60 protein-coding genes (1 of these 60 running past the window's edge) are annotated in these 55202 nt (G+C 73.6%); 30 read left to right on the plus strand and 30 right to left on the minus strand.

All coding sequences use genetic code 11. The annotated features are described in order from the left end of the window. The coding region (locus tag VGL20_02645; protein ID HEY2702566.1) for a hypothetical protein at nt 1-230 on the plus strand (230 nt) is incomplete at its 5' end. A gap of 54 nt (nt 231-284) precedes the next feature. Here VGL20_02645 and VGL20_02650 read toward each other — a convergent pair. The 3 genes from VGL20_02650 to VGL20_02660 form a co-directional block, all read right to left on the minus strand. After that, nucleotides 285-959 carry a peptidoglycan recognition family protein gene (locus VGL20_02650; GenBank protein HEY2702567.1) on the minus strand — a complete coding sequence of 225 codons (675 nt, stop codon included), beginning with the start codon at nt 957-959 and terminating at the stop codon, nt 285-287. Next, the gene (locus tag VGL20_02655; GenBank protein HEY2702568.1) at nt 866-1219 is read right to left on the minus strand and encodes a peptidase inhibitor family I36 protein; all 354 of its coding nucleotides are present in this window, start codon (nt 1217-1219) and stop codon (nt 866-868) included. Before VGL20_02655 ends, VGL20_02650 begins: the two co-directional genes overlap by 94 nt. A gap of 96 nt (nt 1220-1315) precedes the next feature. Further along, nucleotides 1316-1672, minus strand: a complete 357-nt coding sequence (locus VGL20_02660) for a hypothetical protein (GenBank protein ID HEY2702569.1) — start codon at nt 1670-1672, stop codon at nt 1316-1318. Between the two features lie 290 nt (nt 1673-1962). Between VGL20_02660 and VGL20_02665 the strand changes: the two genes are divergently transcribed. Continuing rightward, nucleotides 1963-2553 (plus strand): hypothetical protein, encoded by a 591-nt coding sequence (locus tag VGL20_02665; GenBank protein HEY2702570.1) that lies wholly within the window; start codon nt 1963-1965, stop codon nt 2551-2553. Nucleotides 2554-2582: 29 nt separating this feature from the next. On the opposite strand, the gene VGL20_02670 is transcribed toward VGL20_02665, so the two are convergent. The 4 genes from VGL20_02670 to acs form a co-directional block, all read right to left on the minus strand. After that, nucleotides 2583-2918, minus strand: coding sequence for a hypothetical protein (locus tag VGL20_02670; GenBank protein ID HEY2702571.1), 336 nt, complete (start codon nt 2916-2918; stop codon nt 2583-2585). A 91-nt stretch (nt 2919-3009) separates the two neighbouring features. Further along, complete coding sequence (locus VGL20_02675; GenBank protein ID HEY2702572.1) at nt 3010-4227, minus strand: CaiB/BaiF CoA-transferase family protein; 1218 nt, start codon at nt 4225-4227, stop codon at nt 3010-3012. Between the two features lie 78 nt (nt 4228-4305). Then, nucleotides 4306-4983, minus strand: coding sequence for an acetate uptake transporter (locus VGL20_02680; GenBank protein HEY2702573.1), 678 nt, complete (start codon nt 4981-4983; stop codon nt 4306-4308). Nucleotides 4984-5048: 65 nt separating this feature from the next. Then, complete coding sequence (acs, locus tag VGL20_02685; protein HEY2702574.1) at nt 5049-7013, minus strand: acetate--CoA ligase; 1965 nt, start codon at nt 7011-7013, stop codon at nt 5049-5051. 198 nt (nt 7014-7211) lie between these two features. Between acs and VGL20_02690 the strand changes: the two genes are divergently transcribed. The 5 genes from VGL20_02690 to VGL20_02710 are packed head-to-tail and all read left to right on the plus strand — an operon-like array spanning nt 7212 to nt 12610. After that, nucleotides 7212-8399, plus strand: coding sequence for a histidine kinase (locus VGL20_02690; GenBank protein ID HEY2702575.1), 1188 nt, complete (start codon nt 7212-7214; stop codon nt 8397-8399). After that, nucleotides 8396-9166, plus strand: coding sequence for a LytTR family DNA-binding domain-containing protein (locus VGL20_02695; GenBank protein ID HEY2702576.1), 771 nt, complete (start codon nt 8396-8398; stop codon nt 9164-9166). Before VGL20_02690 ends, VGL20_02695 begins: the two co-directional genes overlap by 4 nt. 5 nt (nt 9167-9171) lie before the next feature. Beyond that, entirely contained in the window at nt 9172-9504 is a 333-nt protein-coding gene (locus VGL20_02700; protein ID HEY2702577.1) for a hypothetical protein, read from the plus strand. Further along, nucleotides 9501-11393, plus strand: a complete 1893-nt coding sequence (locus VGL20_02705; GenBank protein HEY2702578.1) for a cation acetate symporter — start codon at nt 9501-9503, stop codon at nt 11391-11393. Before VGL20_02700 ends, VGL20_02705 begins: the two co-directional genes overlap by 4 nt. A 5-nt stretch (nt 11394-11398) precedes the next feature. After that, complete coding sequence (locus tag VGL20_02710; GenBank protein ID HEY2702579.1) at nt 11399-12610, plus strand: sodium:proton antiporter; 1212 nt, start codon at nt 11399-11401, stop codon at nt 12608-12610. 42 nt (nt 12611-12652) lie between these two features. Here the strand turns inward: VGL20_02710 and VGL20_02715 are convergent, their stop codons facing one another. Further along, nucleotides 12653-12850 carry a hypothetical protein gene (locus tag VGL20_02715; GenBank protein HEY2702580.1) on the minus strand — a complete coding sequence of 66 codons (198 nt, stop codon included), beginning with the start codon at nt 12848-12850 and terminating at the stop codon, nt 12653-12655. Between the two features lie 764 nt (nt 12851-13614). Here VGL20_02715 and VGL20_02720 point away from each other — a divergent pair. Continuing rightward, nucleotides 13615-14202, plus strand: a complete 588-nt coding sequence (locus VGL20_02720; GenBank protein HEY2702581.1) for a hypothetical protein — start codon at nt 13615-13617, stop codon at nt 14200-14202. A gap of 55 nt (nt 14203-14257) precedes the next feature. Here VGL20_02720 and aceE read toward each other — a convergent pair whose 3' ends face one another. From aceE to VGL20_02735, 3 genes are all read right to left on the minus strand, one after another. Then, entirely contained in the window at nt 14258-16939 is a 2682-nt protein-coding gene (gene aceE, locus VGL20_02725) for a pyruvate dehydrogenase (acetyl-transferring), homodimeric type (GenBank protein HEY2702582.1), read from the minus strand. A 109-nt stretch (nt 16940-17048) separates the two neighbouring features. After that, entirely contained in the window at nt 17049-17210 is a 162-nt protein-coding gene (locus VGL20_02730) for a hypothetical protein (protein HEY2702583.1), read from the minus strand. Nucleotides 17211-17363: 153 nt separating this feature from the next. Beyond that, on the minus strand, nt 17364-18479 hold the full coding sequence (locus tag VGL20_02735) for an NAD-dependent epimerase/dehydratase family protein (protein HEY2702584.1): 1116 nt from the start codon (nt 18477-18479) through the stop codon (nt 17364-17366). A 134-nt stretch (nt 18480-18613) separates the two neighbouring features. Here VGL20_02735 and VGL20_02740 point away from each other — a divergent pair, with 134 nt between their 5' ends. Together VGL20_02740 and VGL20_02745 are read left to right on the plus strand one after the other, a co-directional pair. After that, nucleotides 18614-19732: a pyridoxal phosphate-dependent aminotransferase gene (locus VGL20_02740; protein ID HEY2702585.1), complete on the plus strand. Its 1119-nt coding sequence runs from the start codon at nt 18614-18616 to the stop codon at nt 19730-19732. Between the two features lie 18 nt (nt 19733-19750). Beyond that, a complete protein-coding gene (locus VGL20_02745) occupies nt 19751-20632 on the plus strand; it encodes an arylamine N-acetyltransferase (protein ID HEY2702586.1) in 882 nt (293 codons plus the stop codon). Here VGL20_02745 and VGL20_02750 read toward each other — a convergent pair. The 3 genes from VGL20_02750 to VGL20_02760 form a co-directional block, all read right to left on the minus strand. Continuing rightward, nucleotides 20578-20973 (minus strand): rhodanese-like domain-containing protein, encoded by a 396-nt coding sequence (locus VGL20_02750; GenBank protein ID HEY2702587.1) that lies wholly within the window; start codon nt 20971-20973, stop codon nt 20578-20580. The genes VGL20_02745 and VGL20_02750 overlap by 55 nt on opposite strands. 73 nt (nt 20974-21046) lie before the next feature. After that, a complete protein-coding gene (locus VGL20_02755; protein HEY2702588.1) occupies nt 21047-22123 on the minus strand; it encodes an ATP-binding protein in 1077 nt (358 codons plus the stop codon). Next, nucleotides 22120-22830, minus strand: a complete 711-nt coding sequence (locus VGL20_02760; protein HEY2702589.1) for a response regulator transcription factor — start codon at nt 22828-22830, stop codon at nt 22120-22122. Before VGL20_02760 ends, VGL20_02755 begins: the two co-directional genes overlap by 4 nt. Before the next feature lie 151 nt (nt 22831-22981). Here VGL20_02760 and VGL20_02765 point away from each other — a divergent pair, with 151 nt between their 5' ends. The 4 genes from VGL20_02765 (at nt 22982) to VGL20_02780 (ending at nt 26112) form a co-directional block, all read left to right on the plus strand. Further along, the gene (locus tag VGL20_02765; GenBank protein ID HEY2702590.1) at nt 22982-23251 is read left to right on the plus strand and encodes a hypothetical protein; all 270 of its coding nucleotides are present in this window, start codon (nt 22982-22984) and stop codon (nt 23249-23251) included. 86 nt (nt 23252-23337) lie between these two features. Next, nucleotides 23338-24045: a glycosyltransferase family 2 protein gene (locus VGL20_02770; GenBank protein ID HEY2702591.1), complete on the plus strand. Its 708-nt coding sequence runs from the start codon at nt 23338-23340 to the stop codon at nt 24043-24045. After that, complete coding sequence (locus VGL20_02775) at nt 24042-24707, plus strand: DUF2064 domain-containing protein (GenBank protein ID HEY2702592.1); 666 nt, start codon at nt 24042-24044, stop codon at nt 24705-24707. The genes VGL20_02770 and VGL20_02775 overlap by 4 nt, the downstream gene beginning before the upstream one ends. 10 nt (nt 24708-24717) lie before the next feature. Continuing rightward, complete coding sequence (locus VGL20_02780) at nt 24718-26112, plus strand: DUF2079 domain-containing protein (GenBank protein ID HEY2702593.1); 1395 nt, start codon at nt 24718-24720, stop codon at nt 26110-26112. A gap of 73 nt (nt 26113-26185) precedes the next feature. On the opposite strand, the gene VGL20_02785 is transcribed toward VGL20_02780, so the two are convergent. After that, a complete protein-coding gene (locus VGL20_02785) occupies nt 26186-26818 on the minus strand; it encodes a hypothetical protein (protein HEY2702594.1) in 633 nt (210 codons plus the stop codon). A gap of 535 nt (nt 26819-27353) precedes the next feature. On the opposite strand from VGL20_02785, the gene VGL20_02790 reads away from it, so the two are divergent. Beyond that, nucleotides 27354-28691, plus strand: coding sequence for an aminotransferase class V-fold PLP-dependent enzyme (locus VGL20_02790; GenBank protein ID HEY2702595.1), 1338 nt, complete (start codon nt 27354-27356; stop codon nt 28689-28691). Here VGL20_02790 and VGL20_02795 read toward each other — a convergent pair. From VGL20_02795 to greA, 5 genes are all read right to left on the minus strand, one after another. Continuing rightward, nucleotides 28666-29433, minus strand: coding sequence for a class I SAM-dependent methyltransferase (locus VGL20_02795; protein ID HEY2702596.1), 768 nt, complete (start codon nt 29431-29433; stop codon nt 28666-28668). The two genes, VGL20_02790 and VGL20_02795, sit on opposite strands and share 26 nt — an antisense overlap. Before the next feature lie 12 nt (nt 29434-29445). After that, a complete protein-coding gene (locus tag VGL20_02800; GenBank protein HEY2702597.1) occupies nt 29446-29820 on the minus strand; it encodes a PaaI family thioesterase in 375 nt (124 codons plus the stop codon). 170 nt (nt 29821-29990) lie between these two features. Further along, entirely contained in the window at nt 29991-31244 is a 1254-nt protein-coding gene (serS, locus tag VGL20_02805) for a serine--tRNA ligase (protein HEY2702598.1), read from the minus strand. Continuing rightward, complete coding sequence (gene lysS, locus VGL20_02810; protein ID HEY2702599.1) at nt 31241-32806, minus strand: lysine--tRNA ligase; 1566 nt, start codon at nt 32804-32806, stop codon at nt 31241-31243. The genes serS and lysS overlap by 4 nt, the downstream gene beginning before the upstream one ends. A gap of 48 nt (nt 32807-32854) precedes the next feature. Next, nucleotides 32855-33316 (minus strand): transcription elongation factor GreA, encoded by a 462-nt coding sequence (greA, locus tag VGL20_02815; GenBank protein HEY2702600.1) that lies wholly within the window; start codon nt 33314-33316, stop codon nt 32855-32857. A gap of 289 nt (nt 33317-33605) precedes the next feature. On the opposite strand from greA, the gene dusB reads away from it, so the two are divergent. Together dusB and VGL20_02825 are read left to right on the plus strand one after the other, a co-directional pair. After that, nucleotides 33606-34652 carry a tRNA dihydrouridine synthase DusB gene (dusB, locus tag VGL20_02820; protein ID HEY2702601.1) on the plus strand — a complete coding sequence of 349 codons (1047 nt, stop codon included), beginning with the start codon at nt 33606-33608 and terminating at the stop codon, nt 34650-34652. Further along, nucleotides 34649-34927: a hypothetical protein gene (locus VGL20_02825; GenBank protein HEY2702602.1), complete on the plus strand. Its 279-nt coding sequence runs from the start codon at nt 34649-34651 to the stop codon at nt 34925-34927. Before dusB ends, VGL20_02825 begins: the two co-directional genes overlap by 4 nt. Before the next feature lie 33 nt (nt 34928-34960). Here VGL20_02825 and VGL20_02830 read toward each other — a convergent pair whose 3' ends face one another. Continuing rightward, entirely contained in the window at nt 34961-35725 is a 765-nt protein-coding gene (locus VGL20_02830; protein ID HEY2702603.1) for a type III pantothenate kinase, read from the minus strand. A gap of 165 nt (nt 35726-35890) precedes the next feature. On the opposite strand from VGL20_02830, the gene VGL20_02835 reads away from it, so the two are divergent. Beyond that, entirely contained in the window at nt 35891-36982 is a 1092-nt protein-coding gene (locus VGL20_02835) for a MarR family transcriptional regulator (GenBank protein ID HEY2702604.1), read from the plus strand. Between the two features lie 22 nt (nt 36983-37004). On the opposite strand, the gene VGL20_02840 is transcribed toward VGL20_02835, so the two are convergent. Further along, entirely contained in the window at nt 37005-37964 is a 960-nt protein-coding gene (locus VGL20_02840) for a threonine/serine dehydratase (protein HEY2702605.1), read from the minus strand. Nucleotides 37965-38015: 51 nt separating this feature from the next. Between VGL20_02840 and VGL20_02845 the strand changes: the two genes are divergently transcribed. Both VGL20_02845 and VGL20_02850 read left to right on the plus strand, forming a co-directional pair. Next, entirely contained in the window at nt 38016-38858 is an 843-nt protein-coding gene (locus VGL20_02845; GenBank protein ID HEY2702606.1) for an ROK family protein, read from the plus strand. 152 nt (nt 38859-39010) lie between these two features. Then, a complete protein-coding gene (locus tag VGL20_02850; protein HEY2702607.1) occupies nt 39011-39313 on the plus strand; it encodes a hypothetical protein in 303 nt (100 codons plus the stop codon). Nucleotides 39314-39349: 36 nt separating this feature from the next. On the opposite strand, the gene VGL20_02855 is transcribed toward VGL20_02850, so the two are convergent. Next, entirely contained in the window at nt 39350-40405 is a 1056-nt protein-coding gene (locus VGL20_02855; protein HEY2702608.1) for an alpha/beta hydrolase-fold protein, read from the minus strand. Nucleotides 40406-40459: 54 nt separating this feature from the next. On the opposite strand from VGL20_02855, the gene VGL20_02860 reads away from it, so the two are divergent. The 9 genes from VGL20_02860 to VGL20_02900 all read left to right on the plus strand — a co-directional run bounded on the left by VGL20_02860 (nt 40460) and on the right by VGL20_02900 (nt 47217). Next, nucleotides 40460-41302 (plus strand): DegV family protein, encoded by an 843-nt coding sequence (locus VGL20_02860; protein HEY2702609.1) that lies wholly within the window; start codon nt 40460-40462, stop codon nt 41300-41302. 97 nt (nt 41303-41399) lie between these two features. Continuing rightward, nucleotides 41400-42617: an acyl-CoA dehydrogenase family protein gene (locus VGL20_02865; GenBank protein HEY2702610.1), complete on the plus strand. Its 1218-nt coding sequence runs from the start codon at nt 41400-41402 to the stop codon at nt 42615-42617. Continuing rightward, complete coding sequence (locus VGL20_02870) at nt 42614-43621, plus strand: acyl-CoA dehydrogenase family protein (GenBank protein ID HEY2702611.1); 1008 nt, start codon at nt 42614-42616, stop codon at nt 43619-43621. The genes VGL20_02865 and VGL20_02870 overlap by 4 nt, the downstream gene beginning before the upstream one ends. Before the next feature lie 28 nt (nt 43622-43649). Beyond that, nucleotides 43650-44024 carry a hypothetical protein gene (locus VGL20_02875; GenBank protein ID HEY2702612.1) on the plus strand — a complete coding sequence of 125 codons (375 nt, stop codon included), beginning with the start codon at nt 43650-43652 and terminating at the stop codon, nt 44022-44024. A gap of 2 nt (nt 44025-44026) precedes the next feature. After that, nucleotides 44027-44848 (plus strand): metallophosphoesterase, encoded by an 822-nt coding sequence (locus VGL20_02880; protein ID HEY2702613.1) that lies wholly within the window; start codon nt 44027-44029, stop codon nt 44846-44848. Then, nucleotides 44845-45384, plus strand: a complete 540-nt coding sequence (locus VGL20_02885; protein HEY2702614.1) for a VOC family protein — start codon at nt 44845-44847, stop codon at nt 45382-45384. The genes VGL20_02880 and VGL20_02885 overlap by 4 nt, the downstream gene beginning before the upstream one ends. Before the next feature lie 17 nt (nt 45385-45401). After that, complete coding sequence (locus VGL20_02890) at nt 45402-45893, plus strand: PaaI family thioesterase (protein ID HEY2702615.1); 492 nt, start codon at nt 45402-45404, stop codon at nt 45891-45893. A gap of 201 nt (nt 45894-46094) precedes the next feature. Then, nucleotides 46095-46418, plus strand: a complete 324-nt coding sequence (locus tag VGL20_02895; protein ID HEY2702616.1) for a hypothetical protein — start codon at nt 46095-46097, stop codon at nt 46416-46418. A gap of 151 nt (nt 46419-46569) precedes the next feature. Continuing rightward, entirely contained in the window at nt 46570-47217 is a 648-nt protein-coding gene (locus VGL20_02900; protein ID HEY2702617.1) for a hypothetical protein, read from the plus strand. Between the two features lie 3 nt (nt 47218-47220). On the opposite strand, the gene argH is transcribed toward VGL20_02900, so the two are convergent. The 7 genes from argH to argC are packed head-to-tail and all read right to left on the minus strand — an operon-like array spanning nt 47221 to nt 55055. Continuing rightward, nucleotides 47221-48849, minus strand: a complete 1629-nt coding sequence (gene argH, locus VGL20_02905) for an argininosuccinate lyase (protein HEY2702618.1) — start codon at nt 48847-48849, stop codon at nt 47221-47223. Then, nucleotides 48846-50135, minus strand: a complete 1290-nt coding sequence (locus VGL20_02910) for an argininosuccinate synthase (GenBank protein HEY2702619.1) — start codon at nt 50133-50135, stop codon at nt 48846-48848. Before VGL20_02910 ends, argH begins: the two co-directional genes overlap by 4 nt. Further along, nucleotides 50135-50698, minus strand: coding sequence for an arginine repressor (locus VGL20_02915; GenBank protein HEY2702620.1), 564 nt, complete (start codon nt 50696-50698; stop codon nt 50135-50137). The genes VGL20_02910 and VGL20_02915 overlap by 1 nt, the downstream gene beginning before the upstream one ends. Continuing rightward, nucleotides 50695-51870 (minus strand): acetylornithine transaminase, encoded by a 1176-nt coding sequence (locus tag VGL20_02920; GenBank protein ID HEY2702621.1) that lies wholly within the window; start codon nt 51868-51870, stop codon nt 50695-50697. Before VGL20_02920 ends, VGL20_02915 begins: the two co-directional genes overlap by 4 nt. Beyond that, on the minus strand, nt 51867-52742 hold the full coding sequence (gene argB / locus VGL20_02925; GenBank protein HEY2702622.1) for an acetylglutamate kinase: 876 nt from the start codon (nt 52740-52742) through the stop codon (nt 51867-51869). The genes VGL20_02920 and argB overlap by 4 nt, the downstream gene beginning before the upstream one ends. Before the next feature lie 34 nt (nt 52743-52776). Then, the gene (gene argJ, locus VGL20_02930) at nt 52777-54006 is read right to left on the minus strand and encodes a bifunctional glutamate N-acetyltransferase/amino-acid acetyltransferase ArgJ (protein HEY2702623.1); all 1230 of its coding nucleotides are present in this window, start codon (nt 54004-54006) and stop codon (nt 52777-52779) included. Further along, complete coding sequence (gene argC / locus VGL20_02935) at nt 54003-55055, minus strand: N-acetyl-gamma-glutamyl-phosphate reductase (GenBank protein HEY2702624.1); 1053 nt, start codon at nt 55053-55055, stop codon at nt 54003-54005. The genes argJ and argC overlap by 4 nt, the downstream gene beginning before the upstream one ends. Before the next feature lie 74 nt (nt 55056-55129). Here argC and VGL20_02940 point away from each other — a divergent pair, with 74 nt between their 5' ends. Further along, nucleotides 55130-55202: the 5' end (the start) of a GNAT family protein gene (locus VGL20_02940; protein ID HEY2702625.1), read on the plus strand. The gene runs 476 nt beyond the window's last position; the window shows 73 of its 549 coding nt (coding positions 1-73); it begins with the start codon at nt 55130-55132; its stop codon lies off the right edge, out of view.

Below are 55202 nucleotides of genomic sequence, written 5' to 3' on the forward strand. Positions count from 1 at the left end.
ACGTCGAGCAGCTGCTCGGCCTGCTCGACCGGCTCGTCGACTCCGGCAAGTCGGTCATCGTCATCGAGCACCACCAGGCGGTCATGGCGCACGCCGACTGGATCATCGACCTCGGCCCCGGCGCCGGCCACGACGGCGGCCGGATCGTCTTCGAGGGCACACCCGCCGACCTCGTCGCCGCCCGCTCCACCCTCACCGGCGAGCACCTCGCGGCCCACGTCGGCCCCTGACCGAGCCGCCGTGCTTTCTGGGCCGGTAGGGCCTGATGGCCACCGCACCGTCGTTCATCGCTGGCCCGGAGCGTAGCCGAGCCGCCGTCGGTACCCGTCCCAGTCCCAGGTTCCTGGACAGTGGGCGCGGTTCACCGAGTCGATCTGGAAGTGGCCGATGACGACCTCCGACAGCTCGCCGGCGTCGCGGCGCGCGACCAGGTGGTCGCCGGCGAGGCCCCGCCGGGGCAGCTCGGTGAGCAGCCAGCGCACCAGGGCGAGGCTGGCCCGCAGCTGCGGCGAGGTGAGCGGGTCGGAGTTGTCGGCGGAGTGCTTGGCGTGCTCGATGCTGACCGTGTAGTGGTTGGGGTTGACCGCCGCCCGCTCGGCGATCAGCGGCCAGCTGGGGTGGTCGGGGACGCCATTGCCCCACGCCGAGTCGGCCAGGCGCACCAGCTGGAAGACGGTGCCGTCCTGGCCGATCACGAAGTGGGTGCTCGCCTCCCTCGCCGGGTCGCTGAGCAGGGCCGCCACCCCCGGCCCGTCACCACCCGCGGTGCCGTGGAGGACGATGCCGTCGACGCCGCAACCGGCGCGTCCCGGCCAGAAGTTCGGGCTGGGATGCCAGATCGAACCGGGCCGCTCGGCGCCCCCGCCTACGCTCCGGGGGCGTGCCAGTTCACATAGCTCTGACCGGACACGCTGGGCGCCTGGGTCCCCGGCTTCACCACCGTGGGAGATCCCGCGCAGCCGGCCTGGGGGTAGACGCGCAGCTCCTGCATCGGGTCGGAGTCGCCGTCGAGCGCCGAGCCCACGGTGCCCTCGTGACAGAGCTCGTCGAGAAGCACGGTCACCGTCCCGGTGTAATTGGCCGACGGCCAGACGCACACCTCGCCGGCGGTGCAGTCGGCCGCCGCCGCGTGGGCCGTGATCACCGGGAGGGTCAGCGGTCCGGCGGCGAGAGCCAGGGTCGCCGCGGGAGCGATCAGACAGCGACGCCGTCGCCGCATCGAGGCACCTCCGAATATCCCAAAGGGAGCGATACAACCGTTCCGGTCACCGGAGTCTAGCAGCGGGCATCGGAGGCCCCGGGATCCGAACGGGGCTCAGCAGCCGGGGATGCTGCCCACCGCGCGCGGGATGACGCAGGTGACCTCGCCGTGCCGGTCGGTCGGCACCAGCGCGTTGCCCAGCTCCCAGAAGCCGTACACGGTGCCCACCACGGCCCAGAGCACGACGCAGGCGATGAACCGGATCAGCAGCACCTGGCCAACCGCGGCACCCGCCCCGGGGGTGATCACCGCGGTCATCGGCTTCGCGGAGGACACCCGCGGCGGTGCTGCGGGCAGAGGCGGCACCAGCGGCGCGACGACCGCCACCCGGGGCCGGAAGTTCGCCCGGTGGTGATCGAGAACCAGGTCGGCGACCGGGCTGCGGCCGGCGAGCGCGATCGTGGTTGACACCCCGCCCTTGTGTGGGTCACCGATGTGGACGACGTCGAGGCTGGTGCGGTGATCCCCGGTCATTGTAGCGGCGCGGACGGTGGTGCGAACATCGGTACGGGCATCGCCTCGAGCCGCTTCCGCGTCCGCGAACTCGCCACAGCCGTGTGGTGACTTCAACCATCTACGATGACGTGAAGCGACGCAGCGACGGTGAAGAGTGAGAAGCGGGCTGTGAGGGCCCCACCGGGCGGGTCGACCGGCGTCGCGCGAGGAAGATGGATCAGAGCCGATCCCCGAGGAAGCACAACATGGACCTGCGTCGCCTCATCCCCGTCGCCCTGGTGACCGCGGCACTGGGCGTCTCCTTCTCGCCGATCGTGTCGGCACAGCGCGCCGACCGGCTCATGCTGCCCGCGCTCACGCCCGCCGACTACGGCTCCGGCGCCACCCCCGCCACCGCCGCCTCGCAGTACATCGCGGTGCGCACCATGGGCACGGCGAAGAACGAGTCGACCGACCCGATGCGGCAGAAGTTCACCTTCCCGCTGTACTCGCTGGTCGACGGCTCGCTGGTCGGCAACGCCACCGACGACGTCTCCTGCTCGCAGTCGACCCCGCCGCCGTGTGCGGTGATCGACGCCATCACCACCTTCCGCTTCACCCAGGGCGCGTTCCCACTGGGAACCATCGTCAACCACGCCCAGGTGAGCATCGCCCCCGACGTGCAGAGGCCGGGGTTCATCATCAACGGCGCCCGGGCGACCGGGAATACCATCCAGAGCGCCACCGGCGCCTACGCCGGGCGCCAGGGCACGATCATCATCAGCGGCGCCAACGACGTGAAGAACTTCCCCAACGAGCTCGCCCAGGACGATCTCTGGCTGATCGCCCTGCAGTAGGCGCCGCCGGGGCCGAGGGGCCTGACCGCTCAGCGCCCGGGGTCAGCCCCCGGCGTCCGCACCCAGCGGCAGAGGCGGTCGAGCTCGGTCGCCGCCTCGACCGCCCAGATGCGGCAGGCGGTGTTCATCGCCACCGGGTCGGCGAGGATCTCGTCCCCGGGGACCATGTGCGGCAGCCGCAGCCACCAGGCACCGTCGAAGACGAAGATGCCGTACTCGGCGAGGTGCTCGTCGTACTCGGAGACGGCGTCGCCCAGGCTCTCCCGCCAGAGCCCTGTCCAGCTGCACGCGCAGCGCACCCTCCAGCCGCGCACCGGCTGGTCCTCGCGGGTCACGTCCACCTCGGCGTAGTGCTGGGGGTCCACGGCACCCACCATGGGATGACCGGGGGGTCACCGCACGCCCGGCGACCGGCCTGTGACCGCCTCTTCACGCCGCCTCGACGGCGGCGACGGATCAGCCCACCCGCGGCGGCCGCCGGCTCAGCACCCCGGCGGCCTCCAGCGCCTCCACCTCGGCGGCGCCGAGCCCGAGGAGCTCCTCGAGCACCTCGCGGTTGTGCTCGCCGCGGAACGCGGGCACCCCGCGCACCCCGGTGGAGGCGTCGGAGAAGCGCCAGGGCGAGTTGGGCAGCCGCAGCAGCCCGCCGCCGCGGTCATCGACCTCGACCACCGCGCCGCGCTCGCGCGCCCACTCGCCGGCGCCCGCCTCCTCGACGCTGCGCACCACCCCGGTCGCCAGGCGGTGCGGGGCCAGCGCCGCCTCCAGCGCCTCGGCGCTCTCCAGCCGGCCGGCCCAGTCCAGCAGCAGCGCGAGCAGCTGATCGCGGTTCTCGAGGCGGGCGGCGTCGGTCGCGAAGCGGGGGTCGTCGCGCAGCTCGGGGCGGCCGATCACGGTGCACCACGATTCGAACACGCCCCGGGTGACGGGGTTGCCGGTGACCACCACCCGCCGCCCGTCGCCGGTGGTCAGCATCGGCGTGGCCGCCCCGCCAGCGGGCGAGTACGGGTCCTCGGGGGCGCCGGAGAGCTCGCGCGCGGCCCACTCGTTGACCGCGAGCAGGGTCTCCGCCATCGCCACGTCGACGTGCTGGCCGCGGCCGGTGCGCCCCCGCTGCACCAGGGCGGCGAGGATGCCGGCGAGGCACTCGAGCCCGGTGTAGGTGTCGGCGTGGCTGAACGGGGTGCCGGGATCGCGGTGGTGGCGGCCGAGCATCTCCGTCATCCCCATCTCCGCATGGATGATGTCGGCGTAGGCGCGGCGGTGCGCGCTCGCGCCCCGCTGGCCGAAGCCGGAGATGGAGGCGTACACGACGCGCGGGTTGCAGGCGCTCACCGCCGCGTGGCCGAGGCCGAGCCGGTCCATCACCCCGGGCCGGAAGTTCTCGACGACCACGTCGACACGCTCGGCGAGGCGGAGCATCAGGTCGACCGCCTCGGGGCGGCGGAGGTCGGCGGAGAGGTTGCGCTTGCCGCAGTTCTGCTGCGCGTGGTAGAGCGCGATCGACCCCGCGCGTGGCCGGAAGAAGCGGGTGAGGTCGCCGTGGGGCGGCTCGACCTTGATGACGTCGGCGCCGAGGTCGACCAGCATCCGGGTGCAGTGCGGACCGGACATCACCAGTGAGAAGTCGAGCACCCGCACCCCGTCGAGCGGTCCCGGGCCGGTCTCGGTCACGCCGGCGATGCTACCCCAGACAGGAGAGAGAGCCGGTCCCCGCGGGGACCGGCTCTCGAGAGCTCGCGACCGTGATGGTCAGCCGGGCGCACCCACCGGAAGAACGGTGCGCTTGAAGGTGGCGTTGGTCACCTCGGCGAAGGAGGTGTAGAACGCGGCGCACGCGGTGAGGATGCCGAGGAAGCCGCCGAGATGGGTCCAGGTGTCGCTGGCGTTCCACTTGCCGAGGGCGAGTGCGAAGAACGTCAGTGTGAGCAGGAAGAACACCAGCTGGACCGCCCTGGCCGCGGCCAGCGAGGCGATCAGCATGTAGGCGGTGAAGACGCCCCACATGAAGAGGTACAGGCCGAGGATGGTGTTGAGGTGAGCGGTCGCCTCCGCGGCGATCTGGGCCGTGGTGGCTCCCGGTCCCAGCGCCTTGGCGGTGCCCGCCACGACCATCGGGGCGTAGAACTGGACGATGAGCCAGAAGCTCAGCCAGAAGGCGCCGTAGCTGGTGAAGGCGGTGGCCGCGAAGGTGTTGCCCTTGCGGAACGCCCACATCCCGGCGAGCAGCTGGGCGGTGCCGCCGTAGGCGACGGCGAGGCCGAGCACGATCGGCTCGTTGACGGCGCCGATCCAGCCCGCGTTGATGGCCGAGAGCATCATCGTGGTGAGGGCGAAGGCGGCGAGTCCGAGTGGTCCCGGATCGGCGATCTCCACCGCCGGCGCCGAGGCGCCCGCCGCCGCCCCGCTGAAGGGGCGGCTGGTCTCCATGGTTGCCATGTATCCGTGTCCTCTCTGACCGGTGGATGCGTGGTGTCGAAACTGCAGTGGATGCCTCAGTCTTCCTTCGATGCATCCTCCTGTGCTCGGGACTGGAGGTCCGACACGACGGTCGGGTCGGCGAGGGTGGTGGTGTCGCCGAGCTGCCGCTTCTCCGCGACGTCGCGAAGCAGGCGGCGCATGATCTTTCCGCTGCGCGTCTTGGGCAGGTCGGGGGTGAAGGCGACGTACTTGGGCTTGGCGATGGCCCCGATCAGCTTGGCCACGTGGTTGCGGAGCTCGGCGATCAGCTCCGTCGACTCCTCGTTGCCGCTGCGCAGGGTGACGAAGGCGGCGATCGCCTGGCCGGTGTCGGCGTCGCTGCGGCCCACCACGGCGGCCTCGGCGACGGCGGGATGGTCGACCAGCGCCGACTCCACCTCGGTGGTGGAGATGCAGTGGCCACTGATGTTCATGACGTCGTCGACGCGGCCCATGAACCAGAAGTAGCCGTCCTCGTCGATGCGGGCGCCGTCGCCGGCGAAGTACTTGTCGCCGTACTTCTGCCAGTAGGTCGCCTTGTAGCGCTCGTCGTCACCGTAGATGCCGCGGAGCATCCCCGGCCAGGGCGACTTCACCACGACGTATCCGCCACCGCCGAGAGGGACGTCGTTGCCCTCCTCGTCGACGACGCTGGCCTCGATCCCCGGGAAGGGCCGCGTCGCCGAGCCGGGCTTGGTGGTGATCACCCCGGGAAGCGGCGTGATCATGATCCCGCCGGTCTCGGTCTGCCACCAGGTGTCGACCACCGGGCACCTGCCGCCGCCGATCGCCTCGCGGTACCAGATCCAGGCCTCGGGGTTGATCGGCTCGCCCACGGTGCCGAGCACGCGCAGCGAGCTGAGATCGTGCCGGTCCGGGTACTCCGCGCCCCACTTCATGAAGGTGCGGATCGCGGTCGGCGCGCAGTAGAGGACGGTGACCCCGTACTTCTCGATGATCGACCACCAGCGGTCCTTGTCGGGGAAGTCGGGGACACCCTCGTACATCACGCTGGTGCAGCCGTTGGTCAGCGGCCCGTACACGATGTAGCTGTGACCGGTGACCCAGCCGATGTCGGCGGCGCACCAGTACACGGTGTCGGGCTGGATGTCGAAGATCATCTTGTGGGTCGCGGCCACGTGGGTCAGGTAGCCGCCGGTGGTGTGCTTGATGCCCTTCGGCTTGGCCGTGGTGCCCGAGGTGTAGAGGAGGAACAGCAGGTCCTCCGACTCCATGTGCTCGGGCTCGCACTCCTCCGACTCGCCGTCGACGAGCTCGTGCCACCAGTGGTCGCGGCCCTCGACCCAGCTGACCTCGCCGCCGGTGCGCCGCACCACCACGCAGTTCTTGACCGACGGCGCCCCCGAGAGGGCCTCGTCGGTGTTGACCTTGAGCGGGACCGTCTTGCCCCGCCGCCAGCCCTCGTCGGCGGTGATCACCAGGTTGGCCTGGGCGTCGTTGCAGCGGTCCCGGAGCGCGTCGGCGCTGAAGCCGCCGAAGACCACCGAGTGGGCGGCGCCGATGCGCGCGCAGGCGAGCATCGCCACCGGCAGCTCGGGGATCATCGGGAGATAGATGCCCACCCGGTCACCCCGCTTGACGCCCAGGTTCTTCAGCGCGTTGGCGAAGCGGCAGACGTCCTTCAGCAGCTGCGCGTAGGTGATCGTCAGGGTGTCGCCCGGCTCGCCCTCCCAGTGATAGGCGATCTGGTCTCCCCGGCCCGCCTCCACGTGGCGGTCGAGGCAGTTGTAGCTGACGTTGAGCTCGCCGCCGACGAACCACCTGGCGAAGGGGAGGTCCCATTCCAGGGTGGTGTCGAAGTCCTTGAACCAGGAGAGGTTCTCCCTGGCCATGCGCGCCCAGAATGCCTCTCGATCGGCCTCCGCCTCGGCGTAGATGCCGTCGTCCTTGACATTGGCCGTGGCGGCGAAGCCGTCGGGAGGCGGATAGGTCCGGCGCTCCTGCAGAAGTGCCTCGATCGTCCGCGCGTCGACGCTCACTACGTCATTCCTCCACACTCGTCCAGCTCGAATCTCCGGGGGCCCCCCATTCGGCCAGGGTGGGACCGTACGCACACGGGCACGAGTTCGGAAAGCCGCAGCCGGTGAGCGGTCGGAAGTCGCGGCTGAACGGTCGCCGCCGGCCACCGAGCGGCGCCGCGGCTTGCGCCTCGCCGGTCCGGTCACGATGATCGGCGCATGGGGGTCCTCGCAGGTCTGCTGGTCCAGGTCCTGCTCACCGCGATGGCGGCGGTCGCCGTCTACCTGCTGGTGAGCCGGCAGCGACGCAGCTTCGGCACCGCCGAGGACCGGGCCACCCTGCGCACCCTGGCCCTGGCCACCTCCACGATGGGGGCGCTGCGCCGCGGCCTCACCGCCAGGAGCGCGGCCGAGGTGCTGCCCGAGGTCGCCGAGCAGGCGGGGGCGGCGGTGGCGATCTACGACACCGGGGGCCTGCTCGCCTACGAGCCCGGCCCCACGGGGGCGGCGGGCGGGCACCGCCTCCACCTCGAGGACGACGCCGCCGGGGTGCTGGAGGCGCTGGGCACCGGCCGGCTGCGCCTCCTCCCCCTCCACGACGAGCCCGCCGGCGGCGGCTGCGGGCTGCGCGCCGCCGCGGTGGCGCCGCTGCTGGTCAACGACCGCGCCGTCGCCGCCCTGGTCTCGTACCACCCCCAGACCCCGGGACCGACGGCGCTGCAGATCACCTCCGACCTCGCCGAGCTGCTCGCCACCCAGCTGCGCCTCCAGCAGGCCGACCAGCAGCGGGTCGCCCTGGTGCGCTCGGAGCTGCGCGCCCTGCGCGCCCAGATCTCCCCGCATTTCATCTACAACACGCTGACCACGATCGCCTCGTTCATCCGCACCGACCCCGACCGCGCCCGCGAGCTGCTCACCCTCTTCGCGGACTTCACCCGCCAGGCCTTCCGCGGCCCCCAGGACGAGTTCGCGTCGCTCGCCGACGAGCTCGTCTACGTCCACCAGTACCTGCTCTTCGAGCAGGCGCGCTTCGGCGAGCGGCTGACGGTGCGGTACAAGGTCGAGCCCGAGGTGCTCAACGCCATCGTCCCCACCCTGGTGGTCCAGCCGCTGGTGGAGAACGCCGTGAAGCACGGCATGGAGTCGAGCACCGGTCGCGGCACCGTGAGCATCATCGCCGAGGACCGCGACGACGAGTGCTGGATCGTGGTCCGCGACAACGGCCGCGGCTTCGACGCCGCCGGCGTGGTCGGGGGCGGGGGGGGCGGCGCGCTCGCCAACATCGACCGGAGGCTGCGCGAGACCTTCGGGCCGACCCACGGGCTGAACATCGACTCGACGCCGGGCACCGGGACCTCGGTGCGGATGCGCATCCCCAAGTACCGCCCCGGGGTGCGGGTCTCGTGACCGCCGGCACCGAGGCCGGGCTGCGGGTGCTGGTCGTCGACGACGAGCGGCCGGCCCGCGACGAGCTCGCCTTCCAGCTGGGCAACCTCGACGACGTCGCCGAGGTGCTCCAGGCGGCCGAGGGCACCGAGTGCCTGCGCCTGCTGGAGAGCGCGGAGGTCGACGCCGTCTTCCTCGACGTCCGCATGCCCGGCCTCGACGGCCTGGAGCTGGGGCGGATCGTGCGCCTGCTGGCCAGGCCGCCGATGCTGGTCTTCGTCACCGCCTTCGACAGCTACGCGGTCGAGGCCTTCGGCCTGGCCGCGGTCGACTACCTGCTCAAGCCGGTGCGGCGGGAGCGGCTGCGGGCGACGGTGAAGCGCCTCGTCGAGACCCGACGCGGCCTCGAGGGCGCCACCGGCGCGGCCGGGCACCCCGAGGACGAGGACACCATGGGCGATCGCCTGCCGGTGCTCGCCCGCGGCCGCATCGTGCTCGTGAACGTCGCCGACATCCGGGTCGCCCTGGTCGCCGGCGAGCGGGTCATCGTGCACACCCACGAGGGGCGCTTCCAGGCGCGACACACCCTGGCGGAGCTGGAGCACCGCCTCCACGGCCGTGGCTTCCTGCGGGTCCACCGCGCCTACCTCGTCAACCTGCGGCACGTGCTCACCATCGAGACCTTCTTCAACGGCACCTACCTCCTGAAGCTGCGCAACGTGCCCGGCCTCACCGTGCCCGTCTCACGCCGCCACGCCAGCGACCTGCGCGCGGCGGTGCACCTCTAGCCCGCGTGGCCCAGCAGGGCCGCGATTCGGACCGGGCCGGCAGGCGGCTGCGCGACCTGCTCGAGCAGACCCAGGTCGGCGCCGTCTTCCTCACCGCGCTGATGCGCCGCCAGCTCCGGCTCAGTCTCGCCGTCACCGTCGCCTTCCTCGTCGGCCTCGGCATCCAGCCGGTGCTGCCGGTGATCTGGCCCCAGTACGGCGACGCCACCGTGCTCGGCCTGCCCCTGCCCTGGCTGGTGCTCGGGGTGCTGACGTACCCGGTGCTGGTGGTGCTCGGGCTGCTCTACGTGCGCCGCGCCGAGGGCATCGACGACGACTTCACGGACCTGCTGCAGTGATCGTCTCCGCCGGCGCCGTCGTCGGTCTGCTGCTGATGGCCACGCTCACGGTGGCGGTCGGCGCCTACGCGCGCCGCTACGCGCGCACCACCTCCGACTTCCTGGTGGCGGCGCGCGCGGTGCCGCCCCGGCTCAACGCGGCGGCGATCAGCGGCGAGTACCTGAGCGCCGCCTCCTTCCTCGGCGTCGCCGGGCTGGTGATGCAGTTCGGCTACGACGTGCTCTGGTACCCGGTGGGATACGCCGCCGGCTACCTGGTGCTGCTGGTGTTCATCGCCGGTCCGCTGCGGCGGTTCGGCGCGTACACGATCCCCGACTTCGCCGAGGGGCGGTTCGGCAGCCCCCGCTTCCGCCGCCTCGCGGTGGGGCTGGTCATCCTCATCGGCCTCTTCTACACCCTCCCCCAGATGAAGGCGGCGGGGATCACCGTGTCGACCGCCGCGGGGGTGCCCTACCCGGCCGGGGTGGCGATCGTCGCGGCGGTGGTGGTGAGCATCGTGGTCGCCGGGGGGATGCGGGGGATCACCCTGGTGCAGGCGATGCAGTTCGCGGTGAAGCTCTTCGCCATCAGCGTCCCGGTGTTCGTGCTGCTGATCCACTACGGCAGCCCCGCGCGGCTGGTGGGGGCGGCGGGCGCCGAGCCGGTGCCCCGGCTCACCACGTCCACCTCGTTCCGGGTGGGCGCCGGCGACCTCTGGTCGCTGAGCCGGCCGCTGACTCTCACCGTCGAGGGCCACGCCACCGCCACCCTGCTCCCCCCCGGCGAGCGCGGCGGCACCGCGCGCACCACCTACGTCGGGGTGCCCCTGTCCACCACATCCCAGCCCGCCGAGCCCCCGCGGCCGGTGGTCCTGGCGGGACGGAGCACCGTGCCCGCCGGGCGGGTGCGCTGGGAGCAGGACGCCCATGTGACCCTCGCCGCCGGCTCCCCGGCGCCGTTCGGCAGCGACACCCCGCCGAGCAGCGGCCGCGCCTGGCTGCACCCCTTCGGACCGCTCGCCGGGGGCAGCGGGCACCCGCTGCTGTTCACCTACTCGCTGATCATCGGCATCGTGTTCGGCACCATGGGTCTGCCCCACATCCTGGTGCGCTTCTACACCAACCCCGACGCCCGGGCGGCGCGGCGCACCGCGTGGTACGTGCTCGTGCTGGTCAGCCTCTTCTACATCTGGCCGCCGCTCTACGGGGTGGTCGGCCGGCTCCACGCCGCCCAGCTGTACACCACCAACCTGACCGACGCGGTGGTGCTCATCCTGCCGCGCCAGCTCGGCCCCCGATGGCTGGGCGAGGCGCTCGCCGCGGTGGTGGCCGCGGGCGCCTTCGCCGCCTTCGCCTCGACGCTGAGCGGCCTGCTGGTCTCACTCGCCGGCGCCCTCGGCCACGACGTCTACGGACGCTGGCTCCGCCCCGAGGCGAGCGCCCGGGCGCGCAGCCGCGCCTTCCAGCTCGGCGCCCTCGCGGCGGGAACGGTGGCCGCGGTGCTCGGGCTCTCGGTCGAGCACTTCGACATCAGCATCCTCGTCGGCTGGGCGTTCGCGATCGCCGCCAGCTCCTTCTTCCCCCTGCTGGTGCTGGGGATCTGGTGGCGCCGCCTGACCCTGCTCGGCGCGGCGACGGGGGCCACGGTGGGCGGGCTGGCCGCCACCGCCGGGATCGTGATCACCATGATCGCGTTCGTGAGCGCGCCGCTGGCGCGGCTGCTCGATGCCCACTCGGCACTCGCGGTGGTGCTCGCCCAGCCCGCGATCCTCACCATCCCGCTCGCGTTCTCGGTGATGGTCGGGCTCTCGCTGCTCGACGGCCGGGTGCCCCCCGAGGTGGGCGCGACGATGCTCCAGCTCCACGCCCCCGACCGCCTCGGCCTGCGCCGCGACTACGTGCCCGACTAGCCCGGGTGAGCCAGGCCCAGCGCTTCCTCCTCCTCCTCGTCGGGCTCAGCGCCGCGGCGGTGCTGCTGCGCGCGGTCTCCCGCCGGGCCCGGGTGCCCTACGCGGTGGTGCTCGCCGCCGGGGGGATCGCCGTCGGGCTGATCCCGGGGGTGCCCCGGCAGGTGATCAGCCCCGACCTCATCCTGCTCGCCTTCGTGCCCGGCCTGGTGTTCCAGGCCAGCCTGACCCTGGACCTGGGGTCGCTGCGCCAGGTGCTGGTGCCGGTGGGGCTGCTCGCCAGCGCCGGGGTCGCCATCAACGTCGCGGTGATCGGCGGCCTCGCCCACCTGCTGCTGGGGCTGCGCCTCACCGACGCCATGCTCCTCGGCGCCGTGCTCGCCCCCACCGACCCGATCGCGGTGGTGTCGATCCTCCGCCGCGGGAACGCCCCGGGGCGGCTCGCCGCCCTGCTCGAGGGCGAGAGCCTGCTCAACGACGGCACCGGCGTCGCCGTCTTCAGCGCGCTGCTGGTCTCGATCGGCTCCGGCGCCCCCACGGCGGGCGACGTGCTCGGCCGCTTCGCCCTCGAGACCGCGGGAGGCGCCGCCGTGGGCCTGGTGGTGGGCGCCCTCGGGGTGGCGCTGCTCCGCGCCTTCACCGAGCCTCAGGTCGAGATCCTGATCACCCTGGTGCTCGCGTACGGCGGCTACCTCGCCGCCGACCTCCTCGGGCTCTCCGGGATCATCGCCGTCGTCGCGGTGGGCATCGTCGTCGCCGGCACCGGCCGGCGGCTGCGCCTCCACGGCGAGGAGCTCACCGACTTCTGGGGGGTGCTCGCCTTCGTGCTCAACGCCATCCTCTTCCTGCTGGTGGGCACCGCCCTGCCCGCACACCGCCTCCTCGAGGCCGCCGGCATGGTGGTGGCGGCCTTCGGGCTGATGGTGGTGACCCGGGCGCTGCCGGTGTACGGCCTGCTGCTGCTCGCCGATCCCCGGGCACGGCGCGTCCCCTGGCGGTGGCGGCACCTGGCCTTCTGGGCGGGGCTGCGCGGTGCCCTCTCGGTGGCCCTGGCGCTCTCGCTCACCGGCAACCCCCGGGTCTCACCCCTGGTGCCCACCGTCGCCTACGGGGTGGTGGTGCTCTCCCTGCTGGTGCAGGGCGGGCTCGCCGGCGCCGTCGCCCGGCGGCTCGGCATCGGCGGGATCGACCGCGCCGACGCCGGCGGGGCGTCCCGCTGAGTCGCGGGACACCCCGGCCGGCGGGTGGGATGGTGGATCGGGTCAGGGAACCGTCTCGGTCTCGGTGACGGGCTCCTCGGCGCAGCGGTCGAGAAGCATCAGCCAGGCGGGAACGGTGAGGCTGGACGCCGCCGCCCTCACCGCCCGGCGGCACGCCAGGATGCGGCGCTGGTGCGCGGCACGCGCCAGCCGCTCCTGGTGGACCGCGTGCGCCAGCTCATGGTGCAGCAGCGGATGCATGGTGGAATCTCCCGTGGTTGGACACACAGTGCCGGCATCGCATCGGCGACGACGGCGACGACCTGGTCAGGACGCGAACACGCTCATCGGCATCTCGGCTTCACCTCCGTTGAATCCGCTGACAACGAAAAAGGACCGGGCGGTGACCGCTCCGATCCTCGGTGAGCCGGACGAGAACGTATCGGCTACCGGGTCGGTGCGCAGCCTCCGCGCATGCGGAACCAGTCTCGAATGACGAGGACCGGCGTCCGATGGGACTGCACCACGGGGGACCTCCTCTTCTGATCGTTCTGATCGCGGGCCACTCGCAGGGCGGCGGACGGGAGTGTATGGGCCTGCGCCGAAGCTGTCAACCGCAGCTGCAGGAATGTCACGAATCCGGGCGCACCCGCACCAGCCCTCGTCGTCGCCACTCCTTAAGCACCAGTCCTCGTCATCGCCACTCCTTAAGCACCCGAACCGGCGCACAGAGGGCCGCACGTTTGCACAAGGAATGCGTACACCGCATGGCAACGTTGCAGATCGCGCCGCGCCGCTGCATCAACCGGGGCAGCGCGATGTTGTGCACAGACCATGACGCGGCCATAACCGGTGCCCGTGGTAGCCTGCTGATGCTCTGCAGACGGCGCAGAACGCCGCGCCGGTAACGGGGACGAACGACGAATGACGCACACCTGGCGTGAGACGGCCGAATGCCTGCTCACCCACGCTCACGCGGCGCGCCTGCACCGGCGGCCCGCCGCGCCGAGATGAGGGGGACTTCGATGATCGAGGACGAGCCCTGGTGGGAGGACGTGGTCGGCGACCTGGTCGAGATCCTGCTCGAGCTCGACGAGGTGGGATGCGCGCGCCGCACCCTCGACGTCTACTGCAGCACCCAGCGGGCGCAGCGCTGGCGGGTCGGTGCGACCGTCGAGCTGCGCTGCCGCGCCCTCCTCAGCGCCGCCGGCGGTGATCTGCCCGGCGCCCTGGGCCAGCTCGACGCCGCCGTCGCCGGCCTCGACGACGCCTGGACGATCGACCTCGGCCGCGCGCTCCTCGCCCGCGGCAGCCTGCTGCGCCTGCTCGGGCGCACCTGGGAGGCCCGCTTCGACCTCAAGCGCGCCCTGGCGATCTTCACCCGCCACGGCCTCACCAGCTGGCGCTCCGCGGTGCTGCGTGCGCTGATCGGCACCGTCGACGCCGAGCCCGCCCCCGGCGTGTCCCCCGATCCCGCGCGCATCGTCGCCGAGCTCACCGGCGGCCACTGGTCCGACCACGAGATCGCCGCCCGCCTGCAGCTGTCCCTGCTCGCCGTTGAGCGCGAGCTCGGAGTGCCCTCGCTCGGGCTCCCCGTCGCCGAGTCGCTCTGAGGGGGCTGCGGGCGACACCTCGGGAATCACCGCTCGGCTGGGCTCGCGCCGCCGCTCAGGTGAGGACGGGGGTCGGGGTGTCGGGGTCGATTCGGTAGCGGTCCATGGCCTCGCTGACGACTGCCGGATCGATGCGCTCCTCGCGGCCGAGGGCGGCGAGGACGGCGACGACGATGTGGGCGGCGTCGGTCTCGAAGTGGCGGCGGAGCGCCTCGCGGGTGTCGCTGCGACCGTAGCCGTCGGTGCCGAGCACCGTGAAGGTGCCGGGGACGAAGCGGGAGATCTGGTCGGGGACGGCCCGGACGTAGTCGCTCACCGCCACCACCGGCGCCGGCGCGGCCGACAGCTGGGCGGTGACGTGGGGGACCCGCGGCCGCTTCTGCGGGTGCAGCCGGTTCCAGCGCTCGACGTCGAGGGCGTCGTTGCGGAGCTGCTGGTAGCTGGTCGCGCTCCAGACATCGGCGGCGACGTCGTGGTGCTCGGCGAGCAGGCGCTGGGCCTCGAGGGCGGCGAGCATGGCGGTGCCGCTGGCGAGCACGTGGGCGCGATGGCGGCGCGGCTCGGGCGCGGGCTGGTAGCAGTACAGCCCGCGGAGCACGCCCTCCTCGACACCCTCCGGCATCGCCGGCATCGGGAAGTTCTCGTTGTACAGGGTGATGTAGTAGAAGACGTCCTCGCCGTCCTGGTACATCCGGCGCATGCCGTCGCGGATCACCACCGCCAGCTCGTAGGCGAAGGCGGGGTCGTAGATGAGGACGTTCGGCACCACCGAGAACAGCAGCGGGCTGTGGCCGTCCTCGTGCTGCAGGCCCTCGCCGTTCAGGGTGGTGCGTCCGGCGGTGGCGCCGAGCAGGAAGCCGCGGCCGCGCGAATCGCCGAAGGCCCACACCAGGTCGCCGATGCGCTGGAAGCCGAACATCGAGTAGAAGATGTAGAAGGGGATCATCGCCTCGCCGTGGGTCGCGTACGCGGTGCCCGCTGCGGTGAAGCTGGCCATCGAGCCGGCCTCGGTGATGCCCTCCTCGAGGATCTGCCCGTCCGACGCCTCGCGGTAGGAGAGGACCATGTTGGCGTCGACCGGCTCATACTGCTGGCCGAACGGCGTGTAGATCTTCACCTCGCGGAAGAGCCCGTCCATCCCGAAGGTACGCGCCTCGTCGGGGATGATCGGCACCACCCGCTTGCCGATCTGCTTGTCGCGGAGCAGGTTGCGGATGATGCCGGCGAACGCCATGGTGGTGGACGCCGAGCGGCCGCCCGAGCCCGCCAGGGGCTCGTTCCACACGCCGGCGTCGACCACCGGCAGCGGCTTGGAGCGCACCACCCTGCGCGGCACCGAGCCGTGCAGCATCCGGCGGCGCACCCGCAGGTACTCGACCTCCTCGGAGTCGTCGCCGGGGTGGAAGTAGGGCGGCGTGCCCTGCTCCAGCTGGCGGTCGCCGATGGGGAGCTCGAGGGTGTCGCGGAACGCCTTGAGCTCCTGGTCGCTCATCTTCTTGATCTGGTGGGTCGAGTTGCGCGCGGTGAACCCCGGACCCAGCGCCCATCCCTTGATGGTGTGGGCGAGGATGACCGTGGGCGCGCCCTCGTACTCGGTGGCCAGCTTGTAGGCCGCGTAGAGCTTGCGGTAGTCGTGGCCGCCGCGCCGCAGGTGGGTCAGCTCCTCGTCGGAGAGATGCGCGACCATCCGCTGCAGCCGCGGGTCGGGGCCGAAGAAGTGCTCGCGGATATACGCACCGGTTTCGGTCGCGTACTTCTGAAACTGGCCGTCATTGGTGGTGTTCATCTTGTTGACGAGCACGCCATCGACGTCGCGGGCGAGCAGGTCGTCCCACTCCCGGCCCCAGATCGCCTTGATGACGTTCCAGCCGGCCCCGCGGAACACCGCCTCCAGCTCCTGGATGATCTTCCCGTTGCCGCGCACCGGGCCGTCGAGCCGCTGCAGGTTGCAGGAGACCACGAAGATCAGGTTGTCGAGCTGCTCGCGGGCGGCGACGCCGAGGGCGCCCAGCGACTCGGGCTCGTCGCACTCGCCGTCACCGAGGAAGCACCACACCCGCGACTCCGAGGTGTCGGCGATGCGGCGGTTGAGCAGGTAGCGGTTGAAGCGCGCCTGGTAGATGGCGTTGAGCGGGCCCAGTCCCATCGAGACGGTGGGGAACTCCCAGAAGTCGGGCATCAGCCGCGGATGCGGGTACGAGCTGAGGCCCTGGCCGCCCACCTCCTGGCGGAAGTTGTCGAGCCGGGCCTCGCTGAGCCGGCCCTCGAGGAAGGCGCGGGCGTAGACCCCCGGGGCGGCGTGGCCCTGGTAGAAGACCTGGTCGCCGGCCCGGCCGTCGTCCTTGCCGTGGAAGAAGTGGTTGAAGCCCACCTCGTAGAGCGACGCCGACGAGGCGTAGGTGGAGATGTGGCCGCCGATCCCCTCGGAGCGCTTGTTGGCGCGGGTGACCATGACCGCGGCGTTCCAGCGGACGATGCGCCGGATCCGCCGCTCCATCTCCTCGTCGCCCGGGAACCACGGCTCGCGGTCCGGGGGGACGGTGTTGATGTAGTCGGTCGAGACCAGCGAGGGCAGGCCGACCTGCTGCGCGCGGGCCCGCTCCAGCAGCTTGGTGACCAGGAAGCGGGCACGCGTGCGTCCACCCATGGCAACCACGGACTCGAAGGAATCGAGCCATTCACGGGTCTCGTCGGGGTCGACGTCAGGAAGCTGTGTATGGAGCCCGTCGAAGGTCATGAGGTGTCGCTCCGGCGAGTGCTGACGACTCGGGATTGAGCACCCTGTATACCACCCCGCCCCCTCCGGTTGACTTCCCGCGGAGGGGTCTGCTCCGTTGACGCCGGTGTCAGCCAGCGCCGAGCACGTCGTCGCCGGTGGCGGCGACGACGTGCGTCGAGTAGCGGATGTCCCCGATCTGCAGGCGGCCGAGGGCGGCGACCGCGGAGGCGAGGGTGCGGTAGCCGACGCAGAGGGCGGGCCCGTCCGGGCACTCCAGGATGGCATACATCACAAACTTCCCCGTTGCGGTGCGGCGCTGGTGGCGGATTTCCGTTCGTCGTCGATGGTAACGACGCGACCTGCCCCAGACATTGTGCGGGTAGCAACAATTGACGAGGGCTTGGTTATGACCGATCACGTTTCGGTGACAGCCCTGGTCAGGTCAGCGGATCAACCCGCGCTCGCGCAGCGCGGCCACCGCGGTGACGGTGCGGTCGACCGGCGACTCATGGGCGACCCACTGCGCCAGCTCGCGCAGCGCCGTGGCGCGTTCGGTCCGGGCCTCGAAGCCGAGCAGGTCGCGAGCCCTCCGCACGTCGGCGATGCAGTGACGGATGTCGCCGGCGCGGACGTCGCCGGTGATCTCGGGCTCGAGGTCGACCCCGAGCTCGGCGGCGAGCGCGCCGGCAAGCTCGGCCACGGTCAGCGACACCCCGGTGCCGACGTTGATCGCGTGCCCGGGCGCGCCGGGTGCGTCGATGGCGAGCAGGTTGGCGCGGACCACGTCGGAGACGTGCACCAGGTCGCGCCGCTGCGCGCCGTCCTCGAAGATCAGCGGGCGGCGTCCACCCAGCAGCCGGGTGCAGAAGATCGCCGCCACCCCGGTGTAGGGGTTGGACAGCGCCTGCCTCGGACCGAAGACGTTCAGGTAGCGGAGCGCCACCGTCTCCAGCCCGTGGGCGTGCCCGGTGGTCAGGGTCAGCTCCTCGCAGTCGCGCTTGGAGACGGCGTACGGCGAGGCGGGCTGGAGCGGGTGGGTCTCGGCGGTGGGCACCGGCGTGACCGCGCCGCCGCACCCCGGGCAGCGGTTCTCCCAGCGGCCGGCGTCGAGGTCGGCGCGGCGGCGCAGCCCGGGAGCGACCACGCCGTGTTCCGGGCACCGGTACGCGCCCTCGCCATAGACCACCATCGACGAGGCGGCCACCACCCGGCGCAGGGTGTCGCGGCGGCGCAGCGCCTGCTCGAGAAGCACCGCGGTGCCGCCGGCGTTGACGTCGACGTAGCGGTGGATCTCGTACATCGACTGGCCGTTGCCGACCATCCCACCCTGGTGGAGCACCACCTCGACGCCCTCGAGGGAGCGACCCACCGCGACCGGGTCGCGGAGGTCGCCGGTGATCAGCTCCGCCCCCGGGTTCAGGAAGCGCGGCCGGCCGCCCTCGTGCGCCTGGGGATCCAGGTTGTCGAGGATGCGCACCGCGTGGCCGGCGGCCAGCAGCGCGTCGACGAGATGGCTGCCGACGAAGCCGGCGCCGCCGGTGACGAGGACCCTGCTCATGGGACCGCGCAGCCTCGGGCACGCGGGTTGCGGCGCGATGACGGGCCCCGACTTCGGCACGCAACACGCCGCCTCCAGACTGCCCGCATGGCCGCCCCCCAGGTCCTCCGCCCTGGCTCCGCGTGGTCGCGCCGGTGAGGCTGGGAGGCGCCGGCCCGGTGCGGCTGGAGCGGTGGTTCGCCGGCCACGGCGCGCCGCCGCCGCTCGACCTCGCCCGCAGCGGGGCCGCGGGGCTCAGCGTCCGCGACCTGCTCGGGCTGGCCGGCCCGGAGGCGGTCGACGAGTACCTCGGCCTCTCCCTCGACTACGGCGACGGCGGCGGCGGCGAGCGGTTGCGCGCCGCGGTGGCCGGCGCCGGCGGGGCGCGCCGGACGGAGGAGGTGGTGATCACCCACGGCGCCGTCGAGGCCATGCTCCTCGCCTGCGCCGCCGCCGCCGGCCCCGGCGACCGGGTGGTGGTGGGCACGCCCGCGTACGAGGGGCTGCTCCGCGCCCCCGAGGCGGCCGGCGCCGAGGTGGTGCGGGTGCCGGTCTGGCGCCCCGGACGCAGCCGCCTCGACCTCGGGCCGCTGCTCGACGGGCTGCCCCCCGCCACCCGCGCGGTGCTCCTCAACTCGCCGCAGAACCCCACCGGCGCCGTGGTCGACGCCGCCGAGCTCGAGGCCCTCGCCGCCCGCTGCGCCGCCGCCGGCGCGGTGGTGGTGGTCGACGAGGTGGCGCGGGGAACCCTCGACCCGGCGGCGCCCAGCCTCACCGGGAGCGCCGCGTTCGCCACCGGGGCGGTGGTGGTGCTCGGCGACGTCAGCAAGGCGCTGGGCCTCGGCGGCCTGCGGGTGGGCTGGGTGAGCTGCGCCCGTCCCTCCCTCCTCGCCCGGGTGGCGGCGCTCAAGGACATCACCAGCCTCGGCACGGCGGCGCCGAGCGAGCTGCTGGCGGCGCTCGCCCTCGAGCACCGGCGGACCCTCGCCGCCCGGGTCGCCCGCACCGCCACCGCCAACCTCGCCGCCCTCGGCGGCTGGGTCGGGACGATCGGGGGCGCGGTGCTGACCGCCCCCGCCGACGGGCTGGTCGCCTTCCCCCGCCTGCCCGCGGCGATCGCCTCCCCGCTCCGGCTGGAGCGGCTGCGCCGCGAGGCCGGGGTGGCCGCCGTCCCCGGCGGCCTCTTCGGCGTCCCCGGCCGGGTGCGGCTCGGCCTCGGCGCCCCACCCGGCCGGTTCACCCGGGCGCTCGAGGCGATGGCCGGGCGGGCCTGAGCGGGCACAATCCTCCGGGTGTCCACCCCAGCGCCGCCCGACGAGTGGGAGATCGACCGCCTCGACCTCGACGCCTACCTGGCGCGGGTCGGGCTGGAGGGGGCGCCGCCCCGGACACCGCGGGGACTGAAGCGGCTGCACCGCGCCCACGCCGCCGCCATCCCCTTCGAGAACCTCGACATCCCCCTGGGCCGGCCGATCCGGCTCGATCTCGACGCCATCCAGACCAAGCTGGTCACCGGAGGACGGGGTGGCTACTGCTACGAGCACAACCTCCTCTTCGCGGCGGTGCTCGAGCGCCTCGGCCTGGGGGTGCGGCGGCTCTCCGCCCGGGTTCGCATGGGCTCCACCTCGATCCGCCCCCAGTCGCACATGCTGCTGTGGGTCGAGGCCGAGGGCATCGACTGGCTCGCGGACGTCGGCTTCGGCGGCGAGGGCCTGCGCGAGCCACTGCCCCTCGCCGACGGCGCGGTCACCGCGGCGGCGGGCTGGAACCACCAGCTCTCACGCGAGGACGAGCGCACCTGGGTGCTGCGCTCGCTCCACCCCGACGGCTGGTTCGACCTCTACGCGTTCACCCTCGACCCCCAGCACCGGATCGACTACGAGGTCGTCAACCACTACCTCTCGACCCACCCGCGGTCGGCCTTCGCCGCCCGGGTCCTGGCGCAGCGCTCGACGCCGGAGTGGCGGCTGACCCTCACCGGGCTGCGGCTGGTCGAGACCCACCCGGACTTCACCGAGACCGTCGAGGAGCTCGACGGCGCCGCCCTGGCGAGCACGCTGCGGGATCGCTTCGGCATCGCCCTCGACGACGGTGAGGTGGCGCAGCTCCTCGCCGTGGCTCAGGCGGAGCGGGCCAGCCCCAGCAGCGGAGCCTCCTCACCCACCAGCGCGTAGCCGAGCGCCTTCCAGCCGCCGACGCCGTCGACCATGGACTCGACGTTCGCGTAGCCGAGGCGCATCACCGACTCGGCGGCGAGCAGCGACCGCGTCCCGCCGGCGCAGTAGAGGGTGATCGGGGTCTCGCGATCGGGCACCCGGTCCTCGAGCAGGACCTCGATGTAGCTCTTGCTGATGTGGATGGCGCCGGGGAGGTGACCGGCCTCGTACTCGCCGCGCTCGCGCACGTCGATGATGAGGTGGGGGTCGGGCTTCGGCCGCGCGTGGACCGCCTCGGGGGTCACCTCGGGGACGACCTGACGAACCGCCGCCAGCAGGTCCCGCGCGCTCATCGCCATGACGGCGACTCTACGAAGGCGCCCGGCGGTTGTCAAACTATCTGGATCGGGTTAGTCAACAATCGGGGTCGGGTCAGCCGGTGGGGAGGCTGAACCAGAAGTGGGCCGAGCCGGGTCGCGCCTCGGCGCCCACCCGTCCTCCCGCCCCCTCGACCAGCTGCTTGACGATGGCGAGGCCGATCCCGGCGCCGCCGCGGGCCCGGTCGCGCGATTTCTCGACCCGGTAGAAGCGCTCGAAGAGGTGGGGCAGGTCGGCGGCGGGGATGCCCTCGCCGGAGGCGGTGGTGTTGGCCACCCGCACCACCGCGTGGCCCTCCTCGAGCCCGGCGCCGACGGTGGCCCGCCCCCCCTCGGGGGTGTAGCGGAGCGCGTTCTGGAGCAGGTTGGCGAGCACCTGGGCGAGCTGGTCGGGGTGGGCTCGGACCACCAGCCGGGCGGGGAGGTCGACCTCGAGGTCGATCCCGGCGCGCTGGAAGCCGGGCTGGTAGAGCTCGACCGCGGCGCGCACCGCCTGGGCGAGGTCGGCGTCGACCGGCCGCAGCGAGCGACCGGCGTCGCCCTCGGCGAGGACGTCGAGCGAGCGCGAGAGCCGCACCAGCCGGTCGGCCTCCTCGTGGAGCGAGGTGAAGGTCTCGGCGCTGGGCGGGATCACCTCGTCGCGCAGCGCCTCGAGGTAGCCCTTGAGGTTGGTGAGCGGGGTGCGGAGCTCGTGGGCGGTGTTGGCGATGAGCTCGCGGCGCATCCGCTCCTGCTCCTCGAGGCTCTCGGCCATGCGGTTGAAGGCCTCGGCGATGGCCCGCGCCTCCTCGATCCCCACGTCGGGCACCCGGGCCGCATAGTCGCCGCCGGCGATGCGCCGGGCCGCCTCGACGATGCGCCCGAAGGAGCGCGCCACGCCGTGGGCGAGGACGCCGGCGACGACCACGCAGACCACCGCGGCGGCGAGCAGCGCCCAGACGAAGGTGTGCCCGATCGAGGAGTTGAACATCGCCCGCGAGTCGGCGGCGGAGGCGCCGTGGCGCAGCATCAGGTCGTCGAAGGTGGAGCGGCCGACGTCGAACACCCCGGTGGCGATGATCGTGACCGCCACCGCGGTCACCAGCAGCGAGGCCAGCGCCAGCCGGACGGCGATCCGCCGCGGCCGGATCACCCGACGGGCTCGGGCGCCGCCCGGTAGCCGGCGCCGCGCACCGTGGCGATGTACCGGGGCACCTCGGCGTCGTCGCCGAGCTTCTCGCGCAGCCGGCGGATGTGCACGTCGATGGTGCGGTCGAGCACCTCCACGTAGGTGTTCCCGTAGAGCGCGTCGAGAAGCATCTCGCGGGTCAGCACCCGGCCGTCGGCCTCGACCAGGGCGGCGAGGAGGCGGAACTCCGCGGTGGTGAGCTGGAGCAGCCGGCCCTGGCGGGTCACCTGGTGGCGGTCGAGGTCGATGACCAGGTCGGCGTGGCGGAGCACCCCGCGGTCGCCGTCACGGCCGGCGGCGCGGGCGCTGCGGCGCAGGATGGCCTGGACCCGCACCACCAGCTCCGCGGGCGAGAAGGGCTTGGGGAGGTAGTCGTCGGCGCCCTGGTGAATGCCGGCGACGCGGTCGTCGGTGGAGCCGAGCGCGGAGAGCATCAGCACCGGGATGTCGGAGCGCTCGCGCAGCCGGCGGAGCACGCCGAGGCCGTCGAGCTCGGGGAGCATCACGTCGAGGACCACCAGCTGCGGGGCGTGGGCCTCGATCGCCGCCAGCGCGGCCCGGCCGTCGCGCGCCTCGACCACGGAGAAGCCCTCGCGCTCGAGGTAGGTGCGGACCAGCGAGACGATCTTGGCGTCGTCGTCGACGACCAGCACGGGGGCGGTGGAGCTCATCGCTGAGCGCAGTGTACGGAGGGCCCGTGTCGGCGGCGTGACTCCGCGCGATGTGAGTGCGCAGCCGTAGGTTTTCGTGCAACCGCCGCGTCATAGACGTGAGGACCGCGTCGACCAGCGGTCCGCTCAGCATCAGGAAGGGAGAAGGACCATGAACCTCCGACGCGTCGCCGCCACCGTGCTGGCCGCCGGGTCGCTGGCCGCCGCCGTGGGCACCACCGCGATGGCCGCCAGTGCCTCGACCACCCCGCCCACGACCACCGTCCACCACCGGCACACCTGCGTGACCCCTCAGCCGGGAACGGCTCCCGGGAAGAAGTGCGTCCAGAAGCCGAAGCCCACGCACACTCCGAAGCCGACGCACACCCCGAAGCCCACGCACACGCACAAGCCCCATCCCACGCATCCGGCGCACCCCTAGCGCCCTCTGACCGCCGGCGCCCCTCCGAACGAGGGGCGCCGGTGCCGTCATCCGACCGAGATCCGCGACCGTCATGATCGCGCCCCGTGAGCACCGGAACCGACGCGCCCCCCCGCTGCACCGTGGTCATCCCCGCCCTCGACGAGGCGGGCGCCATCGCCGAGGTCGTCCGCCGCGTGCCCGCGGGGCTGGGCGCCGACGTCCTGGTCGTCGACAACGGCAGCCGCGACGGCACCGCCGCGGTCGCCGCCGCCGCCGGGGCCCGGGTGGTCCGCGAGCCCCGCCGCGGCTACGGACGCGCCTGCCACACCGGCGTCGCCGCCAGCCCCGACGCCACCGTGGTGGTCTTCATCGACGGCGACGGCAGCATGCCCCCGGAGGCGATCGACGCCCTGGTCGCGCCCATCCTCGAGGGCCGCGCCGACCTGGTGTGCGGGTCGCGCACGGCGCGCCGCGAGCCCGGCAGCATGCCCGCCCACCAGGCCCTCGGCAACCGCCTCGCGCTGCTGCTGCTGCACCGCCTCTATGGGGTGCGGCTCACCGACCTCGGGCCCTACCGGGCGGTGCGCGGCGAGCTGCTCCGGGACCTGGGCATGCGTCCCTCGCGCTTCGCCTGGCCGGCGGAGATGCTCGCCCGGGCGGCGCGGCGCCGGGCCCGCATCGTCGAGATCGACGTCGGCTACCGGCGGCGGACGGCGGGGACGTCGAAGGTGGGCGGCAGCCTGCGGGGCAGCCTCGGCGCCGGGCTGGGGATCATCGGCGCGCTGCTCTGGCACCGGGTGGCGCCGCGGTGAGGCCCGGGGACCTGATGGTGGTGCTGATGCGCTGGCCGGTGCCGGGCGCGGGGAAGAGCCGGCTCGCCGCCGCGCTCGGCGCGGAGACCGCCCACCGGCTCCACCGCGGCTTCGTCGCCGACACCCTGGCCTGGTCGGCGGGCTGGCCCCGGCTGATCGCCTTCAACCCGCCCGAGGCGCGGCCGGAGGTGGCCCGGGCGGCGCCGGGCGCGGCCCTCGCCGCCCAGCCCGCCGGCGACCTCGGCGCCCGGCTCGCCCACGCCTTCGGGTGCGGCTTCGCCGCCGGGGCGCGCCGGGTGCTGCTGGTGGGCAGCGACAGCCCCACCCTCCCCGAGACCCTGCTCGAGGCCTGCGTCGAGGCGGCCGGCCCGGACGCGGTGGCGCTGGTGGGGGCGCTCGACGGCGGCTTCGTGGCCATGGCCGCGGCCCGGGCAGAGGCGGCGCGGCTGCCGGCGGTGTTCGACGGCGTGGAGTGGAGCACCTCGCGCACCGCCGCCCAGGTGACCGCACGCGCGAGCGCCGCCGGCCTCGAGGTGCGCGACGCGGGCGGCTGGTACGACGTCGACGAGCTCGCCGACCTCGACCGTCTCGCCGGCGACCTCGACCGCGACCCGGGGCGCGCGCCGCACACCGCGGCGGCGCTCGCCGGCTCCGGCCGGTGACGGCGGCGCCGTGCCCGCGGGCCCGCTGAGGACCCGCGAGCTCACCCCCTGGCTGATCGGCGGGGTGGCCGCGGCGGTGCTCCTCGCGGTCGCCGCGCTGCGCTGGGCCACCTTCCACAGCACCGCCTACGACCTCGCGTTCTTCGACCAGGTGGTGTGGAACGCCTCGGTGGGGAACGGGCTGCGCTCCAGCTTCCTCGACTACGGCTTCTTCGGCCAGCACCTCGAGCCCGCCCTCCTGCTCCTGGTGCCGCTCTACCGGCTCCACCCCGGCCCGCTCTGGCTGCTCGGCGCCCAGTCGCTCGCCCTCGGCCTCGCGGTGGTGCCGCTGTGGGCGCTCGCCCGCGAGTGGCTCGGGACCCGGCGCGCGGCGCTCGCCGCCGTGGTCGCGTACCTCCTCCAGGTGGGCCTCGCCCGGGCCGCTGGCTTCGACTTCCACACCGAGGCGCTGGCGGTGCCCTTCGTGTTCCTCGCCCTGCTCGGCGCGGCCCGGGGCAGCACCCCGATCCTCCTGCTCGCCGGCGCCGTCCCGCTGCTCTGCAAGGAGGACGGCGCCCTGGTGACCATCGGCGTCGGCCTGCTCGCGATGGCGGTGCACCGCCGCCGCGCCGGGCTGGTGCTCGCCGGCGGCGGGCTGGCGGCGGGGACGCTGGCCACGCTGGTGCTGATGCCCCGGCTTCGGGGCGGCGCCGCCGGCGACCTCATCGATCGCTACCGGTACATCGGCGCCACCCCGGCCGCGGTGGTGGCCCACCTGGTGACCTCCCCCCAGACCTGGCTCGGCCACCTGGTCTCCGCGCCCGCCGGGCCCGCGCTGCTGCTCGCCCTCGCCGGCGCCGGGCTGCTGCCGCTGCTGCGTCCCGCCGCCCTCGCCGCCTGCCTGCTGCCGCTGCTGCTCGCCCTGCTCGCCGCCGACCCGTTCCAGGGCGGGCTGCGCCTCCACTACGGGCTGCCCGCGGTGCCGCTGCTGGTCGCCGCCGCCCTGCTGGGGTGGCGCAGCCCGCGGGGCCGGAGGCTCGGCGCCGCCGCGCCCGCGCTGCTGGTCGGGGGCGCCGCCGCCACCTGGCTGCTGGCGGCGCCGCTGCCCTGGGGGCCCGGCCCCGACCGCATCGAGCTCGGCGGGCTCGATCGCGCCGCCGCCGCCGCCGCCGCGCTGGGGCGGATCCCGGCGGGGGCGCCGGTGGCCGCCACCGGGTCGCTGCTCACCCATCTCGCCGACCGGCCCGTGGTCCTCGAGCTGCCCGCCGGGGTCGGGGTCGCCTGGGTGGCGGTGGACGGGTCCGGGGTGCTGGGCTCGCAGAGCCGCGCCGCTGGCTACGACGCCGCCGTGGCGGCGCTCCCCGGGCGGGGCTACCGCCGCGTGGCCACCGGCGGCGGGGTGACGGTCTGGCATCTCGGGGACTGACGGCCGGCGTGGTCGCCCACGCCGGCCGTCTCCCCCCTCACGCGGAGCCCGTGCCCCCGAGGGGGCCGCGAGCTCAGTCGCCGCTGTTGTTGCCGCTGCCGACCAGCGTGCCGTTGATGTCGATGTTGTCGATGACCGCCAGGCCGGGCATGCCGCCGGCGGTGTCGGTGCCCTCGTCGAAGGTGATGTCCATCACCGACACGTGCTGCCCGGCGGGGATCGGCGGGAAGGTGTTGGCGCCGTTGGCCGGGTCGAAGCGCACCCGCGACCAGCCGGCCACCGGGGTGTTGGGGGTCACGGTGCCGTTGGTGCAGGCGCCCACGAAGTGCACGACGGTGGGATCCTCGACGGTGATCACGTCGAAGCGCGGAGCACCGCCGGAGCAGTGGCTGCCGTCGCGCACGTCGTAGCCGAGCTCGGTGAGCACGATGCCCTTGACGCCGCGGATGGTCGCGCCGGCCGCGGAGTTGGTGGCGGTGGGCGCGTTCTTCGACAGCAGGAGGCCCTTGCGGTTCTTCTTGCCGTTGTTGTCGTCCAGACCCAGGTTCTTGGTCCACTGCGAGGTGACGGTGTGGGTCTTGCCCGGGTCGTAGTTCGCGGCCTTGACCTCGAACTTCTTGCTGTCGGCGTTGGCGGCCTGCATGGCCCCGGTGGCGCCGACCGTTGCGGCGACGCCCGCAACGAAGAACAGCTTGCTCAGTCTCATGAATCTCTCCCTTCCCCTGGCGCCCGGCTGGTGTCGCCGCCGCCGTTGACGGTGCTGAATGGAACGCGTCACACGCGCCCCACAACTACCTCCAACGGCGTGGGGAAAGAGTTCTTGCGGCACCTCCATCGGGTGTGGGGAACGACGGCCGGCGCGGGCTTGCCGCGCCGGCCGTCTCCCTCCCTGACAACCGTGACCGACCGATCCCACGGGATCGTCCGTCAGCGGGGAGCTTCCTCAGACATGTTGAGGACGAGGCTGTCATGAACGCGGGCAGCGTGACGGCGCACCGTCCCACCCGCCCGGGCGGTGGCAGGCACCCGAGGTGCCGCCCGCATCGTGTCCAGTCCCTTCCTGCCGCGGCTCTCGCCCCGGCATCTGTCTGCCTGGGATCATATCCCAGCTTTCGCGGAATGGTACGGATCCGTGCATTCGCGTGCATTCGTGCGTTTTGTAGTCTTCACCCGTGAGCCCCTCCCCGCGCCCCCCCGGTGGTGACGAGCTGGCGGGCTGGTGCGCCCGGGTGATCGCGGCGATGACCGCGTGGGAGGAGGGCTTCGGGCCGGCGCCCGGCCACCCCGCCCTCGAGCTCGGGTCCGCCCGGGTCGAGGCCCTGCTCGACGAGCTCACCACCCGGCTGCGCGACAACTACCCGTTCTTCCACCCTCGCTACGCCGGCCAGATGCTGAAGCCGCCCCACCCCGCCGCGATCGCCGCCCACCTCGCCACCATGCTCGTCAACCCCAACAACCACGCCCTCGACGGCGGCCCGGCGACGGCGAGGATGGAGCGCGAGGCGGTGGCGATGCTCGCCGGCATGCTGCACCTTCCCGAGGACGGCCTCGGCCATCTCACCAGCAGTGGCACGGTGGCCAACCTCGAGGCCCTCTTCGTCGCCCGCGAGCTCCACCCCGGACGGGGGGTCGCCTGCAGCGAGGAGGCGCACTACACCCACCGTCGGATGTGCCACCTGCTCGGCATGGGCTGCGAGCCGGTCGCCGCCGACCCCGCCGGGCGCATCGACCTCGACGCCCTGGAGACGGTGCTGTGCACCGGCCGGGTCGGCACCGTGGTGCTGACCGCCGGCACCACCGGGCTCGGCGCGGTCGACCCCGTCGACGAGGCGCTCGTCCTCGCCCGCCGCCACGGGGTGCGGGTGCACGTCGACGCCGCCTACGGCGGTTTCTTCGCCATCCTCGCCTGGGCGGGCGACGCCGCGGTGCCGGTGGCGGCGCTGCGGGCGATCGGCGGCTGCGACTCCGTGGTGGTCGACCCCCACAAGCACGGGCTGCAGCCCTACGGGTGCGGGGCGGTGCTCTTCCGCGACGCCTCGGTGGCCCGGCTCTATGCGCACGACTCGCCCTACACCTACTTCACCGCCGCGGAGGGGCACCTCGGCGAGATCAGCCTGGAGTGCTCCCGGGCCGGCGCCGCGGCGGCGGCGCTCTGGCTCACCCTGCAGGCCTTCCCGCTCACCGCCGGCGGCCTCGGCGCGGTGCTCGCCGCCGGGCTGCGGGCGGCACGCCACTGGTGGGAGCTGCTCGGGGACTCGGAGACGCTGACCCCGGTGCTGCGTCCCGAGCTCGACATCGTCACCCTGGTGCCCCGCGCGCCACGCTCACTCTCCGCCCTCGACGCCGCCTGCCGGGCGATGCTCGAGGAGGGCATGGCCGGCCCCGACCCGGTCTTCCTCAGCCTGCTGCGCGTCGACGCGGGCCGTCTGCTCGCCGCGCTGCCGGGCCTGGCCCGCGACGCCGCCGCGGCCCGGGTGCTGCGCAGCGTGCTGATGAAGCCGGCGCACGAGCTCTGGGTGGAGCGGCTGCACGCGAGGGTGGAGGGGCTCGCCCTCAGCGCAGGCGGCGCCAGCAGGTGAGCACCGTCCGGTAGTTGAGACGGATGCTCCCGCCGAGCCGGTCGACGACGTCGCCGACCGCCTCGAGCAGGCGGGCCCGGTCGGCGTCGGGCAGCACCCGGTGATCGCTGTGGGTGCCGAGCAGCTCGAGCCAGCGCTCCCGCGAGTAGTCGCGCGCCCACTCGTAGGCGAAGGTCTCCGCGGGGCCGAAGGAGCCGGCCGTGGTGAGCGCCTCGTCGTGGCTGACGGCGCGCTGCGAGCCCATCGTGCCGAGCGGTGCGGAGCCCCCGCGCATCGCCGGGACCAGCCGCGAGTACACCTCGTCGAGGGCTGCCTGGGTCTCGGGATCGTGGGTGCCCCGGTTCCAGAAGAGGGCGAGCCGTGCCTCCGGACGCAGCGCCTGCGCCGCCGCCCGGGCGCCGCCGTGGGGGTCGACCCAGTGCCACGCCTGGCCGCACACGGCGAGGTCGAACCGGCGCCCGGCGGCATCCCAGTCCTCGAACCTGGACACCTCGACCTCGAGCCCGTGGGCGCGGGCGAGGGCCGCCATCCGCGGGTCGGGCTCGACCCCGAGCACCTCGCAGCCGCGCTCGACCAGCAGCCGGCCCGCCTTGCCGGTGCCGCAGCCGACGTCGAGGACCTGGCGCGGGCCGGTGGAGACGAGCTCGTCGATCAGCGCCGTCGGGTACGAGGGCCGCTCGCGGTCGTAGGCGTCGGGGTCGTCACCGAAGGAGACGGCGCGGCGGCGGTCGTCGTGGAGCACCCCGCCATGGTGTCAGACGGCCGCGTCTCCGAGGTAGGCGGCGAACCCGGGCCAGCGCTCCACCATCTGGCGCTCCAGCTCCGGGGTGAGCGGCAGGTAGGTGCCGGACGCCTCGGCGACGACCCCGCCGCCGGAGAGCAGCAGCCGCCCCCTGGTGGTGATCACGCGGCGGCGCAGCCCGGTCATCCATCCCTCCACGCGCAGCGGCGTCCCCGCCGGCGCGGGTCCGCGGTAGCGCACCTCGAGGCGTGCGGTGACCGTCCACCGGCGCAGCAGCACGGTGCTGCGGCCCATGACGTCGTCGAGCACCGCCGAGACCAGGCCGCCGTGGGCGACGCCGGGGAAGCCGACGTGGAGCAGCGCGTCAGGGGTCCACTCGCCGGCCACGCGGTGGGGCGGCAGGCCGGAGCCGGGGTCGGCCTCGCCCTCGAGGCTCTCGAGCCGGTACTGGATCTGGAGGCCGTGAGGGTTGCGCAGACCGTGGACGAAGTTCAGCTGGAACTCGGTGCGATCGTTGAGCCAGGCGTCGTCGAGCAGGACCGGCGGCCGCGCCTCGCTCAGGACAGCCGCTCCTGGCCGCCCATGTAGCCGCGGAGCACCTCGGGGACGAGGATCGACCCGTCCTCCTGCTGGTAGGTCTCGAGCACCGCGTCGAAGGTGCGCGGCACCGCCAGGGCGCTGCCGTTGATGGTGTGGAGGAAGCGGGGCTTGGCCTGCGCCGCCGGCCGGTAGCGGATGTCGGCGCGACGCGCCTGGAAGTCCGCGAAGACGCTGCAGGAGGAGACCTCGAGCCAGCGCTCCATCCCCGGGCACCAGGCCTCGAGGTCGTACTTCTTCCACTGCGCGAAGCCCATGTCGCCGGTGCACATCAGCAGCACCCGGTAGTGGATCCCGAGGCCCTGCAGCACCGACTCGGCGTCGGCGACCAGGCCCTCGAGCTCGTCGAGCGAGCCGTCCGGCTCGACGAACTTCACCAGCTCCACCTTGTCGAACTGGTGGAGGCGGATGTAGCCGCGGGTGTCCTTCCCCGCGGCGCCGGCCTCGCGGCGCCAGCACGGGGTGTAGGCGACGTGGCGGATCGGCAGCTGCTCGCCGTCGAGGATCTCCTCGCGGTAGAGGTTGGTGACCGGGACCTCGGCGGTGGGGATGAGGAACATGTCCCCGTCGGTGTGGAAGGCGTCGTCCTCGAACTTGGGTAGGTTGCCGGTGCCGACCATCGCCTCGCGGCGCACCAGATAGGGGGGCGCGATCTCGGTGTAGCCGTTGCGGGTTGTGGCCATGTCCAGCATGTACGTGACGAGCGCGCGCTGGAGGCGGGCGCCGTCGCCGCGCAGCACCGCGAAGCGCGCCCCGCTGATCTTGGCGGCGCGCTCGAAGTCGAAGATCCCCAGCCGGTCGCCGAGATCGTGGTGCGGCCTCGGGGTGAAGCTGAACTCGGCGGGCTCGCCCCAGGTGCGCACGGTGAGGTTGTCGGCGTCGCTGGTGCCCACCGGCACGCTGGGATGCGGCGGGTTCGGCACCACCAGCAGGAGGTCCTGGATCCGCGCCTCGAGGGTGCCCAGGGTCTCCTCGGCCTCCTGGATGCGGCGCTTGAACCCGGCCAGCCGCTCGCGCTGCTCGTCGGTCGGCCTCCCCCGGATCGCCTTGCTCTCACGGTTCTGCTCGGCGCGCAGCGCCTCCATCTCGGCGCGCAGGGCGCGGGCCTGCTCGTCGAGCTCGAGGATCTCGTCGACGGGGGCTGGCTCGCCCTTGAGGCGGGCCCCCTCGCGGATCAGCTCGGGCTCCTCGCGGATGCGCTGGAGGGCGATCACCTGGTCTCTCCGGTGGCCGGCGGCTGGGGGCGCATCGTGGGAAAGAGCAGCACGTCGCGGATGGTGGGGCTGTCGGTGAGCAGCATGACGAGCCGGTCGATGCCGATGCCCAGGCCGCCGGCCGGTGGCATGCCGGTCTCGATCGCCTCCAGGAAGTCCTCGTCGAGGGGCTGCGCCTCGGCGTCGCCGGCGGCGCGCTTGCGGGCCTGGTCCTCGAAGCGCGCTCGCTGGTCGATGGGGTCGTTGAGCTCGCTGAAGGCGTTGGCGAGCTCGCGGCCGGCGACGATCAGCTCGAAGCGCTCGGTGAAGCGGGGGTCGTCGGAGCGGCGCCGCGCCAGCGGAGAGACCTCGGCCGGGTAGTCGAGCACGAAGGTGGGGTCCCAGAGCGTCCCCTCGACCTGCTGCTCGTAGATCTCGAGGAGGATGCCGCCGGGGCCCGCGCCGGGCGGGGGCTCGACCTCGAGGCGGCGGGCCTCGTCGAGCAGCGTCCCGGCGTCCCAGGCGGCGAGCGGGTCGAAGCCGCAGCGCTCGGCGACCAGGTCGACCATCCGCGCGGTGCGGAAGGGCGGGGTGAGGTCGAGCTCGCGGCCACCGAGCCGGCGCGCCAGCGGGTTCAGGCAGGGCGAGGAGCCGCCCTCCTCGGCGGGCTCCGGCTGCGCCCCGGCAGCGTGGGCGGCGTCGACCACGATCGCCTCGGCCAGCTCCCGCATCGTGGTGTAGTCACCGTACGCCTCGTAGGCCTCGAGCATCGTGAACTCGGGGTTGTGGCGCGGCGAGAGCCCCTCGTTGCGGAAGACCCGGCCCATCTCGTAGACACGCCGGTAGCCGCCGACCAGCAGCCGCTTGAGGTGGAGCTCGATGGCGATGCGCAGGTACACGTCGGTGTGGAGCGCGTTCCAGTGGGTCGAGAACGGCTTCGCGCTGGCGCCGCCGGCGATCGGCTGGAGGATGGGCGTCTCGACCTCGAGGAAGCCGCGCCCGTCGAGGGTGGCGCGCACCGAGCGCACGATCGCGGAGCGGGTCGCGAAGTGGCGGCGCTGGCCGGCGTTGCTGAGCAGGTCGAGGTAGCGCCGCCGGTAGCGGGTCTCCTGGTCCTGGAGCCCGTGGAACTTCTCGGGCGGCGGCCGCAGCGCCTTGACCAGGAGCACGACCTCGTCGGCGAGCACGCTCGGCTCCCCCCGGCGGGTGCGGGTGAGCCGGCCGCGGACTCCGACGATGTCGCCGAGGTCGAGGCGGCGCACCACCTCCCACGCCCCCAGTCCGACCCGGTCGCGCGGGATCCAGAGCTGGAGGCGGCGGTCCTCGTCCTCGATGTGGGCGAAGGCGACCCCGCCGGAGGGACGCAGCTGCATCACCCTGCCGGCGACGGTGACCGCCGGGCCCTCGCGGGGCGCACCGCCCTCCGGGGCGGGTCCCGCGTCCGCCTCGAAGGCGGTGAGCTGCGCCAGGGCCCCGTCGAGGGTGGTGTCGGGACGGAAGTCGACGCCGTACGCGGGCACCCCCAGCGCCGCCAGCTCCTCGACCTTGCGCCGCCGCTCGGCGATCAGGTCCTGCTCAGCCATCTTTCCTCTGGGCGCTGGTCGACGACAGCCCTCTCGCTGGGGTGCGGATCAGGAGACGCGGACGATGGTGACGGGGCGGACCCCACCAGGGGTCGCGACCCGCACCTCCTCGCCGATGCGATGGCCGAGGAGCGCCTTGCCCACCGGCGACTCCATCGAGATGCGGCCCTTGGCGACGTCGACCTCGGCGGGGCCGACGACGTGGTACTCCTCCTCGCCGAACTCGTCGCGCACCGTCACCCGCGAGCCCACCTGGACGCGGCCGTCGTGCTGCTCCTCGATGATCACCGCGTTGCGGATCATCTTCTCGAGGGTGAGGATGCGGCCCTCGAGCATGCCCTGCTCGTTCTTGGCGTCGTCGTACTCGGCGTTCTCGCTGATGTCGCCGAACTCCATTGCGTACTTGATGCGCTCGGCGATCTCGCTGCGCCGGTTGGTGCGCAGCTCCTCCAGCTCCTTCTGGAGCTTGTGCAGGCCCTCCTTGGTCAGGAGGACGGGCTTGTCGAGCATTGGGCGGCTGACCTCGGGCGTCGGCGGTCCGCCGTTGGGCACGGGCGGGATGGCCGGCGAGTATAGGCGAGCACCAGCGGTTCATGTCCCCAATCCCGCCGGCCGGTGGGGCTCGGAGCGCCCGCGGCACTTGCCCTATGGTGATAGGGAGAGTATCATCAAGGATCTCCGTCCCGAGGACGGTACCACTGCCCCCCCTCTCGGGGCGTCTCCTCGCTATCGGAGGCGCCCCTTTCTCGTGGAGTGGGGCATCGCGCCCCGGGGAACCGCCCCGGATACCATCGCGGGGATGACCGCCACCGCCGCGACCCGGCTCGCCCGGCTGCGCCTCGGCACCCTGGAGCTTCGCTCCCCGGTGCTGGTCGCCCCGATGGCGGGCATCACCGACGCCCCCTTCCGCGCGATCGCGGCGGAGATGGGGGCGGGGCTGGTGTGCACCGAGATGGTCGCCGCCGAGGCGGTGGCGCGCAGCATCGAGGCGAGCCTGCGGCTGCTCGACTTCCCCACCGGCGTCGGCAGCCCGGTGGGCGCCCAGTTCGTGGGCAGCGACCCGGAGATCATGGCCGAGGCGGCACGGGTGGCCGTCGATCGCGGCGCCCAGACCGTGGACGTGAACCTCGGCTGCCCGGTGCGCAAGGTGGTGGGCCTGGGCAACGGCGCCGCGCTCGCCCGCGACATCGCCGCCACGGCGAGGGTGCTGGGGGCGATGACCGCGGCGGTCGACGTCCCGGTGACCGCGAAGATGCGGCTGGGCTGGGACCACTCCACCATCAACGCGCCCGAGCTCGCCCGCGCCCTCCAGGACGTGGGCGTCGCCATGGTCACGGTCCACGGCCGCACCCGCTGCCAGGGCTACGCGGGCAGCGCCGACTGGGACGAGATCGCCCGGGTGAAGGAGGCCGTCGACATCCCCGTGATCGGCAGCGGCGACGCCATGGACGTGCGGCGGATGGCCGCCGAGGTGGAGAGCGGCCGGGTCGACGGCGTCGTCGTCGCCCGGGGCATGCTCGGCAACTTCTGGCTGGTGCGCCAGGCCGCCCACCGCCTCGCCACCGGCGAGCTGCTCGAGGAGCAGCCCTTCGCCGAGCGGGTGGCGCTCGCCCGCCGCCATCTCCACGAGCTCATCGCCTACTACGGCGAGCGCCGCGCGCTGAAGATCGGCCGCAAGTACGTCGCCTGGACCATCCGCGGCTGCGCCGGCGCCTCCAGGCTGCGCGCCGCGGTGCAGGACCTCGACACCCCGGAGCGCGTCGACGAGCTCTTCGACGCCGCCCTCGCCACCGGCGAGTCGTCGGGGGGCTGGTTCCGCCCGGTCTTCACCAGCGGCGAGGGGTGAGCGAGCCCCACCGGCTCGGAGAGCCCGTCGAGCTGCCCTGGTGGGTGATCCCCCTGGGACTGCCCCCCGCCCTCACCCTGCTCCTCGGCGTGGTGCTGCACGCGCCGCTGAGCGGCCGGCTGCTGGATCTGGTCGCCTCGGCCGGGATGCTCTGGCTGATCGTGGCGGTCGCCCGCCGGGTGGAGAGCCGCAACATGCAGAGCGTCTGGATCAGCGCCGCGTACGCGTTCTGGCTGTTCATGGTCCTGATCTGGGCGGTCGAGGTCGGCGCCTGACCGGCCGCTTCCAGCACCCGCCGGTGGCGGCCGCTACGAGTTCAACTCGTGGATCAGTCTCAACCCATCCAGCGTCAACCGCTGGTCCACGACCTCGATGCAGTCGGTCTCCGAGGCGATCAGCTCGGCGATCCCCCCGGTCCCGATCACCCGGGTCCCGGGCCCGAGCTCCGCCCGCATCCGGGACACCAGGCCCTCGATCAGCCCCACGTACCCGTACACCATCCCCGCCTGCATGCTCGCGGTGGTGGTCCGGCCGATCACCGAGCCGGGGGCGACCAGGTCGACGCGGCTCAGCTTGGCGGCGCGGGCCACCAGCGCCTCGAGGCTGATCAGCATCCCCGGCGCGATCGCCCCGCCGAGGTACTCGCCGTGGGCGGAGATGGCGTCGAAGGTGGTGGCGGTGCCGAAGTCGACGAGCACCGCCGGGCCGCCGTCGCGGCGGTAGGCGGCGATGGCGTTGACGATGCGGTCGGCGCCCACCTGCCGGGGATCGTCGTAGAGGATGCGCATCCCGGTGCGCACCCCGGGGCCGACCACCATCGGGCTGAGGCCGAAGAAGACCTGGGCGAGACCCTCGATGCTCCGCGACAGGGTGGGGACGACGCTGCTCACCACCACGCCGGTGATCGTCGAGACCTCGACGCCCCGGCTGCGCAGCAGGCCGGTGACGGTCAGACCGAGCTCGTCGCCGGTGGCGTGCGCGTCGGTGCGCAGCCGGAAGTCGGCGACCAGCCGCTCGCCCTCGAAGACCCCGACGACGATGTTCGAGTTGCCCACGTCGATGGCGAGCAGCATGGGGGCCGAGTATGCGCCGGTCGCCCGGGTGTCCGGCTGTCCCGCCCCGGGTGCGGAGGCGCGCACACCGTCACACAGCCGTCACCGCGAACGTCACCGCCGGCGGACGTCTTGACGTACAGTATGACTTAGCTTACTAAGATACATTCTGAGGAAAGCAACACCGTGCCGCTGAGGAAATCACGTGCCGAGCTCGACGCCGAGCTCACCCGGGAGTGGCGCCAGCTCGCCGGCGAGCTCGCCCTGCTCAACCAGGGCATCTCCGACCGCCTGGGGATCAACGGCACCGATCTTCAGTGCCTGAGCGTCCTGGGCACCGCCGGCCCGATCGCCGCCGGCCAGCTCGCCGAGCGGACCGGGTTGACCACCGGGGCGGTCACCGGCGTCATCGACCGCCTCGAGAAGGCGGGCCTGGTCCGCAGGGAGAGGGACTCGGTGGACCGCCGCAAGGTCATCGTCCAGCCCCTCTCCGACGAGGAGCTCCGGACCCGCGCGCCCGAGCTCGACGCCGTCTTCCGCTCGATCCTCGCCGGAGCGGAGAGCGAGGCCACCTACACCGACGAGCAGCTCGACCTCATCGTCCGGTTCATCAGAAGGAGCCATCCCGTGATCCAGAACCAGATCGCCGCGCTGCGGCGGGGCACCGACCCGGCCACCGACCCCTCGGCGCCGCGTGCCGGCACCACCACCGGCCGTCTCATCTTCTCCGCCGGGGTCGCGCACGTGACCATCGACGGGGAGGCGCCGTCCGACGACCTCTACCGCGCCCACTTCGACGGGCCGGTGCCGGAGATCCGTGTCCAGGACGGCACCGTGGCGGTCCGCTACCGCCGCTTCTCGCTGTTCGAGGGTCGCCCGCGCGGCTCCCGGTTCAGCCTGAGCTCGGTGATCCCCTGGGACCTCGAGGTCCAGGGCGGGGTCGCGAGGTTCACCGCCGACCTGCATCGCCTGGTGGTCCGCTCCCTCACCGTGAAGGGCGGCGGGAGCGAGGTGGAGATCGACCTGCCCGCCCCCGTCGGAGTGGTGCCGCTGCGCATCTCCGGAGGGGTGAGCAGGCTCACGGTGCGGCGGCCGGCGGGCACCGCGCTCAGCCTCCAGGTCAACGGCGGGGCCAGCAGGCTCGTCCTCGACGCCCAGGAGTTCGGTGGCATCGGCGGCCCCATCCGCCTGCAGTCGCGGGAGTACGCGGACAACGCCGACCACTACGCCGTCGAGATCTCCGGGGGTGCCAGCCGGCTCACGATCGGGACACGCTGACCAGGCGTCGAGGCGGCCCGGGTCACCGCGGCCGCCTCGACAGCACCTCCTCGAGCTGGTCGAGGCTCACGTTGCCACCGCTGGCGACGAGCGCCACCCGCCGGCCGGCGAGCCGGTCGCGAAGGCGCAGCGCCGCGGCCAGCGGAGCGGCGCCGGCGGCCTCCACCAGGTTGCGGGTCGCCTCGAGCATCAGGACCATCGCCTCCCGGATCTCGTCGTCGGACACGAGGACGAAGTCGTCGAGCATGTCCCAGAGGATCCGCTGGGGCAGGGCGAAGGCGGTCCGCGTCGCCAGGCCCTCCGCGAACGTCTCCATGCGGTCCTCGACCAGCCGGCGGGCCCGCCACGATCGGTGGGCGGCCGGCGCCGCCTCCGACTGGACGCCGATCACCTCGAGCGAGGGCCGGATCGCCTTGCCCGCCAGGCAGGCGCCGGCCGCGCCGCTGCCGCCCCCGACCGGGACGATCAGGACGTCGACCAGGGGATCGGCCTCCAGGATCTCCAGGGTGGCGGTGGCGACGCCGGCGATCAGCAGGGGCTCGTCGCCGGAGTGGACGTAGCGGTATCCATGCTCGGCGGCGAGGCGCGCGCTGTGCTCCCGCGCCTCGTCGAAGTCGCGGCCGTGGACCACGACCTCGGCGCCCCGGTCGCGGATCGCGCCGACCTTCACGGGGTTCGCCCCCTCGGGAACGCAGATGACCGCCCGCACCCCGAACAGCGCCGCCGCGTACGCGACCGACTGGCCGTGGTTCCCGGTCGACGCCGCGACCACGCCGCGCCTGCGCTCGTCGGGGCTGAGCTGGGAGACGAGGTTGATGCCGCCGCGCACCTTGAAGGCGCCGGTGGGCTGATGGTTCTCGTGCTTGACCAGCACCTCGGTGCCGGCCAGGGCGCCCAGGCGCGGATGGCGGAGGAGCGCGGTCGGAGAGAGGTGCGGCGCGATCCGCCGCCGCGCGGCGAGGACGTCGGCCAGCGTCAGCACGGCATCGAATCCTACCCGGCCACCGGGGGAGGGGCTGCTACCCTCGCGGCCATGCTCGGGGCGATCGACATCGGCGGCACCAAGCTGCTCGCCGCGGTCGCCGGCGACGACCGCCGCCCGGGTCCGGCGGTGCGCCGCCCCACCCCCGCGGAGCGGCCCCTCGAGACCCTGGTGGAGATGCTCGACGAGGCCCGGGCGGGCGCGGCGCTGCAGGGCCTGGCCCTCGCCGTCCCCGGCCCCTTCGACCGCTCCCGGGGGGCGCTGGTCAACCCGCCGAACATGCCGCCGAGCTGGTGCGACCTGGCCCTCGCCGAGCGGCTGGGGGACCGCTTCCGCTGCCCGGTGCTGCTCGAGAACGACGCCAACTGCGCGGCCGTCGCCGAGGTGACCGCCGGGGCGGCACGGGGCAGCGAGAGCTGCGTCTACCTGACCGTCTCCACCGGGATCGGCAGCGGCGTGGTCGTCAACGGGCGGCCGCTCACCGGCCGCCACGACACCGAGGGCGGCCACCAGGTGCTCTGGCCCGCGTGGCTGGGCGGACCGCCCTGCCACTGCGGCGGCCACGGCTGCCTGGAGAGCCTGGCCTCGGGCATGGCGATCGCGCGCCGCTTCGGGGTCGACGCCGAGCACCTCGAGGATCCCGCCGCCTGGGAGGACGTCGGCCGCTGGCTGGGCCTCGGCGTGGTCAACGCCATCGCCCTCCACGACCCCGACGTGGTCGTGCTGGGCGGCGGCGTCTGCCAGCGGTGGGACCGGTTCTGGCCCTCGCTGTCCGCAACCGTGGACTCCGCGCTCTTCCTGCAGCCCCGGCCGCCGGTGCGCCGCGCCACCCTCGGCGACGACCGCAACCTCTGGGGCGCGCTTGCCCTCGCCGGGGACCGCCTGCCCGGCTAGAGAGGGCCGGACGGTGCCCCCATCACCCTGAGCAGCGTGGGAGGCTTTGGGACTCGGAGGTGCCGAAGCATGCGCATTCTGACATCATGAGGGCCCACCGCACCCCACGAGGAGGTCGAACCGGGGTGGACCGGGATTCCGTCTGGACGTCGATGGCCGAGTTCGTCGCGCTCGTGCGGGAGCGTCCGCACGACTCCTCCAGCGAGCTCGCCGACGACGGGGTGGACAGGGTCGTCCACCCGCTGATCGCCGAGCTGGAGGGCCTCAGGGAGGTCGCCGTCGCCAGCGCCGGGATGGTGAGCGCGCTGGAGGCCGAACGCGATCAGTTCCGCGGATTGCTGCGGGAGGCCCGGGAGTGGCTGGACAGCGACGAGGACCTGACCGGGCCAAGATACGGCGCATTCCTCGGCCGCATCGACGCCGCGCTCACGTGGACACGCGAGCCCGGCGACTGACCTGCCGGGGTCGCTCATTCGTCCCTGTTCTCCCGATCAGGGGCTGAGCGCGCGGGCGAGGTGCTCGTAGCCGACCGGGTAGCGGTGGGCGATGCCGCCGTGGCCGCCGGGGAAGGTCTCGTGGCGGTGCGCGACCCCGAGCTCGGTGAGCACCTCGCTGAGCGCCTTCGTGCCCAGGTCCATGTAGTACTCGTCGGCGTCGCCGGCGTCGAGGTAGACGGCGCGCAGCGAGCGCAGCGCCTCGACGTGGCGGGGGGCCATCCGCACCGGGTCGTGGTCGAGCCAGCGCTCCCAGTTGGGCTCGTCGAGGGTGCCGGCGGCGTCGACGGGGAGCCCGATGCCGAGCGGCGCGTCGGGGTCGGGCGAGTAGGCCGCGGCGCAGCCGAGCACCATCAGCGGACCGAAGTTCCGGCGGCGGTACACCTCGTCGCCGAGCAGCCGGTCGCGCAGCGCGACGGGATCGCCCCGGTGCTCGCGGAGCGCCCGCGCGAAGCCGCCGAGCTCGCGGCCGTAGCAGTGCTCGAAGAGGCTGTCGCCGGCATGGGAGGCGCAGCCGCCGAAGACGTCCGGCCGGCGCATGCAGAGCACCACCGCGCCGACCCCGCCGCTGCTGTGCCCGGCGACGCCCCGGTGCTCGGGCGCGGCCAGGGTGCGGTAGCGGGCGTCGACGTGGGCGACCACGTCCCCGGCGACGTAATCCTGGTGGCGGCCGGTCGCGCTGGAGTTCACGAACTGGCTGCCGCCGTAGCGGGTCGACCCGTCGACGTAGGCGTAGATGCACGGGGGTGGCGGGTCGGGGCGACCGTACAGGCCCTCCAGCCGCTCGAACACGGTCGGCTCGAAGAGGTCGCGGTTGCACCACTCCTCGACGCACGAGCCGTAGCCGGGGAGCACGTAGATCGCCGGCAGGCGCCGCTCCGGCTCGTCGTCGTAGCCGGGCGGCAGCCAGACCAGGAGGCGGCGGCGGGCGGGGTCGCCGAGCGGGTTCCCCGCGAGCGCGGCGCTGTCGACGGCGTCGTCGACGAGGCGGCCGCGGTGCGGGGGCGCACCCAGGGGCTCGGGGGGAAGCGGCGGCGCCGGCGACCCTGACATCGGGGGCATTGTGCGGCTTGACGGTCCGCTCGGCCCGCGCCTAGGCTCGCCGCCATGCCCGTGCGGCTCGTGTGCGACAGCACCGCCGACCTCTCCGACGCCGATCGCGACGCCGGCCGGGTGATCGTCGTCCCCCTCAAGGTGATCTTCGGCGAGGAGTCGCTGGTCGACGGGGTCGACATCGACGCCGAGACCTTCTACGAGCGGATGCGCAACAGCACCCGCAACCCCACCACCAGCCAGCCGGCCCCGGCCGAGTTCGAGGCCGCCTTCCGCGAGGCGGCGGCGGCGGGGGACAGCGTGGTCTGCACCACCCTGTCGGCGGAGATGAGCGGCACCCACGGCGCCGCCGTGCAGGCGCGCGAGGCGGTGCCGGAGCTGGACGTCCACGTCGTCGACACCCGCACCGTGGCGATCGGCCACAACGCGATCGTCCGCGCCGCCGCCGAGGCCGCCGCCGAGGGACGGAGCGCGGCCGAGATCGTCGAGCTGATCCGGGGCATCATCGCCCGGCAGCGCAGCATCTTCACCGTCGACACCCTCGAGTACCTCCGCCGCGGCGGCCGCATCGGCGGCGCCCGGGCGCTGCTCGGCTCGGTGCTGAACATCAAGCCGGTGCTCCAGGTCGCCGACGGCCGGATCGAGCCCCACGACCGGGTGCGCACCTACCAGCGCGCCCTCGACCGGATCGCCTCCGAGGTGGTCGCGGCCACCGGCGAGACCGGCCGCCGCGCTCGGGTGGTGCTCGGCCACGCCGACCGCCTCGCCGACTGCCGCGGTCTCGCCGACCGGGTCCGCGAGCACTGCGAGGGCGAGCCCGAGATCATCGACATCGGCCCGATCGTCGGCTGCCACGCCGGCCCGGGCACGATCGGCCTCTCCTTCTACCTTCCGTAGCCCACAGCCGTGGGCTCGCTGCGCGACCCGGGACGGCGTTCTCCGCGCCTGTGAGAGAGTCGCTGGCGGACCGCGACCACGCGGAGGGAGGAGGACGATGGACTTCGACGACACCCCCGACGAGGCCGCCTGGCGCGGCCGGGTGCGCGGCTTCCTCGAGGAGCACTCCGAGGAGGTGATCCGCGGTCGCGACCGCCACACCGACGCCGCCGGGGCGGCGCCGCGGCAGCGCTGGCAGGCCACCCTCTACGACGCGGGATTCGTGGGCATCACCTGGCCGGTGGAGTACGGCGGCCAGGGGGGCACCCCGATGCAGCAGGTGATCGTCAACCAGGAGCTCTCCCGCGCCGGCAGCGCGCCGCTGGTGAACGGCATCGGCCTCGGCATGTGCGGGCCGACGATCATCGCCCACGGCACCGAGGAGCAGAAGACGCGCTACCTCCGACCGCTGCTGCGCGGCGACGAGATCTGGTGCCAGCTCTTCAGCGAGCCCGCGGCGGGCAGCGACCTCGCCGGCCTGCAGACCCGCGCGGTGCGCGACGCCGACGGCTGGCGGATCCGCGGCCAGAAGGTGTGGACCAGCGCCGCTCAGTACTCCCGGTTCGGCCTGCTCATCGCCCGCACCGATCCCTCGCTGCCCAAGCACGCCGGCCTGAGCATGTTCCTCATCGACATGGAGCAGCCCGGGGTGACGGTGCGCCCGCTGCGCCAGATGACCGGCGACGCCCACTTCAACGAGGTCTTCTTCGACGACGCCCGCGTCCCCGCGGAGAACCTCGTCGGTGAGGAGGACGGGGGCTGGCGGGTGGCGATCACCACGCTGATGAACGAGCGCCTCGCCATCGGCGGCGGCGGCGCCGACCTCGGCTTCAGCATCGAGACCCTCACCCGCGACGCGGCCCGCCGGCTGCCCGGGCTGCCCGGCGACCAGCAGGCGCTGGTCCGGGAGCAGCTGGGTCGGGCGGTGGTGCTGGCGATGGCCCAGCGGTACACCGGCTACCGGCGGCTCACCGCGCTGAGCCAGGGGCGGCTGCCCGGGCCGGAGGCGGCGGTGGGCAAGCTCTCGCTGGTCACCCTCGGGCAGCTCACCGCCGAGATCGGGATGCGCCTGCTCGGCGACGACGCCGCCTTCGCCGCCGACGCCTCCGGCGACGACCGCTGGCAGTACGCGATGACGATGTTCCCCGGGCTGGCGATCGCCGGCGGCACCAACGAGATCCTGCGCAACATCGTCGGCGAGCGGGTCCTCGGCCTGCCCGGCGAGCCGCGCCCGGACAAGGGCGCGCCCGCCGCCGCCGAGGGGGCGCGGGCATGAACTTCGCCCTCGACGAGCAGCAGCTTCTCCTCCAGCGCACCGCCCGCGAGTGGTTCGAGGCCCACGGCGGCCCCGCGGCGATGCGGCGCGCCCTCGACGGCGCCGCCCTCGACGACCACACCGCCGAGCTCGGCGCGGTGGGCTTCCTCGGCGTGCTCGTCACCGAGTCCCACGGGGGCAGCGGTCTCGAGGTGCTCGACCTCGCCGTCATCGCCGAGGAGGCGGGACGCACCCTGTCGAGCGCACCCCTGGTGAGCAGCGCCGGCTGGGCGAGCTCGCTGCTGCGCACCGCCGGCGGCGAGGCGGCAGCCTCCGCGCTCCGGGGGGTGGCCTCCGCCACCGAGCGCCTCGCCGTGGTCGAGGAGCCGGGCGCTCCGGTGGTCGGCGCCCTCGGCGCCACCGCGTTCCTCTCCGTCACGGAGTCCGGCCTGACCCTCGCGACCAGGTCGGAGGTGGAGCTCACCGAGCAGCCCCAGCTCGACCCCACCCGCGGCCTCGCCCGGGTGCGTGCCACCGGCGGCGAGCCGCTGGGGGCGCCGGCCGCCGGCGAGGTCGAGCGCGCCCGGCACGTCGCCGAGGTGGTGCTCGCCGCCGAGGACCTGGGGACCTCGGCCCGCTGCCTGGAGATGGCGGTGGAGTACGCCAAGCAGCGGGTCGCCTTCGGCCGGCCGATCGGCAGCTTCCAGGCGATCAAGCACCTGTGCGTCGACATGTTCGCCCAGGTCGAGCAGCTGCGCTCGCTGGTCTGGTACGCGGCCTGGTCCGCCGACCACGACCCCGCCCAGCTGCCGCTGGCGGCGAGCGCCGCCAAGGCGTACGCGGCGGGCGCGGTCGAGCTGTGCGCCTCGACCTGCATCCAGGTCCACGGCGGCATCGGCTTCACCTGGGAGCACGACGCCCACCTCCACTGGCGCCGCGCCAAGGTCGACCGGGTGCTGCTCGGCGACGCCGCCCGGCATCACGCCCGGGTGGCCGAACTCGCCCTGGCCCGGGCCACCGCCTGAGTCGGCACCACCCTGGCACCATGGGGCCATGGCTGCTCGACGCGACCTCTGGTGTCCCGCGCAGTGCGTGGAGGGCCGCTTCGAGGCACTCAACGCTCCTGTGATCGTGGGCCGTGACGGCCGCTACCTGACCCACGACGACCGGCGCGCCACCTACCGCTGCACGGTGTGCGGAGGCGTCGCCATCGACCTCGCCGCCGCGGCGCGCCAGATGCGCGACGAGGACGAGCCGGCGATGGTGACCCTCACCTGCCCAGGCTGCGCCGCGGTGATGCTGCCTCCCGAGGACGACCCCATGGCCACGATGGTCGAGTGCCCGGAGTGCGGCCAGCAGTTCAGCCCGGAGGAGGGAACCCTCCGGCTCCACGGCGGCGGGCTCGGCGACCAGTCGGCGTCGAACTGAACGTGCCCAGGCCGCTGCTGGTGGTCGGCGACGTCCAGGGCGACGCCGAGCGGCTGACCGAGGCGCTGGCGGGCTACCCCGAGGACGACGTCGACACCGTGTTCCTCGGCGACTTCTTCCAGGGCGGGCCTCCGGGGGCGGGCGGCGGCGCCGCCGCGGCGCGCATCGCCCGGGGGCGTCACCACAGCCTCAGCATCCTCGGCAACCACGACCTGCTGCTGCTCAGCGTGCTCGAGGAGGTGCGCCTCGGCCGCACCCCGGAGGCGGTGCTCAACGGCGACCGCCGCTCCCTCGCCGAGGTGTGGCTGTGGCGCCGGGGCGACTGGGCCGACCTGCGCGCCGTCGCCGACGACCCCGGGCTCGAGGCCTGGCTGCGCGCCCTGCCGCTGATGCTCCGGCTCGACGACGGCACCCTGGTGCAGCACTGCGACGACGACGCCTACGCGCGCCTGGGCGACGACGTCGACACCGTGAACGCCCGTGCCCGCGAGGCGCTCACCGAGCCGGGCGGGGCGTGGACGGTGTTCTGGCACACCGTCGGCCGCCGCGCCTTCGACGACGACGACGCCCGGCTCGAGCGGCACCTCGCCCGCTTCGGCGCCCGCAGGATGGTGCACGGGCACACCCCCCACCGCGGCGACCGCCCGTCGGCGCGCCACGGCGGCCGGATCTGGGGCTTCGACGGCTGCTTCAGCCGCTTCTGGAACGAGGACGGCAGCGGCGCCGGTCCGATCGGCGCGACGGTGGCGCTGCTTCCCGCCTTCGACGGGGCGGCGGCGCCGGAGCGGTCCGCAGCGCGCGATCCGCGAGAATCCCCGGCGTGACCTCCACCCCCGCTCCCGACCCCGCCGCCGACGGCGCTCTGCTCGCCGGGATCGACGCCGTCTTCGACCATGCCGCCCACGCCGCGCACCGCATCCGCGACCTGCTGCCGCTCTACGGCGACCTGCTCGGCGGCCGCTTCCGCAGCGGCGGCGACAACCAGCGCGCCGGCTACCGGGTGGTGCAGCTCGGCTTCCGCGACGGCACCAGGGTGGAGTTGATGGAGCCGCTCGCCGGCTCGACCTTCTTCGAGCGCTTCTTCGCCGGTCGCCCGGCCGGAGGCCTCCACCATCTGACCTTCAAGGTGCCGGACATCCGAGCGGCGCTGCGCCGGGTGGAGGAGCTGGGCCTCACCGCGACCGGGGTCAACTTCGAGAACCCCGACTGGCAGGAGCTCTTCGTGCACCCGCGGCTGGCCCACGGCGCGCTGATCCAGCTCGCCCAGCCCGGCCCCAACCCCTGGGGGAGCGCGGGCCTCGGCCTCGAGGACGTCCTCGCCGGGCGTGGCCCGGGCGGCGACGGCCGGCCCAGCCCCTGAGCGGCCGGAACCGGGGGATGCGGCGGCTGCTGACGAACAGCTTCGGCTTCACATCAAACTGCTGGGTGTGCGAGCCCACCAACCCGGTGGGGCTGCACGTCCCCTTCCACCACGACGACGAGGCCCACACCGTGACCGCCACGCTCCGCCTCGACGCCAACCACTCCGGCGCGCCGCACCTGGTGCACGGCGGGCTGCTCGCCGCCCTCTGCGACGACGCCATGGCCTGGGCGTCGATCGCCGAGGCGCACCGGTTCGCGCTCACCGCCGAGACCCGGCTGAACTACCTCGTCCCGGTGCCGGTCGACCAGGAGATCTCGGTGACCGCGCGGCTGATCGGCCGCCACGGGCGCCAGCTCTGGCTGATGGCCGAGGTGCGCAGCGGCGACACCGTGTGCGTCCGCGCCGAGTCCCGTGCCACCGTGATGGGCGGCGAGCTGGCCCTCGACGCCGGGGTCAGCACCGGCGCCGACGGGACTGTCCCCGACACCGATGGCCGAACGGAGTGAACAGAGCTAACGTACTTATCGCGTCATATGCGTGCAAGAGAGTTATTGTCCCGTACGCACCGAAACTCGATTGGGCCGAACGCCAACAAACGTCCTGAACGCGTCGAACTTCGTGCGCTAACGTTGTTGACTGAGACCGCACCTGGTGTATGTTTGGACTACTTCATCAGCTTGTGGCGGGCTCAGGAAGGGATGCCAAACATGCGTCTGCGTTCGTCCAAGCTCGCTCTGGCCGTGGTCGCCTTCACGGCCACCGGGACCATGGCAGTGACCACCACCACGGCGTTCGCCTCGAGCCACCACGGCGGCTCGACCAAGACGACCGTCAAGGGCAACGGCAACTGCACCGTGGTCAACAGCAGTCACGTCACCTGCAACGTGTCCAAGCACAACGGGCATGGTGGCAACGGTGGCAACTGGCACGGCGGCCACGGCGGTCGCAACGATCCCGGTCTCGGACACGGCCTCGAGGACGTGGTCGCCGGTGTCGGCGACATCCTCGGCGGTCTGCTCGGCGGCCTCTAAGACCATCTGACATACGCGGTCCGGCCGGGCCGCGTCAGACCCTCCGCACACGCCCGCCTCCAGACGCGGGCGTGCACGTGACCCTGGCGGGGGTGACGGTCAGCCCACGCGCCGTCATCCCCGCCCACTCTCCTCACGCGAGCAACTGCACATGATCACCTCCCGTTCCACCGCCGCCGCCCTGGCCGGCACCGCGCTCGCCGGCCTGCTGGCCGCCTGCGGCTCCGGCGGGGCGACCGCCTCCGGATACAGCCCGCTGACCGCCTCCACGCCGTCGCCGGACGCCACCGTCGATCCGATGCAGGGTCCCGCACAGCTCATCCCCGCGGCGACGCAGGGTCCGGCGGGACAGCCCGCGCAGCCCGGACAGGCCGGCCAGCCCGCGAAGGTGGTCACTCCTGCCCAGGCGAAGGCGCCCGACTACAGCGCGCTCTCGCGCAGCTTCGTCGCCCTCCGCAACCAGGACAGCCAGGGGCTGGCGGCGATCAAGGGACAGACCTCGAACAGCGACCTCGAGGTCGACAAGCGGCTGATGGCACAGGCGGCCTCCATCTTCAGCAACTACGCGCAGCAGCTGCGTGCGCTGCCCTGGCCCGCCAGCCTGACCAACGACGCCAACGCCCTGGTCAGCGCCGTGGCCACGGTGCAGTGGACCTTCGTGCAGGCCTCGCAGGTCGCGAGCTTCAACGACCTCGGCCCCTGGCTGCAGAAGCTCATCGACACCGAGGACGCCCAGCTCACCGCCACCAACGTCGTCGAGAACGACCTCCACCTGCCGCTCTCGACGCCCCGCCCGTAACCTCTAGCGGCGCGCCGCGGCGCCCACCTCGCGCATCCTCTGGGTCTGCTTGGCGAGCACCGGAACCATCCGCCGTGTCTTGGCGACCATCGCCGCGGCACGCACCAGCTGCCGTGACACCATCCGCGGGCCCGGGCCGCCGGGCACCTCGCGGCGGCGCAGGCTGCGCTCGGTGTCGAAGAGCTCGGTGACCTCGGGGGCGATGCGCGGGTCGATCGCCGCCCAGTCGGCGGCGCTCAGCTCGGCGAGGGTGCGCCCGGCGCGCTGCGACACCCGCACCGCGCCACCGACGATCCTGTGGGCCTCGCGGAAGGGCACGCCGCGCACCACCAGCCACTCGGCGACGTCGGTGGCCATCAGCAGCGGGTCGGAGGCTGCCTGCGCCATCGCCTCGACGTCGAATTGGACGACCCTGACCACATCGGTGAGCATCTCCACCGCGGCCTGGGCGGTGTCGACGGCGTCGAAGATCGCCTCCTTGTCCTCCTGGAGGTCGCGGTTGTAGGCAAGCGGCAGCCCCTTGAGGGTGGTGAGCAGGGACACCAGCGCGCCGGTGACCCGCCCGGTGCGGCCGCGGATGAGCTCGAGGACGTCGGGGTTCTTCTTCTGCGGCATCAGGCTGGAGCCGGTCGCGTAGGCGTCGGGAAGCTCCGCGTAGCCGAACTCGGTCGAGGTCCAGAGCACCAGCTCCTCGGCGAAGCGGGAGAGGTGGACCATGAGCAGGGCGCAGGCGCCGACGATCTCCACCGCGAAGTCGCGGTCGCTCACCGCGTCGAGGCTGTTGGCGCTGACGTGGTCGAAGCCCAGCTCCTGGGCGACGACCCGGCGGTTGATCGGCAGGGTGGTGGCGGCGAGCGCGCCGCTGCCGAGCGGGAGCACGTCGCAGCGGTCGTGGCAGTCCTGCAGCCGCTCGATGTCGCGCTGGAGCATCTCCACGTAGGCGAGCAGGTGATGGGCGAGCGACACCACCTGGGCGCGCTGCATGTGGGTGTAGCCGGGCAGCGCGGTGAGGCGGTGCTCCTGGGCGCGGCGCGCCAGCTGCTCCTGCAGCGAGGCGATGGCGAGCATCAGCTCGCGGCACACCCGCTTGCCGTAGAGGCGCAGGTCGGTGGCCACCTGGTCGTTGCGGCTGCGCGCGGTGTGCAGCTTGCCGGCGACGTCGCCCACCTTCTCGAAGAGGCGGCGCTCGATCGCCATGTGGATGTCCTCGTCGCCCTCGTCGAAGACGAACTCGCCCCTGTCGAGCTCGCGCTTGATGTCGCGGAGCCCGGCGTCGATCGCCTTCTGCTCGTCGCGGGTGAGCAGCTCGATGGTGCGGAGCATGCGCGCGTGCGCCTGCGAGCCGAGGATGTCCTCGGGGTAGAGCCGGCGGTCGACCGGCAGCGAGGTGGTGAACTCCTCGACCCGGCGCGCGGTGCGGCCGGCGAAGCGTCCCGACCAGGCCTTCTCGGCGACCCGCGGGGGCGGCGGCGGCGGCTCCGCCTCGGCGGCCACCGGGGCGGGGGGCAGCGGCGGAGGCGCGGCTGCGCGGGTGCGGCGCCGGCGCGGCGCGGCCGGGGTGCGGGGCTCGGGGAGCTCGCGCTCCTGCCCCTCCTCCACCCCGGCGCCGACGACGCGGATGCCCCGGGTCACCCGGGCGTCCCCGGGGCCGGGGACACGCCGTCGGCGGTGAGCCGGTCGAGCCGCTCGGGGAGCAGCCGCCGCGAGGCGTCGCCGAGGGCGTGCTGCACCGCCGTCTGGGTGCGCAGCGGGAGGCCGAAGAGCTCGATGAAGCCGCGCGCGGAGTGGTGGCTGAACCGGTCGCCGGCGCGGTCGTAGGTGGCCAGCTCGTGGCGGTAGAGCGACAGCTGCGACTTGCGCCCGACCGCCCGCACCGAGCCCTGCTGGAGCCGCAGCCGCACCTCGCCGGTGACGAACTCCTGGGTGGAGCGCACGAACCCCCAGAGGTCGTGGCGCAGGGCGCTGAACCACAGCCCGTCGTAGACCAGCCGCGCCCACTCCTCGGCGACGATGCGCTTGAAGCGGGAGACGTCACGGGCGAGGGTGAGCGTCTCCAGCGCCTGGTGGGCGGCGAAGAGGATGGTGGCGGCGGGGGCCTCGTAGATCTCCCGCGACTTGATGCCCACCAGCCGGTTCTCGACGTGGTCGATGCGGCCGACGCCGTGGGCGCCGCCGAGGGCGTTGAGCCGCTCGACCAGCAGCTCGGCGGCGAGCGCCTCGCCGTCGATCGACACCGGCCGTCCCTGCTCGAACGCGATCTCCACCAGGGCGCCCTCGGGCGGGGCCTCGGAGGGGTCGGCGGTCCACTGGAACACGTCCCGGGGCGGCTCCTCCCAGGGGTCCTCGAGCACCCCCGCCTCGATGCTCCTCCCCCACAGGTTGGCGTCGACGGAGTACGGCGAGGCCAACGTCGCCGGCACCTCGATGCCGCGCTCGGCGGCGTAGCGGAGCTCGTCGGGACGGCCCATCTCCCAGTCGCGCACCGGCGCGAGCACGGTGAGCTCGGGGGCGAGCGCGGCCACGGCGACGTCGAAGCGCACCTGGTCGTTGCCCTTGCCGGTGCAGCCGTGGGCGACCGCGGTCGCGCCCTCGTCGCGAGCCAGGTCGACGAGCAGCTTCGCGATCAGCGGCCGCCCCAGCGCGGTGGCCAGCGGGTACACGCCCTCGTAGAGGGCACCGGCCATCAGCGAGGGGAACGCGAAGTTCTCGACGAAGAGGCGTCGGGCGTCGACCACGTAGGCGGCCACGGCGCCGGTGCGCAGGGCGCGCTCCTGCACGGTGCGCAGGTCCCTCGCCTCGCCGAGGTCGATGCTCAGGGCGATCACCTCGGTGCCGAGGTTCTCGCGCATCCAGGGGATCGCGACGGACGTGTCCAGCCCGCCGCTGTAGGCGAGCACGCACCGCTGCGGTGGAGTCATCAGGGGACCTCCTCGGGAGCACTTGTGGCCGCGGAGACCCCGCGCCGGCCGAGCATCGACTGCAGACGGGTCCTCAGCTCCTCCGCCGGCACCGGGCCGCGGGCGACGACCAGCACGGTGTCGTCGCCGGCGACGGTGCCGGCGACCTCGTCGAAGCGGGCGCCGTCGATGGCGGCGGCGACCAGCGGTGCGGTGCTCGGGCGGGTGCGCAGGACCCCGAGGACGCCGACGAACTCCACCCCGCGCACGTGCTCGCGGAGCACGTTGCGGAGACGGGCGTTGACCGAGCCCTCGGCCTCGGCGAGGGGGGCGATGTAGCGCAGCCCCTCGCCGCCGGCGACCCGGGCGAGGCCGAGCTCGCGCAGGTCGCGGCTGACCGTCGCCTGGGTGACCTCGAGGCCACGCCCGCGCAGCCCCGCCACCACCTCCTCCTGGGTGCGGATCGCCCGGCCGCCGACCAGGTCGAGGATCGCCTGCTGGCGCTCCGCCTTCCCGGGGACGCGGGCCCGGCGTGCCGGGACCGCAGCGGTCACGGCACCGGGACGGGCGATCCGGGTGGTCACGTGCGCATCGCCTCGCCGAGCCGGCGGACCGCCTCGTCCGCCTCGGCGTCGGTGAGGGTCAGAGGGGGCACCAGCCGCAGGGTGTGCGGCCCGGTGGCGTTGACGATCACCCCGGTGCGCAGCCCGGCGCGCACCACCTGGGGGGCGATGTCGGCGTCGAGGTCGACGCCGATCATGAGGCCCCGGCCGCGCACCGAGGCCACCGGCGCGCCGAGGCCGCGGAGCCGCTCGCGCAGGTGCTCACCGGCGGTGGCGGCGTGGTCGACCAGGCCGCGCTCCTCGATGGTGCGGAGCACCTCGGCCGCCACCGCGGTGGCCAGCGGGTTGCCGCCGAAGGTGCAGCCGTGGTCGCCGGGCTCGAGCACGTCGGCTCGGGGCGCGGCGAGGATCGCCCCGATGGGAACACCGCCGCCGAGCCCCTTGGCGACGGTCATCACGTCGGGGGTGATGCCGGCGTGCTGGTGCGCCCACCAGCGCCCGGTGCGTCCCATGCCGCTCTGCACCTCGTCGAGGATCAGCAGCAGCCCGCGCTCGTCGCAGAGCGCGCGCACCGCCCGCAGGGTCTGGTCGCGCACCAGGTTGACGCCGGTCTCGCCCTGCACCGGCTCGAGCATCACCGCCACGGTGCGCTCGTCGACGGCGGCGGCGATCGCGTCCGGGTCGTCGAAGTCGACGTGGGTGAAACCGTCGGGCATCGGCTCGAAGGGTGCCATGTAGCGGGGGTTGCCGGTGGCCGCGAGGGCGGCCAGGGTGCGGCCGTGGAAGGCGTTGCGCAAGCAGACGATGCGGTGGGCGCCATCACGGTGGCGCTGCCCCCACTTGCGCGCGATCTTGATCGCCCCCTCGTTGGCCTCGGCGCCGCTGTTGCAGAAGAAGACGCGGGCCGGGAACGCGGTCTCCACCAGCCGCCGCGCCGCCTCCACCATCGGCTCGGTGTAGTAGAGGTTGCTGACGTGGATGAGCAGCGACGCCTGGCGCTCGAGGGCGGCGCGCACCGCCGCGGGGGCGTGGCCGAGGACGTTGACGGCGATGCCCCCGACCATGTCGAGGTACTCGTTGCCGTCGGTGTCCCACACCCGCAGGCCCTCGCCGCGGACCAGTGCCAGCGGCTGGCGCGCGTAGGTGCCCATCACGTACCGCGACTCGAGCTCGCGCAGGGCGTCGAGACTCATGCCGCCTCCGGGGTGTCGTCGCCGCTGTCGCACAGCATCGTGCCCACCCCCGACTCGGTGAGCAGCTCGAGCAGCAGCGAGTGGGGCACCCGGCCGTCGATGACGTGGGCGGCGCCGCCCCCCTCGAGGGCGCGCAGCCCCGCCAGCACCTTGGGGATCATCCCCCCACTGATCGTGCCCGCGGCGATCAGACGGCGTGCCCGGGCCGCGTCGAGCTCGCTGATCAGGGTGCCGTCGGCGTCGTGGATGCCGTCGATGTCGGTGAGCAGCAGCAGCTTGGAGGCGCGCAGCGCCACCGCCAGCTCGGCGGCGACGGAGTCGGCGTTGACGTTGTAGGCCTTGCCGTCGTAGCCGAGGCCGATCGACGCGACCACGGGGATGCGCCCCTGGTCGAGGATCGACTCGATCGGCTCCGGGTTCACCTGGGCGACGTCACCGACGAAGCCGAGGTCCTCGCCCGCCTCGGGGGGACGGGGCCGCACCAGCAGGGTGGGGCCGTCCTCGCCGCTGAGCCCGATCGCCCGGCCGCCGAGGCGGTGGATGCCGGCGACCAGCTCCGGGCCCACCTTCCCGGTGAGCACCATCTTGGCGATCTCCATGGTCTGCGCGTCGGTGACCCGCAACCCGTTGACGAAGCGGGTCTCCATCCCCATGCGCTTCTGCCAGGCGCTGATCTCCGGGCCGCCGCCGTGGACCAGCACCGGGCGAAGGCCGACGAAGCGGAGCAGCACGACGTCCTGCAGCACCTGCTCGGGTTCGCCGCTCTCGATGGCGGCGCCGCCCAGCTTCACCACCACGGTCTGACCCGCGAAGCGGCGGATGAAGGGCAGCGCCTCCACCAGCACCTGGGCGCGGCGGATGCGTTCGTCCATCGTCTCGACCGTCATTGGAAGCTCCGCTGATCCGCTACGTGGTGTAGTCGGCGTTGATGCGCACGTAGCCGTCGCTGAGGTCGCAGCCCCAGGCGTGGCCGATGGCGTCGCCGGCGCCGAGGTCGATCTCGAGGTCGACGCGGGCGGCGGCGAAGATGCGACGGATCGCCTCGAGGTCGGCGTCGACGGGCGTGCCCGCGTCGAAGACGGGGACGCCGCCGATCACGACCCGGCAACCGTCGAGCACGAACTCGGCGCCGCTGCGCCCGACCGCGGCGACGATGCGTCCCCAGTTGGGGTCGCGGCCGTGGATGGCGGTCTTCACCAGCGGGCTGCCGGCCACGGTGCGGGCGGCGAGGCGCGCCTGCTCGACCGTGGCCGCGCCGCGCACCTCGACCCGGAAGTGGCGGGTCGCCCCCTCGCCGTCGGCGGCGATCATCTCGGCGAGCTGGTCGCAGACCTCGAGGACCGCGGTCTCGAGCGCGGCCAGGCCGCCGCTGCCGGGGCCGACCGGTTCGCCGCCGGCGGCGCCGTTGGCGAGCATCAGCAGGGTGTCGTTCGTCGAGGTGTCGCCGTCGACGGTGACGCAGTTGAAGGTCTGGTCGGTGACCCGGCGGAGCAGCGGCTGCAGCACCCCGGGAGCGACGGGGGCGTCGGTGGTCACCAGGGCGAGGAGCGTGGCCATGTCGGGGTGGATCATTCCCGATCCCTTGGCCATCCCGCCCACCACCACCGGGCGGCCGTCGATCCGCACCCTGCGCACCGCCTGCTTGGGCACGAGGTCGGTGGTCATGATCGCCCGGGCGACGTCGTCACCCGCCTCCGGCCGCAGCACCGTGGCGGCGCCGCGCACCCCGGTGAGCACCCTCGGCATCGGCATCGGCCGTCCGATCACCCCGGTGCTGCACACCAGCACCTGCGCGGGGTCGAGGTCGCAGGCGTCGCCCGCCGCCTTGCACATCGCCAGGGCGTCGCGGAACCCCTGCACCCCGGTGCAGGCGTTGGCGTTGCCGGAGTTGAAGAGCACCGCCTGCACCCGCGCCTGGCGCAGGGTGAGCTGGGAGATCACCACCGGCGCGGCCTTGACCAGGTTGCGGGTGAAGACCCCCGCCGCCTGGCAGGGGTGCTGGCTGCGCACGATGGCGACGTCGAGCCGGGTGTCGTCGCCGTGGTCGCGGATGTCGGCCGCGGCCGCGCCGGCGACGAAGCCCGAGGGCGCGCAGACGCCGGTCTCGCGGCCGTCGCCGGCCACCGCCGGGCTCACGGCCACCGGGGGTACAGCGGCAACCCCGCCGTCTCCTCGAAGCCGAACCGCAGGTTGAGCGCCTGGATGCCCTGGCCCCCCGCGCCCTTGATCAGGTTGTCCACGGCGCAGGTGACCACGGCGACGCCGTCCTGCCAGCCGACGTTGAGCGCGGCGAGGTTGCTGCCCACCACCGACTTGGTGGCGGGGGGGCTGTCGTCGTAGCGCAGGCAGGGATGCGCGGCGCAGAACCCGGCGTAGAGCTCGCGCAGCTCGGCGAGCCCGGTGCCCGGCAGCGGCCGCAGGTAGGCGGTGGCGAGAATGCCGCGGGTCATCGGCACCAGGTGGGGGACGAAGGTGAGCCGCAGGCCTGGCTGCGGGGGCGCGCCCCCCCCTCCGGCTCCGGCCGCGACGGCGCGGCGCATCTCCTGGATCATCTCCGCCTTGTGGCGATGGCCGTCGACACCGTACGCCCTCACCGACTCGTTGACCTCGGCGTAGTGCACCCCGAGCGACGGCGAGCGCCCGGCGCCGCTCACCCCGCTCTTGGCGTCGACCACGATGTCGGGCTCGACCAGCCCAGCGCGGAGCGCGGGGAGGGTGGCGAGCAGGGTCGCGGTGGGATAGCAGCCCGGTGCGGCGATCAGATCCGCGGAGCCGAGCTCGCCGTCGAGCAGCTCGCAGAGCGCGTACACCGACTCGCCACAGAGCCCGGGGGCGGGGTGGGTGACGCCGTACCAGCGCTCGTACTCGGCGGGGTCGCGCAGCCGGAAGTCCGCGCTCATGTCGACGACGACCGCGCCCCCCTCGATCCACTCGCGGGCATGCGCGGCGGCGACGGTGTGGGGGAGCGTGGTGAGCACCGCGTCGACCCCGTCGACGTCGAATCCGGCCTCCAGGGGCATGTCGACGGCGCTCCCGGGGACGACCTCGCGGAAGCGCCTGCCCGCGTGGGAGCGCGCGAGCAGGCGGGTGAGCTCGACGTGGGGGTGGCGCGCGAGGATCTCGACGCACTGGACCCCGATGTAGCCGGTGGCCCCGGCAACGGCGACGCGGCAGCGGTTGGTCACCGCGCCTTTATACACGTCCGGTGAATTTTCATGCAACCGACACCAGCCCTGGCCTGGGCCCTATCCTCGGCTGCATGCCTGCGCGCCCAGCCATCCACCTGGTCCGCTGGGAGACCCAGGACCCGACCACCGTGCTCTCCCTCTACG

It is taken from the genome of Candidatus Dormiibacterota bacterium (genome assembly GCA_036495095.1).
Classification (GTDB): Bacteria; Chloroflexota; Dormibacteria; order Aeolococcales; family Aeolococcaceae; genus CF-96.

Bases quoted from the DNA above. Each gene is read 5' to 3' on its own strand.
- VGL20_02655 (HEY2702568.1), bottom strand. From the start codon at position 1,219: ATGCGGCGACGGCGTCGCTGTCTGATCGCTCCCGCGGCGACCCTGGCT.
- VGL20_02665 (HEY2702570.1), top strand. From the start codon at position 1,963: ATGGACCTGCGTCGCCTCATCCCCGTCGCCCTGGTGACCGCGGCACTG.
- VGL20_02680 (HEY2702573.1), bottom strand. From the start codon at position 4,983: ATGGAGACCAGCCGCCCCTTCAGCGGGGCGGCGGCGGGCGCCTCGGCG.
- VGL20_02690 (HEY2702575.1), top strand. From the start codon at position 7,212: ATGGGGGTCCTCGCAGGTCTGCTGGTCCAGGTCCTGCTCACCGCGATG.
- VGL20_02715 (HEY2702580.1), bottom strand. From the start codon at position 12,850: ATGCATCCGCTGCTGCACCATGAGCTGGCGCACGCGGTCCACCAGGAG.
- VGL20_02720 (HEY2702581.1), top strand. From the start codon at position 13,615: ATGATCGAGGACGAGCCCTGGTGGGAGGACGTGGTCGGCGACCTGGTC.
- aceE (HEY2702582.1), bottom strand. From the start codon at position 16,939: ATGACCTTCGACGGGCTCCATACACAGCTTCCTGACGTCGACCCCGAC.
- VGL20_02730 (HEY2702583.1), bottom strand. From the start codon at position 17,210: ATGTATGCCATCCTGGAGTGCCCGGACGGGCCCGCCCTCTGCGTCGGC.
- VGL20_02735 (HEY2702584.1), bottom strand. From the start codon at position 18,479: ATGAGCAGGGTCCTCGTCACCGGCGGCGCCGGCTTCGTCGGCAGCCAT.
- VGL20_02750 (HEY2702587.1), bottom strand. From the start codon at position 20,973: ATGGCGATGAGCGCGCGGGACCTGCTGGCGGCGGTTCGTCAGGTCGTC.
- VGL20_02760 (HEY2702589.1), bottom strand. From the start codon at position 22,830: ATGAGCTCCACCGCCCCCGTGCTGGTCGTCGACGACGACGCCAAGATC.
- VGL20_02765 (HEY2702590.1), top strand. From the start codon at position 22,982: ATGAACCTCCGACGCGTCGCCGCCACCGTGCTGGCCGCCGGGTCGCTG.
- VGL20_02785 (HEY2702594.1), bottom strand. From the start codon at position 26,818: ATGAGACTGAGCAAGCTGTTCTTCGTTGCGGGCGTCGCCGCAACGGTC.
- VGL20_02790 (HEY2702595.1), top strand. From the start codon at position 27,354: ATGACCGCGTGGGAGGAGGGCTTCGGGCCGGCGCCCGGCCACCCCGCC.
- lysS (HEY2702599.1), bottom strand. From the start codon at position 32,806: ATGGCTGAGCAGGACCTGATCGCCGAGCGGCGGCGCAAGGTCGAGGAG.
- greA (HEY2702600.1), bottom strand. From the start codon at position 33,316: ATGCTCGACAAGCCCGTCCTCCTGACCAAGGAGGGCCTGCACAAGCTC.
- dusB (HEY2702601.1), top strand. From the start codon at position 33,606: ATGACCGCCACCGCCGCGACCCGGCTCGCCCGGCTGCGCCTCGGCACC.
- VGL20_02830 (HEY2702603.1), bottom strand. From the start codon at position 35,725: ATGCTGCTCGCCATCGACGTGGGCAACTCGAACATCGTCGTCGGGGTC.
- VGL20_02845 (HEY2702606.1), top strand. From the start codon at position 38,016: ATGCTCGGGGCGATCGACATCGGCGGCACCAAGCTGCTCGCCGCGGTC.
- VGL20_02850 (HEY2702607.1), top strand. From the start codon at position 39,011: ATGGCCGAGTTCGTCGCGCTCGTGCGGGAGCGTCCGCACGACTCCTCC.
- VGL20_02855 (HEY2702608.1), bottom strand. From the start codon at position 40,405: ATGTCAGGGTCGCCGGCGCCGCCGCTTCCCCCCGAGCCCCTGGGTGCG.
- VGL20_02860 (HEY2702609.1), top strand. From the start codon at position 40,460: ATGCCCGTGCGGCTCGTGTGCGACAGCACCGCCGACCTCTCCGACGCC.
- VGL20_02865 (HEY2702610.1), top strand. From the start codon at position 41,400: ATGGACTTCGACGACACCCCCGACGAGGCCGCCTGGCGCGGCCGGGTG.
- VGL20_02870 (HEY2702611.1), top strand. From the start codon at position 42,614: ATGAACTTCGCCCTCGACGAGCAGCAGCTTCTCCTCCAGCGCACCGCC.
- VGL20_02875 (HEY2702612.1), top strand. From the start codon at position 43,650: ATGGCTGCTCGACGCGACCTCTGGTGTCCCGCGCAGTGCGTGGAGGGC.
- VGL20_02890 (HEY2702615.1), top strand. From the start codon at position 45,402: ATGCGGCGGCTGCTGACGAACAGCTTCGGCTTCACATCAAACTGCTGG.
- VGL20_02895 (HEY2702616.1), top strand. From the start codon at position 46,095: ATGCGTCTGCGTTCGTCCAAGCTCGCTCTGGCCGTGGTCGCCTTCACG.
- VGL20_02900 (HEY2702617.1), top strand. From the start codon at position 46,570: ATGATCACCTCCCGTTCCACCGCCGCCGCCCTGGCCGGCACCGCGCTC.
- VGL20_02910 (HEY2702619.1), bottom strand. From the start codon at position 50,135: ATGACTCCACCGCAGCGGTGCGTGCTCGCCTACAGCGGCGGGCTGGAC.
- VGL20_02920 (HEY2702621.1), bottom strand. From the start codon at position 51,870: ATGAGTCTCGACGCCCTGCGCGAGCTCGAGTCGCGGTACGTGATGGGC.
- argB (HEY2702622.1), bottom strand. From the start codon at position 52,742: ATGGACGAACGCATCCGCCGCGCCCAGGTGCTGGTGGAGGCGCTGCCC.